Origin of the sequence: Burkholderia mycopellens, assembly GCF_964265025.1 — a bacterium.
In the GTDB taxonomy this organism is placed as follows: Bacteria; Pseudomonadota; Gammaproteobacteria; order Burkholderiales; family Burkholderiaceae; genus Burkholderia.
On sequence record NZ_OZ183802.1, the window covers coordinates 3072187 to 3126223 of the forward strand.

General features: G+C 68.0%; 57 protein-coding genes, 1 tRNA gene, 1 other RNA gene, 3 pseudogenes and 1 riboswitch (2 of these 63 running past the window's edge). Of the genes and pseudogenes, 31 read left to right on the plus strand and 31 right to left on the minus strand.

The annotated features are described in order from the left end of the window. Positions 1 to 172, plus strand: partial view of a methionine--tRNA ligase gene (gene metG / locus ACPTTC_RS14250; protein ID WP_423392846.1) — the 3' portion only. Its footprint begins 1991 nt before the window's first position; 172 of the gene's 2163 nt are visible here — the last part of the coding sequence; the start codon falls outside the window, past its left edge; the stop codon is at positions 170 to 172. Between the two features lie 59 nt (positions 173 to 231). On the opposite strand, the gene ACPTTC_RS14255 is transcribed toward metG, so the two are convergent. Continuing rightward, the gene (locus tag ACPTTC_RS14255) at positions 232 to 4314 is read right to left on the minus strand and encodes a translocation/assembly module TamB domain-containing protein (RefSeq protein WP_423392847.1); all 4083 of its coding nucleotides are present in this window, start codon (positions 4312 to 4314) and stop codon (positions 232 to 234) included. 28 nt (positions 4315 to 4342) lie between these two features. Then, the gene (locus tag ACPTTC_RS14260; RefSeq protein WP_423392848.1) at positions 4343 to 6145 is read right to left on the minus strand and encodes an autotransporter assembly complex protein TamA; all 1803 of its coding nucleotides are present in this window, start codon (positions 6143 to 6145) and stop codon (positions 4343 to 4345) included. A 270-nt stretch (positions 6146 to 6415) separates the two neighbouring features. Between ACPTTC_RS14260 and ACPTTC_RS14265 the strand changes: the two genes are divergently transcribed. From ACPTTC_RS14265 to panD, 4 genes are all read left to right on the plus strand, one after another. Further along, positions 6416 to 6604, plus strand: coding sequence for a DUF3460 family protein (locus ACPTTC_RS14265; protein ID WP_006478107.1), 189 nt, complete (start codon positions 6416 to 6418; stop codon positions 6602 to 6604). A 4-nt stretch (positions 6605 to 6608) separates the two neighbouring features. Beyond that, positions 6609 to 7481 (plus strand): segregation and condensation protein A, encoded by an 873-nt coding sequence (locus ACPTTC_RS14270; protein WP_011352890.1) that lies wholly within the window; start codon positions 6609 to 6611, stop codon positions 7479 to 7481. A gap of 265 nt (positions 7482 to 7746) precedes the next feature. Beyond that, positions 7747 to 8586 (plus strand): pantoate--beta-alanine ligase, encoded by an 840-nt coding sequence (gene panC, locus ACPTTC_RS14275; RefSeq protein WP_423392849.1) that lies wholly within the window; start codon positions 7747 to 7749, stop codon positions 8584 to 8586. Positions 8587 to 8631: 45 nt separating this feature from the next. After that, positions 8632 to 9018, plus strand: a complete 387-nt coding sequence (gene panD / locus ACPTTC_RS14280; RefSeq protein ID WP_069248606.1) for an aspartate 1-decarboxylase — start codon at positions 8632 to 8634, stop codon at positions 9016 to 9018. A gap of 131 nt (positions 9019 to 9149) precedes the next feature. On the opposite strand, the gene ACPTTC_RS14285 is transcribed toward panD, so the two are convergent. The 4 genes from ACPTTC_RS14285 to ACPTTC_RS14300 all read right to left on the minus strand — a co-directional run bounded on the left by ACPTTC_RS14285 (position 9150) and on the right by ACPTTC_RS14300 (position 12254). Then, the gene (locus tag ACPTTC_RS14285; protein ID WP_174931681.1) at positions 9150 to 9818 is read right to left on the minus strand and encodes a ParA family protein; all 669 of its coding nucleotides are present in this window, start codon (positions 9816 to 9818) and stop codon (positions 9150 to 9152) included. A 137-nt stretch (positions 9819 to 9955) separates the two neighbouring features. Continuing rightward, positions 9956 to 10369: a DoxX family protein gene (locus tag ACPTTC_RS14290; protein ID WP_175951009.1), complete on the minus strand. Its 414-nt coding sequence runs from the start codon at positions 10367 to 10369 to the stop codon at positions 9956 to 9958. A 150-nt stretch (positions 10370 to 10519) separates the two neighbouring features. Then, complete coding sequence (locus ACPTTC_RS14295) at positions 10520 to 10657, minus strand: hypothetical protein (RefSeq protein ID WP_166961138.1); 138 nt, start codon at positions 10655 to 10657, stop codon at positions 10520 to 10522. Between the two features lie 94 nt (positions 10658 to 10751). After that, positions 10752 to 12254: a cobyric acid synthase gene (locus ACPTTC_RS14300; RefSeq protein WP_423392850.1), complete on the minus strand. Its 1503-nt coding sequence runs from the start codon at positions 12252 to 12254 to the stop codon at positions 10752 to 10754. Between the two features lie 74 nt (positions 12255 to 12328). Between ACPTTC_RS14300 and cobU the strand changes: the two genes are divergently transcribed. From cobU to ACPTTC_RS14320, 4 genes and pseudogenes are all read left to right on the plus strand, one after another. Next, positions 12329 to 12883, plus strand: a complete 555-nt coding sequence (gene cobU / locus ACPTTC_RS14305) for a bifunctional adenosylcobinamide kinase/adenosylcobinamide-phosphate guanylyltransferase (protein ID WP_423392851.1) — start codon at positions 12329 to 12331, stop codon at positions 12881 to 12883. Beyond that, positions 12877 to 13821, plus strand: a complete 945-nt coding sequence (gene cbiB / locus ACPTTC_RS14310) for an adenosylcobinamide-phosphate synthase CbiB (protein ID WP_423392852.1) — start codon at positions 12877 to 12879, stop codon at positions 13819 to 13821. Before cobU ends, cbiB begins: the two co-directional genes overlap by 7 nt. Continuing rightward, positions 13814 to 14833: a threonine-phosphate decarboxylase CobD gene (gene cobD / locus ACPTTC_RS14315; protein ID WP_423392853.1), complete on the plus strand. Its 1020-nt coding sequence runs from the start codon at positions 13814 to 13816 to the stop codon at positions 14831 to 14833. Before cbiB ends, cobD begins: the two co-directional genes overlap by 8 nt. Beyond that, positions 14830 to 15736, plus strand: a pseudogene (locus tag ACPTTC_RS14320) (cobalamin-binding protein). Before cobD ends, ACPTTC_RS14320 begins: the two are co-directional and overlap by 4 nt. Positions 15737 to 15825: 89 nt before the next feature. On the opposite strand, the gene cobC reads toward ACPTTC_RS14320, so the two are convergent. The 5 genes from cobC to ACPTTC_RS14345 are packed head-to-tail and all read right to left on the minus strand — an operon-like array spanning position 15826 to position 20079. Next, positions 15826 to 16410: an alpha-ribazole phosphatase gene (gene cobC, locus ACPTTC_RS14325; protein ID WP_423392854.1), complete on the minus strand. Its 585-nt coding sequence runs from the start codon at positions 16408 to 16410 to the stop codon at positions 15826 to 15828. Then, the gene (locus ACPTTC_RS14330; protein ID WP_423392855.1) at positions 16395 to 17171 is read right to left on the minus strand and encodes an adenosylcobinamide-GDP ribazoletransferase; all 777 of its coding nucleotides are present in this window, start codon (positions 17169 to 17171) and stop codon (positions 16395 to 16397) included. Before ACPTTC_RS14330 ends, cobC begins: the two co-directional genes overlap by 16 nt. Then, on the minus strand, positions 17161 to 18216 hold the full coding sequence (gene cobT, locus ACPTTC_RS14335; RefSeq protein WP_423392856.1) for a nicotinate-nucleotide--dimethylbenzimidazole phosphoribosyltransferase: 1056 nt from the start codon (positions 18214 to 18216) through the stop codon (positions 17161 to 17163). Before cobT ends, ACPTTC_RS14330 begins: the two co-directional genes overlap by 11 nt. 52 nt (positions 18217 to 18268) lie before the next feature. Continuing rightward, positions 18269 to 19084, minus strand: a complete 816-nt coding sequence (locus ACPTTC_RS14340) for an ABC transporter ATP-binding protein (RefSeq protein WP_423392857.1) — start codon at positions 19082 to 19084, stop codon at positions 18269 to 18271. Then, positions 19081 to 20079: a FecCD family ABC transporter permease gene (locus ACPTTC_RS14345; RefSeq protein WP_423392858.1), complete on the minus strand. Its 999-nt coding sequence runs from the start codon at positions 20077 to 20079 to the stop codon at positions 19081 to 19083. Before ACPTTC_RS14345 ends, ACPTTC_RS14340 begins: the two co-directional genes overlap by 4 nt. 159 nt (positions 20080 to 20238) lie before the next feature. Beyond that, positions 20239 to 20489, minus strand: a riboswitch (cobalamin riboswitch). 154 nt (positions 20490 to 20643) lie between these two features. Here ACPTTC_RS14345 and ACPTTC_RS14350 point away from each other — a divergent pair. The 5 genes from ACPTTC_RS14350 (at position 20644) to ACPTTC_RS14370 (ending at position 23021) form a co-directional block, all read left to right on the plus strand. Then, positions 20644 to 20994: an ATPase gene (locus ACPTTC_RS14350; protein ID WP_175950997.1), complete on the plus strand. Its 351-nt coding sequence runs from the start codon at positions 20644 to 20646 to the stop codon at positions 20992 to 20994. Then, the gene (locus ACPTTC_RS14355) at positions 20991 to 21305 is read left to right on the plus strand and encodes a cell division protein ZapA (RefSeq protein ID WP_011352906.1); all 315 of its coding nucleotides are present in this window, start codon (positions 20991 to 20993) and stop codon (positions 21303 to 21305) included. Before ACPTTC_RS14350 ends, ACPTTC_RS14355 begins: the two co-directional genes overlap by 4 nt. 81 nt (positions 21306 to 21386) lie before the next feature. Then, a non-coding RNA gene (ssrS, locus tag ACPTTC_RS14360) (6S RNA) lies at positions 21387 to 21568 on the plus strand. Between the two features lie 71 nt (positions 21569 to 21639). Beyond that, a complete protein-coding gene (locus ACPTTC_RS14365) occupies positions 21640 to 22101 on the plus strand; it encodes an EVE domain-containing protein (protein WP_423392859.1) in 462 nt (153 codons plus the stop codon). Positions 22102 to 22280: 179 nt separating this feature from the next. Then, positions 22281 to 23021 carry an SIMPL domain-containing protein gene (locus ACPTTC_RS14370; protein WP_174941592.1) on the plus strand — a complete coding sequence of 247 codons (741 nt, stop codon included), beginning with the start codon at positions 22281 to 22283 and terminating at the stop codon, positions 23019 to 23021. A gap of 111 nt (positions 23022 to 23132) precedes the next feature. Here the strand turns inward: ACPTTC_RS14370 and lgt are convergent, their stop codons facing one another. Next, a complete protein-coding gene (gene lgt / locus ACPTTC_RS14375; protein WP_175950996.1) occupies positions 23133 to 24023 on the minus strand; it encodes a prolipoprotein diacylglyceryl transferase in 891 nt (296 codons plus the stop codon). 91 nt (positions 24024 to 24114) lie between these two features. Next, entirely contained in the window at positions 24115 to 25029 is a 915-nt protein-coding gene (locus ACPTTC_RS14380; RefSeq protein WP_175950995.1) for a LysR substrate-binding domain-containing protein, read from the minus strand. A 135-nt stretch (positions 25030 to 25164) separates the two neighbouring features. Between ACPTTC_RS14380 and ilvD the strand changes: the two genes are divergently transcribed. Together ilvD and ACPTTC_RS14390 are read left to right on the plus strand one after the other, a co-directional pair. Further along, entirely contained in the window at positions 25165 to 26838 is a 1674-nt protein-coding gene (gene ilvD, locus ACPTTC_RS14385) for a dihydroxy-acid dehydratase (protein WP_423392860.1), read from the plus strand. Between the two features lie 126 nt (positions 26839 to 26964). Then, a complete protein-coding gene (locus ACPTTC_RS14390; RefSeq protein WP_423392861.1) occupies positions 26965 to 27291 on the plus strand; it encodes a c-type cytochrome in 327 nt (108 codons plus the stop codon). A 142-nt stretch (positions 27292 to 27433) separates the two neighbouring features. Here ACPTTC_RS14390 and ACPTTC_RS14395 read toward each other — a convergent pair whose 3' ends face one another. Then, on the minus strand, positions 27434 to 28060 hold the full coding sequence (locus ACPTTC_RS14395) for a DUF2486 family protein (RefSeq protein WP_423392862.1): 627 nt from the start codon (positions 28058 to 28060) through the stop codon (positions 27434 to 27436). On the opposite strand from ACPTTC_RS14395, the gene ACPTTC_RS14400 reads away from it, so the two are divergent. After that, positions 28053 to 28199 (plus strand): hypothetical protein, encoded by a 147-nt coding sequence (locus ACPTTC_RS14400; RefSeq protein WP_423392863.1) that lies wholly within the window; start codon positions 28053 to 28055, stop codon positions 28197 to 28199. The genes ACPTTC_RS14395 and ACPTTC_RS14400 overlap by 8 nt on opposite strands. A 9-nt stretch (positions 28200 to 28208) precedes the next feature. Here ACPTTC_RS14400 and ACPTTC_RS14405 read toward each other — a convergent pair whose 3' ends face one another. After that, positions 28209 to 28625, minus strand: a complete 417-nt coding sequence (locus tag ACPTTC_RS14405; RefSeq protein ID WP_039368072.1) for a DNA polymerase III subunit chi — start codon at positions 28623 to 28625, stop codon at positions 28209 to 28211. Positions 28626 to 28659: 34 nt separating this feature from the next. After that, the gene (locus ACPTTC_RS14410; protein ID WP_423392864.1) at positions 28660 to 30171 is read right to left on the minus strand and encodes a leucyl aminopeptidase; all 1512 of its coding nucleotides are present in this window, start codon (positions 30169 to 30171) and stop codon (positions 28660 to 28662) included. A 122-nt stretch (positions 30172 to 30293) separates the two neighbouring features. Between ACPTTC_RS14410 and lptF the strand changes: the two genes are divergently transcribed. The 3 genes from lptF to ACPTTC_RS14425 are packed head-to-tail and all read left to right on the plus strand — an operon-like array spanning position 30294 to position 32948. Continuing rightward, positions 30294 to 31385: an LPS export ABC transporter permease LptF gene (gene lptF / locus ACPTTC_RS14415; protein WP_423392865.1), complete on the plus strand. Its 1092-nt coding sequence runs from the start codon at positions 30294 to 30296 to the stop codon at positions 31383 to 31385. A 3-nt stretch (positions 31386 to 31388) separates the two neighbouring features. Continuing rightward, positions 31389 to 32537, plus strand: a complete 1149-nt coding sequence (gene lptG, locus ACPTTC_RS14420; RefSeq protein WP_175950989.1) for an LPS export ABC transporter permease LptG — start codon at positions 31389 to 31391, stop codon at positions 32535 to 32537. 27 nt (positions 32538 to 32564) lie between these two features. After that, on the plus strand, positions 32565 to 32948 hold the full coding sequence (locus tag ACPTTC_RS14425) for a sirohydrochlorin chelatase (protein ID WP_175971242.1): 384 nt from the start codon (positions 32565 to 32567) through the stop codon (positions 32946 to 32948). 81 nt (positions 32949 to 33029) lie between these two features. On the opposite strand, the gene cobA is transcribed toward ACPTTC_RS14425, so the two are convergent. From cobA to ACPTTC_RS14455, 6 genes are all read right to left on the minus strand, one after another. Next, the gene (cobA, locus tag ACPTTC_RS14430; protein WP_423392866.1) at positions 33030 to 33779 is read right to left on the minus strand and encodes a uroporphyrinogen-III C-methyltransferase; all 750 of its coding nucleotides are present in this window, start codon (positions 33777 to 33779) and stop codon (positions 33030 to 33032) included. Between the two features lie 70 nt (positions 33780 to 33849). Continuing rightward, positions 33850 to 35166 (minus strand): sulfate adenylyltransferase subunit 1, encoded by a 1317-nt coding sequence (locus ACPTTC_RS14435; protein WP_423392867.1) that lies wholly within the window; start codon positions 35164 to 35166, stop codon positions 33850 to 33852. A gap of 22 nt (positions 35167 to 35188) precedes the next feature. After that, on the minus strand, positions 35189 to 36151 hold the full coding sequence (gene cysD, locus ACPTTC_RS14440) for a sulfate adenylyltransferase subunit CysD (RefSeq protein ID WP_423392868.1): 963 nt from the start codon (positions 36149 to 36151) through the stop codon (positions 35189 to 35191). A gap of 76 nt (positions 36152 to 36227) precedes the next feature. Beyond that, positions 36228 to 36974, minus strand: coding sequence for a phosphoadenylyl-sulfate reductase (locus ACPTTC_RS14445; RefSeq protein WP_175950984.1), 747 nt, complete (start codon positions 36972 to 36974; stop codon positions 36228 to 36230). After that, on the minus strand, positions 36971 to 37513 hold the full coding sequence (locus ACPTTC_RS14450; RefSeq protein WP_423392869.1) for a DUF934 domain-containing protein: 543 nt from the start codon (positions 37511 to 37513) through the stop codon (positions 36971 to 36973). The genes ACPTTC_RS14445 and ACPTTC_RS14450 overlap by 4 nt, the downstream gene beginning before the upstream one ends. A gap of 25 nt (positions 37514 to 37538) precedes the next feature. Further along, positions 37539 to 39218 (minus strand): nitrite/sulfite reductase, encoded by a 1680-nt coding sequence (locus ACPTTC_RS14455; RefSeq protein ID WP_175971236.1) that lies wholly within the window; start codon positions 39216 to 39218, stop codon positions 37539 to 37541. Positions 39219 to 39433: 215 nt separating this feature from the next. On the opposite strand from ACPTTC_RS14455, the gene ACPTTC_RS14460 reads away from it, so the two are divergent. The 4 genes from ACPTTC_RS14460 (at position 39434) to ACPTTC_RS14475 (ending at position 42095) form a co-directional block, all read left to right on the plus strand. Next, a complete protein-coding gene (locus tag ACPTTC_RS14460; RefSeq protein WP_014896306.1) occupies positions 39434 to 40375 on the plus strand; it encodes a CysB family HTH-type transcriptional regulator in 942 nt (313 codons plus the stop codon). A 64-nt stretch (positions 40376 to 40439) separates the two neighbouring features. Next, entirely contained in the window at positions 40440 to 41597 is a 1158-nt protein-coding gene (locus ACPTTC_RS14465) for an ABC transporter substrate-binding protein (RefSeq protein WP_423392870.1), read from the plus strand. Between the two features lie 96 nt (positions 41598 to 41693). Further along, positions 41694 to 41778: transfer RNA gene (locus tag ACPTTC_RS14470), tRNA-Leu, on the plus strand. A gap of 149 nt (positions 41779 to 41927) precedes the next feature. Continuing rightward, positions 41928 to 42095 carry a hypothetical protein gene (locus tag ACPTTC_RS14475; protein WP_423392871.1) on the plus strand — a complete coding sequence of 56 codons (168 nt, stop codon included), beginning with the start codon at positions 41928 to 41930 and terminating at the stop codon, positions 42093 to 42095. A 29-nt stretch (positions 42096 to 42124) separates the two neighbouring features. Here the strand turns inward: ACPTTC_RS14475 and ACPTTC_RS14480 are convergent. Next, positions 42125 to 42361 (minus strand): annotated as a pseudogene (locus ACPTTC_RS14480) (LysR substrate-binding domain-containing protein); the annotation flags it as partial. Between ACPTTC_RS14480 and ACPTTC_RS14485 the strand changes: the two are divergent. Continuing rightward, a pseudogene (locus ACPTTC_RS14485) lies at positions 42352 to 42489 on the plus strand (oxidoreductase); the annotation flags it as partial. The pseudogenes ACPTTC_RS14480 and ACPTTC_RS14485 overlap by 10 nt on opposite strands. Before the next feature lie 36 nt (positions 42490 to 42525). Here ACPTTC_RS14485 and ACPTTC_RS14490 read toward each other — a convergent pair. Then, positions 42526 to 43416, minus strand: a complete 891-nt coding sequence (locus tag ACPTTC_RS14490; RefSeq protein WP_423392872.1) for an alpha/beta fold hydrolase — start codon at positions 43414 to 43416, stop codon at positions 42526 to 42528. Positions 43417 to 43522: 106 nt separating this feature from the next. Between ACPTTC_RS14490 and ACPTTC_RS14495 the strand changes: the two genes are divergently transcribed. After that, positions 43523 to 44419 (plus strand): LysR family transcriptional regulator, encoded by an 897-nt coding sequence (locus ACPTTC_RS14495; protein WP_423392873.1) that lies wholly within the window; start codon positions 43523 to 43525, stop codon positions 44417 to 44419. 40 nt (positions 44420 to 44459) lie between these two features. Here the strand turns inward: ACPTTC_RS14495 and ACPTTC_RS14500 are convergent, their stop codons facing one another. The 4 genes from ACPTTC_RS14500 to copC all read right to left on the minus strand — a co-directional run bounded on the left by ACPTTC_RS14500 (position 44460) and on the right by copC (position 47457). Beyond that, positions 44460 to 45395, minus strand: a complete 936-nt coding sequence (locus ACPTTC_RS14500; protein ID WP_423392874.1) for a LysR substrate-binding domain-containing protein — start codon at positions 45393 to 45395, stop codon at positions 44460 to 44462. 166 nt (positions 45396 to 45561) lie between these two features. Next, the gene (locus tag ACPTTC_RS14505) at positions 45562 to 46335 is read right to left on the minus strand and encodes an SDR family oxidoreductase (protein WP_423392875.1); all 774 of its coding nucleotides are present in this window, start codon (positions 46333 to 46335) and stop codon (positions 45562 to 45564) included. 183 nt (positions 46336 to 46518) lie between these two features. After that, positions 46519 to 47019, minus strand: coding sequence for a DinB family protein (locus ACPTTC_RS14510; protein WP_423392876.1), 501 nt, complete (start codon positions 47017 to 47019; stop codon positions 46519 to 46521). Between the two features lie 63 nt (positions 47020 to 47082). Continuing rightward, the gene (copC, locus tag ACPTTC_RS14515) at positions 47083 to 47457 is read right to left on the minus strand and encodes a copper homeostasis periplasmic binding protein CopC (RefSeq protein ID WP_423392877.1); all 375 of its coding nucleotides are present in this window, start codon (positions 47455 to 47457) and stop codon (positions 47083 to 47085) included. Between the two features lie 114 nt (positions 47458 to 47571). Between copC and ACPTTC_RS14520 the strand changes: the two genes are divergently transcribed. Next, positions 47572 to 48288 carry a pseudouridine synthase gene (locus ACPTTC_RS14520; protein ID WP_423392878.1) on the plus strand — a complete coding sequence of 239 codons (717 nt, stop codon included), beginning with the start codon at positions 47572 to 47574 and terminating at the stop codon, positions 48286 to 48288. Between the two features lie 105 nt (positions 48289 to 48393). Continuing rightward, complete coding sequence (locus ACPTTC_RS14525) at positions 48394 to 48582, plus strand: hypothetical protein (protein WP_226198722.1); 189 nt, start codon at positions 48394 to 48396, stop codon at positions 48580 to 48582. Here ACPTTC_RS14525 and ACPTTC_RS14530 read toward each other — a convergent pair. After that, positions 48565 to 49602, minus strand: a complete 1038-nt coding sequence (locus tag ACPTTC_RS14530; protein ID WP_226198721.1) for an NAD-dependent epimerase/dehydratase family protein — start codon at positions 49600 to 49602, stop codon at positions 48565 to 48567. The two genes, ACPTTC_RS14525 and ACPTTC_RS14530, sit on opposite strands and share 18 nt — an antisense overlap. A gap of 107 nt (positions 49603 to 49709) precedes the next feature. On the opposite strand from ACPTTC_RS14530, the gene ACPTTC_RS14535 reads away from it, so the two are divergent. The 3 genes from ACPTTC_RS14535 (at position 49710) to ACPTTC_RS14545 (ending at position 52688) form a co-directional block, all read left to right on the plus strand. Continuing rightward, complete coding sequence (locus tag ACPTTC_RS14535; RefSeq protein WP_039368138.1) at positions 49710 to 50741, plus strand: CDP-6-deoxy-delta-3,4-glucoseen reductase; 1032 nt, start codon at positions 49710 to 49712, stop codon at positions 50739 to 50741. A 293-nt stretch (positions 50742 to 51034) separates the two neighbouring features. Next, the gene (locus ACPTTC_RS14540; RefSeq protein WP_423392879.1) at positions 51035 to 52219 is read left to right on the plus strand and encodes an acetylornithine transaminase; all 1185 of its coding nucleotides are present in this window, start codon (positions 51035 to 51037) and stop codon (positions 52217 to 52219) included. 13 nt (positions 52220 to 52232) lie between these two features. Continuing rightward, entirely contained in the window at positions 52233 to 52688 is a 456-nt protein-coding gene (locus ACPTTC_RS14545) for a GNAT family acetyltransferase (protein ID WP_423392880.1), read from the plus strand. 24 nt (positions 52689 to 52712) lie between these two features. On the opposite strand, the gene ACPTTC_RS14550 is transcribed toward ACPTTC_RS14545, so the two are convergent. Continuing rightward, a complete protein-coding gene (locus ACPTTC_RS14550) occupies positions 52713 to 53384 on the minus strand; it encodes a DUF2278 family protein (protein ID WP_423392881.1) in 672 nt (223 codons plus the stop codon). 273 nt (positions 53385 to 53657) lie between these two features. Next, positions 53658 to 54037: the 3' portion of an ABC transporter ATP-binding protein gene (locus tag ACPTTC_RS14555; RefSeq protein ID WP_175971225.1), read on the minus strand. It continues 337 nt past the right edge of the window; 380 of the gene's 717 nt are visible here — the last part of the coding sequence; its start codon lies off the right edge, out of view — the gene reads right to left on this strand; its stop codon occupies positions 53658 to 53660.

Sequence of the window (54037 nt, forward strand, 5' to 3'; positions counted from 1 at the left end):
GCTCGTCGGCAAGCTGACCGTGATGGTCGCGAACCTCGCGCCGCGCAAGATGAAGTTCGGCCTGTCCGAAGGGATGGTGCTTGCCGCGTCGGCAACCGACGAGAAGGCCGAGCCGGGTCTCTACATCCTCGAGCCGCACAGCGGCGCGAAGCCCGGCATGCGCGTGAAGTAAGCCGAACGCGCGGCTGCTCGCGCGAAAAAAATGCCCCGCACGTCGTGCGGGGCATTTTTTCATGGCTGCTCGGCACGCCGCTCGCGGGCGCCGTCACTACTGAACCACCGGTCGAAGCGCCGCGTGTAGTTCAGGTCGACGCCCTGGAACGTGCCGCCGTACGCGGACACCGACCAGAAGCGCGTCAGGTTGATCGTCGCCTTGAATGCGTTGCTCGCCGATTGCAGGCCCTGCTCGAAGCCGAGCACGAACCGCTCGTTGATCGCCTTCGACACCAGCACGACCTGCGGGTCGGTCAGGCCGACTTCGCTGCGGCCGACCGAGACCTCGTCGAGACCGAAGGTCTGCGCAACGCGCTTGCCGGTCACGCTGCCGAGCAGCCCGAGCGCCGCCGTCATCGCACCCTGCTGGCCGACGTTGTTGCCCTGGTCGGTGCCGTGCCCGAACAACAGCCACGACAGCTTTTCGTTGTCCGTGACGTTCGGCTCCGACACGAGCTTGACCGTCAGCGACTGGATCGTGCCCGTTACCTGCACGCCGGCCTCGACCTCCTGGTTGCGCCGCATCGCGAGGATGTTGACGCCCGGGTTCGACACCGGGCCGTTGAACGTGAAGAAGCCGTTCTCGATCGCGAGCTTGCGGCCGAACGACGTATACGTCGATCCCTCGGTCACGCGCACGTTGCCGACCGCGCGCAGCGGTGCGCCCGGCGCGCTCATCACGGTGATCGTGCCGCGCAGCCCGAGATCCGCGCCGTGGCCCTTGAAGCGGAAGTCGTTGCCGAGGCCGATGTCGATGTTCGCGCGCGGCGCGAGCGACGGTGCCGGCTTGTCCCCGGCCGGCTTCGGCTTCGCGGCCGCGGTGCCGGTCGGCGTCTCGCCGCGCACCGTGCCGTCCGGCCCCACGATCACCACATCGTCCGACAGGTGCGGCGCCGATTCCTCGGGCAGGTCGAACAACGCGCGGTCGACGACGAACTTGCCGTCGATCGACAGCGCGCCGCGCGGCCCGTCGTTCGCGACCGTTGCCTTGCCCGACAGCGACAGCTTGCGATCCGGCGCCGCGAACAGTTCGAGCTTGTCCGCGACGATGCTCGCCGTCAGGTCGGGCGCCTCGCCATCGAGGCGCACGCGGCCGAGCGCGCGCAGCGTACCGTCGCCGCCGTGAAATTCAACCTGCTGGAATTCGACGAGGTTCTCCGACAGCTTGATGCGTACGATACCGTCCTTCAACTGCACGCCCTGATCGATGAGCGTCGCGGACAGGTCGTCGCCCGTCAGCATCCCCGACAGGTTAGGCTTCGCCGGCGTGCCCGCGACCGTCAGCTTCAGCGCCGCGCGCCCGCCGAGCAGATAGCTCGGCCCGAACAGGTTGCCGGTCGTCTTCAGCGCCGGGATATCGGCGTCGATGCGGCCCGACAGCGGGCCGTCGTCGACCACGCCGAATATGCCATCGCGCAGCGCGAACGGCACGGTGACGTTCGCGTCGAGCGTGCCGATCCGGTTCGCCTTCGCGAGCGCCGTCACGTTGAGCCGGTTGCCGGGCGTGAAGCTCGCCCGCGCGGACAGGTCGGTCAGCCCCAGCGATGCGATGCCGCGCCCGCTCTCGATCGTCACGTCGCCGCCGCGACGCTTCACCTGCACATAGCCCGTCGAGTTCGCGCCTAGCGAGAAATCCCAGTCGGCGTCGAGCACGACGTCCGTCCGCACCGGCGGCCGCTGGCCCGTCAGCTCCTGGCGGACCTCGAGAAAACGCGCGATCGACGCGCCGCTCACCGAGCCCGCCGAGCGCATCTGGCCGTGATCGAACACGAAAGATTTCAGGTCGATCGCCGCGCCCTCGAGCGTGAGCCGCGTCGCGCCGAGCGTCACGCGACCGGCGCCGGCCGATACGGTCAGCGGCGACTGAAGCGCGATGGCCGGCGTGCCGCGGTTCGCAAGACGCGTGACGGTGCCGTCCCAGCGCATCCCGTCGCGGTTCTCGACCACGCCGCCGTTCGCCGCGAGCGTCACGTCGATCACGCGGCCGCCAGCCGTCCCGAGCGCCGACGCGTCGAGCGTGTGCTTCGCGCGCGTGCCGTCGAGATTCGCGCGCAGCGATTTCAGCTTCAGCGAGCCGAGCGCGATGTCGGACGCGTCGGCCGTCAACACGAGCGCGCCGTGCGCGCCGTCGCGGATGTCCGCGCGGCCCTGCGCCGCGCCGATCCGGTTCGAGCCGACGACCACGTGCTCGGCCTTGTAGGTGGCCGTCACGTTCGGGTGCGCGAAGCTGCCGGTCAGGTCGCCCTGCGCCTGCACGAGCCCTTCCACGCCGAAGCCGAGCCGGTCGAGTTGCGGCGCGTCGACGACGAAGCGCAGCCGGTCGCCCGGCGCGCCGAAGCTGCCGCGTAGATCCACGTGGTTGCCCGCGATCGACAGGTTCGCGTTGCTCGGCAGAATGCGCGAGCCGGCGAGCTGCACGACGCCTGCGCCGGTCAGCGGCACGCCGTCGTACAGGCTGTCGCCGAGCTTGAAGGTCGCCTTCGTCGACACCTGCGGCGCGAACGCGCCCGACGCCGTCAGCGTGCCCGACACGCGCGTCTCGCCGCGCTGGGCCGGCGCCTTCGCGACCTTGGCGGGCGCCTTGCCGCCACCCGCCTTCGGCGCACGCATCGCGGCGAGCAGCAGCGGATCGAATGCCGTCAGCGTCGCCTTCGCGTCGTAGCTCGAATGCGCATCGTGGCGGAACACGCCCGTCAGGTCGATCCGGCCCTTGCCCGCCGTCACGCGCGCGTCGGTCAGCACGGTCTGCTGCGGCGTCAGCGCAACCTTCGCGCGGGCGCCGAGCGCGAGCTTCGGGTCGTTCAGGTTGAAGTCGACCGTCGTCACGTCACCCGCGAGCGTCACGCCGAGCGGGCCGGCGAGGCGCATCGGCCGCAGCTCGGCGACGAAGGCATTCAGGTCGAGGTTCGCGACCTTCAGGTCGAAGCGGCCCTTTCCGCCCGTCAGCGTGCCGTTGCCCGTCACGCTGCCGTCGCGGATCAGCTTCAGCGCGAGCGCGTCGATCCGCTGCGCGTGCGCGTCGAGATGCACGTTCGCGTGCGCGTCGATCACCGGCAGCAGGTGATCGCCGAGCGTGCCGGGTTTCGCGTTGACGATCGACACCGGGCCCGTCACCGCGAAACCCTTCGCGGGCTCGGCCCCGGCCGGCGCGGTCACGGGCGCGAGTTCCGCGCGCACCGCGAGATCGGCGGCCGGCGCGCCGGGCGCGAGCGCCTGCGGGTTCACGTGATCGAACGCGAGCGACGCGCGCGTGAGCGGCACCGCGCCGAGCGGTGCGGCCTCGACGTGCGCGCGCCCGTTCAGCTTCATCCCGCTTGCGTCGACGTCGGCGACAAGCGCCTCGAGCGAGCCCGACACGCGAGCGCGCGCGTCGACCGGCTCGTCGGACAGCTTGCCCGCATACGTGGCTTCACCCGTCAGCGCGAACGGCTTCACGCCATCGAGCGTCGCGCGTGCGGTCAGCGCGCCGTACGGCGTATCGACGCCGTCGAGCACGAGTTCATGGTGACGGCCGTCACTGCGGCCGTTCAGCGCGATATGGTCGAGCTGCGTCGTCGAGCCGCCGTCGTGGATCGCAAGGTGATCGACGCGCAGGTCGTCGATGCGCAGCTGCAGCGGCAGGCTCAGGTCCTGCGGCAGCGTACTCGGCGTCGACGGCCCCGGCGGGATTCGCACGTCGATCGTGCCGGCGCGAAGATAAGCGATGGACAGCCGCCACGGCGCGCGGGTCAGCGCCCAGCGGCCGTCGAGCCGGTCGATGCGGATTTCGGTGCCGGTACCGTCGGGGCTCGTCCATGCGAACCCGCGCAACCGCACGCCGGTCGCGAGCGAGCCGCCGTCGAGCGTGCCCGCGAGCCGCGCGCCGAGCACGCGCTCGGCCACCTGCCACGCGAGCCGCGTGCCGTGCTCGGTCGTCACCGCGGCCAGCACGAGCCCGAGCGCCAGCACGACGAGAAGCACGACCGTCACGAGCGTCCACGCGGCGACCCGCCCGATGTGCGCGAAGGGCCCGCGGCGCGGCGCGCGCGGCGGCGCGTCGGGCGCGCCGTCGGGCGCGTCCGGATCGTGAGGCGGCGGCGTGTCGTTCGGGTCCTTCGTCATGCGGTTCGTCGTCGGTAAAGCGGTACGGTCAGAAAGCGATGCCGAGCGTCAGGTACGGGCGCACGCTATGGTTGCGCAACCCGTACGCGACATCGACGTTGATCGGGCCGACGGGGCTGCGCCAGCGCGCGCCGATGCCGACACCCGGGTAGAACACCTTCTCGCCCCACGCATCGGTGGCGGTGCCGATGTCGAAGAACGTCGCGGCGCCCCAATCGCGGTTGAACCAGTGCTGGTATTCGGCGGTGCCGGTCATCAGGTACTTGGTCGGCAGCACGGAGCCGTCGACGCTGTTGCCGATGCTCTGGTAGCCGTAGCCGCGCACCGAGTTCGAGCCGCCCGCGCGGAACAGCAGCGACGCCGGCACGCCGGTCGAGCTGCCGCTCGTAAACACGCCGCCGAGTTCCGCACGGAACACGAACAGGTCGCGCTTGCCGATCGGCAGGTACTGCTGGCCGCGCGCGTAGCCGCGGATGAAGGACTGGTCGGTCAGCACGCCCTTGACCGCGAAGCCGGCCTCGGCGTGGATCAGGTTGCCCGAGCGCGGGAACAGCGGATCGTCGACGTTGCGGCGCGTCCACGCCCATTGCGGCACGAGCGCGCGGCTCGTGGTCGGCCCCGCGCCGTTCTGGTCGAGCCGGTCCTGGTAGTACATCAGCGAATACGAATAGTCGATGAACTGGCCGGTGCGCGTGCGCTGCGCGCCGATCCGCGCGCTGTAGATGCGCGTGTCCGACACGTTGGTGTTCGTGTACGACGCGAGCACGCTGTTGGTCCAGCCCTTCTCGCCCGGCGGCATCGACAGCTGGACCTGCCCGTATTGCTGGATCTGGTCGAGCCGGCCCGACACGGTCAGCGGCCATGCGGCGCCGAACGTGTCGAGATACGTGTAGGAGCCCTGCACATGCGGCCCGGTATCGGTGGCAAAGCCGACGCCGCCACGAATGTTGTTGTACGGGAACTCGCTGACCTTCACGTGCACGGGTGTGCGCTCAGGCTTCGCCGTATCGTCGCCGACGTCGATCGCGACGCTCGCGTAATACGGCGTGTTCTGCAACTGCCGCTGCAGTTCGGTGATGCGCTGCACGTCGTAGATCTCGCCTTCCGACAGCGGATTGACGTTCGTGACGATCTTTTCCGGATAGCGCCGCACGCCGTCGACGTCGACCTTGCCGATCGTGAACGTCGGGCCACTGTCGAACGTGATCGCGAGCGTCGCGCGCTGCGTGCGCGGGTCGATGCGCGCCTCCGACGACGCGATCTTCCCGCCGAGATAGCGGCGCGACTGCAGTTGCTTGAGCGCGGCCCCCTTCGCGCCGTCCCAGTCGGACTGCGTGAACGGATCGCCCGGCTTCAGCGAGAACGCGAAACGGGTCGCCGCTTCCTGCTTCGGATCCTCGGTGTCGATGGGCCCCTTGAACGTCAGGTCGACGCTCGACACGATCGTCTGCTTCCCGGGATCGACCGCGATGCGCACGTCGCGCTTGCCGTCGCGCGTGCGCACGTCGGTGCGCACGACCGGGGAGAAATAGCCGGCCGTCGCGGTCAGGTCGCGCACCTGCTGCGGCGTGGCGGTGACGAGGAAGTCGAACTGGTCGTCGCTGATGTCGTCGCGCTTCGCGAAGCGCGCGATATCGAGATGCGACTTGAGCAGCTTGCGAATCGAGCGCGGCGCGTCGATGTCGACGTCGTACTTCGCGTGGGCCGGCAGCGCGAAGCACGCGGCAAGGCAACCCGCGAGGGCCACCCGCGCGGCGCCGGCGCGATTGCGTTCCACGCGCGGGCCCGCGTCATGTGCCGCATGTGCTTGCTGGTTCGACTGCCCCGCCAAATATCACCCCGCCCTCGGTTATCACGGTTTTGTGGAAAACCCTGTATTTGACCACAGGGTGCTGGCACCGAAGCTTAATGTTTGTAAACCGCTTCGCAAGCGAGCGCGCGTGGCCGCGGCATCATGCGTGACGGTGCGCTTCCCGGTGCCGGCTGCATGCCAGACCGCGGATTCGACGCGCGATTGACGCCGGCCGTTCCCGCGATGCGGTAAAATCCCGCCATCGTGAATCCGGCGCATCGTGCGCCGCCCGAAACGGAAAATCCAGCCATGCCGTACCAGTCCGATGTCACGCAGTTCCTGAACCAGCTCAAGCAGCAGAAGCCGACGCTCGAGGAAGAGCAGCGCAAGGGCCGTTCCCTGCTGTGGGACAAGCAGCCGATCGACCTCGAAGAGCGCGCCGAGCAGCAGGAATCGCGCGTGAAGCAGACGTCGTACGTCTACTACCAGAACTTCTGACGACGTGAGCGCCGCAGACGAGGCCAGCGCCGCCCGGCAGGACGACGCGATCGCCGCGCCCGCGGGCGCCGATTCGACGCCCGACACGGTCGACGGTGTCGCGGCGTTCGCTCGCCTGTACGGCGAGCCGCTCTTCAAGCTGCCGCAGGATCTCTACATCCCGCCCGATGCGCTCGAGATCTTCCTCGAGACCTTCGAAGGCCCGCTCGACCTGCTGCTCTACCTGATCCGCAAGCAGAACTTCAACGTGCTCGACATCCCGATGGCGCAGGTCACCGCGCAATATCTGGGTTACGTCGACCAGATCCGCACGTCGAACCTCGAACTCGCGGCCGAGTACCTGCTGATGGCCGCGATGCTGATCGAGATCAAGTCGCGGATGCTGCTGCCGGTCAAGAAGGCCGACACCGGCGAGGAAGCCGAGGATCCACGCGCCGAACTCGTGCGCCGCCTGCTCGAATACGAGCAGATGAAGCTCGCCGCGCAGCGGCTCGACCAGTTGCCGCAGCTCGGCCGCGACTTCCTGCGCGCCGAGGTCTACATCGAGCAGAGCGTCACGCCGCGCTTCCCCGACGTGAATTCGGACGACCTGCGCGCCGCATGGGCCGACGTGCTCAAGCGCGCGAAGCTCGTCCAGCACCACAAGATCTCCCGAGAGGAGCTGTCGGTGCGCGAACACATGAGCCTGATCCTGCGCCGGCTGCAGAACGCGCGCTTCATGGAGTTCGCCGAGCTGTTCGACACGTCGCGCGGCGTGCCGGTCGTCGTCGTGAATTTCATCGCGATGCTCGAGCTCGCGCGCGAGTCGCTCCTCGAGATCACGCAGGCCGAGCCGTTCGCGCCGATCTACGTGCGTCTCGCGTACCTGCCCGCGTAACCCCCGCGCCCGGCCTTTCCGTTCTCCCGAGTCATCCCGGCACCCTCGCCGCCTCAGCGCAGCCCGGCACGGCCGCGTGAGCCGTTACCGGCACGCCCGATTAAAAAGTGAACGATCGTTCTTTTTCCGATGCGTTTGGCGGCCAAATCCTCTACAATCCGCCGACGCCCGATGCGCCGCCCGCGCGCCGGCGTTCTCCGCTTCGACCCCGACGCCGCTGCTGCGGCGCCAACGCGCGCCAGCGCGAGGAACCCGCTACCCGATCATGAAAGTCATCAGCTCGATCCATGAACTGCGCGACCAGCTGCGCGGACAGAACCGCACGGCGTTCGTGCCGACGATGGGCAACCTGCACGAAGGGCACCTGTCGCTGATGCGCCTCGCGCGCCAGCACGGCGACCCGGTCGTGGCGAGCATCTTCGTCAACCGGCTGCAATTCGGCCCGAACGAGGATTTCGACAAGTATCCGCGCACGCTCCAGGACGATATCGAGAAGCTGCAGAAGGAAAACGTCTACGTGCTGTTCGCGCCGACCGAGCGCGACATGTACCCGGAACCGCAGGAATACCGCGTGCTGCCGCCGGACGATCTCGGCGGGATCCTCGAAGGGGAATTCCGGCCCGGCTTCTTCACCGGCGTGTGCACGGTCGTGACGAAGCTGATGGCCTGCGTGCAGCCGCGCGTCGCCGTGTTCGGCAAGAAGGACTACCAGCAGTTGATGATCGTGCGCCGCATGTGCCAGCAGCTCGCGCTGCCGGTCGACGTCATCGCCGCCGAAACCGTGCGCGACGAGGACGGCCTCGCGCTGTCGTCGCGCAATCGCTACCTGTCGACCGACGAGCGCAACGAAGCGCCCGAACTCGCGAAGACGCTGCAGCGCATCCGCGAGAGCGTGCTCGGCGGCGAACGCGACCTCGGCAAGCTCGAAGAAATGGCCCGCACGCATCTGGCCGGCCGCGGCTGGGCGCCCGACTACATCTCGATCCGCCGCCGCGCGAACCTGATCGCGCCGAGCGCAACCGAGCTCGAAGCCGGCGAACCGCTCGTCGTCGTCGCCGCCGCGAAGCTCGGCGCGACGCGCCTCATCGACAACCTGGAAATCTGACGGGCCGCCCCGCCCGCGCCTCTCACGACGCATCACGGAGACACCATGCAGCGCCACATGCTCAAATCGAAGATCCATCGCGCGGCCGTCACGCACTGCGAGCTGCACTACGAAGGCTCGTGCGCGATCGACGAAGACCTGCTCGACGCATCGGGCATCATCGAAAACGAACGGATCGACATCTGGAACATCAACAACGGCGAGCGCTTCTCGACGTACGCGATCAAGGGTGAGCGCGGCAGCGGGATGATCTCGCTGAACGGTTCGGCCGCGCGTCGCGCGCAACTCGGCGACCTCGTGATCATCGCGGCGTTCGCGATGGTCGACGAAGCCGAGCTGCAGGCCGGCTGGAAGCCGAAGCTTGTGTTCATCGACGACGGCAACAAGATCAAGGGCCACCGCGATCACGTGCCGACGCAGAACTGGACCTGACCTGAACGGCCACCCGCGTGGCCTGGCGCGCGGGAGCAGCCGCGCCGCTTGTAGTCGAAGGGCCGGATTCCGTACGCCACGGAATCCGGCCCTTTCTCATTTCATCGTGCGCCGGTCCGGCGGCCGCGCGATCAGGACGCCTTGGCAGCCTTCTCCGTCTTCTCTGCCTTGGGCGCCCGGCGTTCGGCCCATTCGACGATCGGCCGCCACTGTTCGAGATCCTTCTCGACCCGGCTCTTCGCGACGTCCCACAGCGTGAGGCCGTGCGCGGCGATCTGCACATAGTTCTGCGTGTCGCGCACGTAGCCGAGCACCGGCAGGCCGAGCCCCTCGACGAACCGGTGAAGCTGGTCGGACGAGCGGGTGCGTGCGTCGACCCGCATCCCGACGATCCCGACCTCGACGCTGCCCTTGCGCACGGCCTTCTCGCCGGCGAGGCGTTCCAGAAACTGCTGCGTGGCCAGGATATCGAACATCGACGGCTGCAGCGGCACGATCACCTTGTCCGCCAGTTGCAGCGCGACGTTGAGCCGGTTGCCGTGCAGGCCGGCCGGCGTATCGATCACGGCATATTCGAGGCCGCGCGGCGGCTTCGTCGGCGCGTCCGGATCAAGCTCCCATGCCTCGATCGCCGGCAATCCGGCCGGCCGCAGGTCGAGCCACGCATGCGCGGACTGCTGCCGGTCCAGGTCGGCGAGCGCGACCCATGCGCCCTGCGCCGCGAAGTAGCCGGCAAGATTGGTGGACAGCGTGCTCTTTCCCACGCCGCCCTTCGGATTCGCCACCACGATCACCGTCATGAATTCCCCCCGAAAGAACCGCGCGGCGCCGGCCGCATGGCAAGCGCCGCTCGATTGCGGATACAGGGAGCGATGATATCGGCAAACGGGGGGTCACCGGAACGGGTTGCGCCGCGCCGTGTCGGCTTACCTTCCCCTTACACACGCCGAACCGCGGCCTCCCGTGCGCCGAGCGCGAACGCGCCGCCGCCCAGCAGCGCTTGCACGGCGAGCGTGACGGCCCAGAACGCTGGATATTCCCAGCCGCCGTTCGGCGACGCGAAGCTCCAGCCGTTCGGCAGATGCGCGGCGGTCGCGCCGAGCATGAACGGCAGCAGCACGAGCGCGGCGACGCGCACGCGCAAGCCCGCGAGCAGCGCAAGACCGCCCGCCAGTTCGACGAACGTCGTCAGGTACGCGAGCCAGCCCGGCAGGCCGATCGACGCAAAGAACTGGGCGGTGCCGGGCAGCGTGAAGACGAACACCTTCTGCGCGACGTGCGCGAGGTACAGCACGCCGAGCGTGACGCGCAGCAGGGTCGCGGCAAATTCGTTGAGGCGATTGGGGTTCATGGCGAATTCCTTCGTGAGTGGATGAGAATGGATCGCACTCTATTCGAATCGATTCGACCGATAAACACGCCAATCTGCTTTAACTGATTCCCGCATGGAACGAATCAGGTCATAAAAGAGGGCATGACCGATCATGCCCCGGTACGAACCTCAGTAACCGCTTTTGCCTTGTGACGAATCGGCGCCGGACGGGCTGCCGCCCGCGCCGTACGAATCGCACGCGTGCGCATAGGCCGACGCGCCCAGCAGCGCCGCCAGCAGCACGCTCCACCACCACCGAACCTTCATCGCCGCACTCCTCCGGACGAACCACCGCCCACCTGTGTTGTACGCGATCCGGCGGAAAATGCGAGGCCTGTTGCATCCGGCCCCGGCCCGCGCGTCAGCGGAATTCCGCGTACAGCGCGTCGAGGTCGAGATGCTCGGCGAACGTATCGGCAAGCCGCTCGAGCGACGCCTCGCGCAGCGCCGGGTAGTCGATGCGTTCCGCACCGCCGAGTCCGGCCCACGCGAGCAGCGCCGCGCACGCGTCGGGCAAGTCGAACAGCCCGTGCACGTACGTCGCGAGGATCTGGCCGTCGGCGGACACCGCGCCGTCCGCGCGCGTGCCGCCCGGTGCGGCGTCGGCTGCCAGCGCCAGCGCGGGCGCCGCGAGCGCGGGCCCTTGCGTATCGCCCATGTGGATCTCGTATCCACGCACGGCAGCCCCGCCCGGCAGCGCGAGGCGCCCCGTCACGTTCTTCAGCGTCTTGTCGGGCTGCAGCGTCGTGTCGAAATCGAGCAACCCGAGCCCCAACACGCTGCCGGGCGCGCCTTCGAGGCCGAGCGGATCGTCGAGCGAGCGGCCGAGCATCTGCATCCCGCCGCATATGCCGATCACCTTGCCGCCGTAGCGCAGGTGGCGACGGATCAGCGTGTCCCAGCCCGCGTCGCGCAGCCATGCGAGATCGCGCTGCACGCTCTTCGAACCGGGCAGGATCAGCAGGTCCGCGTCCGGCACGGGGCCGCTCTTCCAGTACGTGAATTCGACCTGCGGATGCGCACGCAGCGGATCGAAATCGGTGTGGTTGCTGATGCGCGGCAGCGCCGGCACGACGACGCGCAACACGCCGGCGTCGCCCCGTGCGGCTGCGCTGCGCGCCTGTGCGGGCAGCATGTCCTCGGCGTCGAGCAGCAGCCCGTGCAGGTACGGCAGCACGCCGAACACCGGCTTGCCCGTTTGCGCGCGCAGCCAGTCGAGCCCCGGTTCGAGCAGCTTGATATCGCCGCGGAAGCGGTTGATCACGAAGCCGCGCACGCGCGCACGCTCGCTGTCCGACAGGCACGCGAGCGTACCGACCAGGTGCGCGAACACGCCGCCGCGGTCGATATCGGCGACGAGCACGACCGGACAGTCGACACGTTCGGCAAACCCCATGTTCGCGATGTCGCCATCGCGCAGGTTGATCTCCGCCGGGCTGCCCGCGCCCTCGACGATCACCGTGTCGTAGCCGGCACGCAGGCGCGCGTACGACTCGAGCACGGCATCGAACGCGACCGGCTTGTAGTCGTGGTAAGCGCGTGCGTCGAGATTCATGCGCGCCTTGCCGTGAATGATCACCTGCGCGCCGCGGTCGCTCGTCGGCTTCAGCAGCACGGGGTTGAAATCCGTATGCGGCGCGACGCCCGCGGCCAGTGCCTGCAGTGCCTGCGCGCGGCCGATCTCGCCGCCGTCGGCCGTCACCGCGCTGTTGAGCGCCATGTTCTGCGGCTTGAACGGCGCGACGCGCGCGCCGGCGCGGCGTGCCAGCCGGCACAGGCCGGCAACCAGCGTGCTCTTGCCCGCGTCGGACGTCGTGCCCTGGATCATCAGCGTGCCGTGCGGCCGCGGCTCGGGTGCATTCATCGTGTAAAGGTCATCGCGAGGCAAAGGCCGCATTATCCCCCGCGCCGCTATGCCCGCGCCGTTACAATCACGCGATGATTCCGCACGACCTCACCTTCGTCCTCGGCGGCGCGCGCTCGGGCAAGAGCGCGTATGCCGAGCGGCTCGCCGCCGACAGCGGCCGCCTCGTCACCTACATTGCGACCGCAACCGCCGCCGATGCCGAATTCGCTGAGCGCATCGCGCACCATCGCGCGCGCCGGCCGGCCGACTGGGGTTTCGCGGACGCGCCCGTCGATCTCGCCGGCACGCTCGCGCGGCTCGACGACCCGCACGCGTGCCTGCTCGTCGACTGCCTGACGCTGTGGCTCACGAACCTGCTGTGCCCGGCCGACGGCGAACCGCTCGACGATGCGCAGTACGCGGCGCAGGTCGACCGGCTCGAGCATGCGTTGCGCAGCGCGCACGCCAAGGTGATCGTCGTCAGCAACGAGATCGGGCTCGGCGTCGTGCCGCTCGGGTCGGTCACGCGCCGCTACGTCGACGAACTCGGCCGCCTGAACCAGCGCGTCGCCGCGCTCGCGACGCGCGCGACGCTGCTCGTCGCCGGGCTGCCGCTCGACCTCAAAACGGGAGCGCCGTCATGCTGATGCTGTCGCTGCCCGTCGTCGCGATGATCGCGGTCGCGGCCGCGATCATCGACCGCGCGATCGGCGAACCGGCCGGCTGGCATCCGCTCGTCGCGTTCGGCCGCCTCGCCGCGCGCATCGAAGGCGCGCTGAACACGGGCCGGCGCGGCCGCGTGGTCGGGGTCGCCGCGTGGATCGCGGCAGTCGTGCCGCCGGTCGCCATCGCGGCATGGCTCGCGGCCGTGCTGCCATGGCCGCTTGCGGCCGCGCTGCACATCGCGCTACTGTGGTTCGCCCTCGGCGCGAAAAGCCTCACGGACCACGTTGCGCCGATCGCTGCTGCGTTGCTGCGGCATGACCTCGGCGCCGCCCGCGCGCTGACCGCGCGCATCGTGTCGCGCGACACGAGCGATGCGGATGAAGGCGCGCTGTCGCGTGCGGCCGTCGAATCGGCGCTCGAGAACGGCAACGACGCGATCTTCGGCGCGCTGTTCTGGTTCGTCGTCGCAGGCGGCCCCGGCGCGCTGCTGTTCCGGCTCGCGAATACGCTCGACGCGATGTGGGGCTACCGCACGCCGCGCTTCCTGACCTTCGGCTGGGCCGCCGCGCGCCTCGACGACGCGCTGAACTGGCTTCCCGCGCGCCTCACGGCCGCGAGCTACGCGCTGCTCGGCGATACGGCCGCCGCATGGCGCTGCTGGCGCACGCAGGCGCGCCACTGGGACAGCCCGAACGCGGGCCCGGTGATGGCTGCCGGCGCCGGCAGCCTGAACGTGCAGCTCGGCGGCCCCGCCGTCTATCACGGTGCGATCGAGGACCGTCCCGCGCTCGGCACCGGCGCAACGGCAAGCGCCATTCACATCGTCGCCGCGCTGTCGCTCGTCACGCGCACACTTGCCCTGTGGCTCGCGCTGCTGGTCGCGAGCGGCGCACTCGCCATGGCCACCCATCATGTCTGACACCCGCATCGCGCACGGCGGCAACCTGCATGAAGCCGCGCGCCGCCACGGCATTCCGTACGACACGTGGCTCGACCTGTCGACCGGCATCAATCCGATCGGCTATCCGGTCCCGCCCGTCCCGGCCGACGCGTGGCGCCGGCTGCCCGACGACGGCGACGGCCTCGCGGCCTGCGCCGCGCAGTACTACCACGCACCCGATCCCGCACACGTGCTGCCGGTTGCCGGCAGCCAGGCCGCGATCCGCGCGTTGCCCGCGTTGCTGCCGACCGGCGACGCCGGCGTCGCGCCGCTCGCGTACGGCGAATACGCGCCTGCCTTCACACGCCACGGCCATCGCGTCGTCGCGCTCGACATCGATGCGGATACGCTGCCTGCGACGCTGCGCCACGTCATCGTCGGGAATCCGAACAACCCGACTGCCGAATTCGTGCCGGCCGCGCGCCTGCTCAATTGGCACGCGCAACTGGCGGCACGCGGCGGCACGCTGATCGTCGACGAGGCATTCGCCGATACGGGCGCGACGCGCTCGCTCGCGCCGCACGTCGATCGTCCTGGGCTCATCGTGCTGCGTTCGGTCGGCAAGTTCTTCGGGCTCGCCGGCATCCGCGCCGGCTTCGTGCTCGCGTGCCCAGACCGGATCGTCGCGCTGCGCGACATGCTCGGCGCATGGACGGTCGGCGGCCCCGCCCGCCACGCGGTCGCCGCGGCGTTCGCCGATCGCGCCTGGCAGGCCGCCGCCCGCGAACGGCTCGCGGCCGACGGCGAGCGGCTGGCCGGCTTGCTGCGCGCGCACGGCTTCGCGGTTCGCGCGACGCCGCTCTTCAGCTGGACCGACGACCCGCGCGCCGCGGCGCTGCATGCGGCACTCGCGGCACGCGGGGTCTGGACGCGGCACTTCCCGACACCGTCGAGCGTACGCGTCGGTCTGCCGGGGAGCGAAGCGGAATGGCAGCGCCTCGGCGACGCGCTCGCGCACTGCGTGCCGACGCTGCAACGGGAATCCGCATGAATCCGTCCATGTTTCGCCGGCTCGCGCGAGTCGCGCTACTGGCCGCGCTTGCTGACGCGCCACTCGTCCAAGCCGATGTCACGGCACGCGACGACGCCGGCAATACGGTCACGTTGCCCGCGCCCGCGCAGCGCGTGATCAGTCTTGCGCCGCACGCGACCGAGCTGGTCTACGCGGCCGGCGGCGGCGCGAAGCTCGTCGGCACCGTCACGTACAGCGACTATCCACCCGCCGCGCAAGCGATACCGCGCGTCGGCGACAACAAGGCGCTCGACCTCGAGCGGATCGCCGCGCTGAAGCCCGACCTGATCGTCGTCTGGCGGCACGGCAACGCCGAGCGGCAGACCGACGCGCTGCGTGCGCTGCGCATCCCGCTGTTCTTCAGCGAACCGAAGCATCTCGATGACGTATCGTCGTCGCTGCGCCGGCTCGGCACGCTGCTCGGCACGCAACCGGCTGCCGATGCGGCCGCGGCCGCCTATACGCGCGACATCGCGGCGCTGCGCGCGCGTTATGCCGCGCGCACGCCGGTCACGATGTTCTTCCAGGTCTGGGATCGGCCGCTGATGACGCTCAACGGTGCGCACCTGATCAACGACGTGATCGAGCTGTGCGGCGGCCGCAACGTATTCGCGTCGCTCAAGCCGCTCGTGCCGACCGTCACCGACGAGGCTGTGCTCGCGGCGAATCCGGAGGCGATCGTGACGACCGGCGTGGGGGCGTCGCGGACGGACGAACCGCTGCCGAGCCTGGCGCGCGTGGCCAGCCCTGACGGCCGTGGCACGCAACAACCTGTTCGCGATCGACGGCGATCTGCTGACGCGGCCGTCGCCGCGGATCGCGCTGGGCGCGGCTGCGCTGTGCGAGGATCTCGATACCGCGCGTGCGCGGCGGCCGCACTGATTGCCGGCGACTTGCGCGTGCATCGCGTGTTGGATGCCTGAGACGAATTGACCGCGCGCTGCGCCGCTCGCACGCGGTTGCCGGCGCGCCTATTCGTCCCAGTGCACCGCTTCCCACATTCGCGTGGCGGCATCCATGCGCAGCCAGACGACACCGCCTGTCGGTACCGGGCGCGACAGCAACGTATCGAGCGGCACGCGCAGTACATGCGATGCGAACGTACGAATCACGCCCGCGTGCGTGACGACCCATTGCGGCCGATCAAACCGCACCACTGCGTCGACCCGTCCCGCGACCCGCGCGGCAAATCGCGCAACGCTTTCGCCGCCATGCGCACACGCATGCATCAGGTCCGCCGCCCACGCATCGAGCGCCGCGCGATCGATAGCGTCCCAGCGCCGCATTTCCCACGCGCCGAAATCCATTTCCTGCCAGCCAGCGTCGCACCGTAACGGCACGCCGCATGCCTGCGCGAGCCGTTCGGCAACCGACGCGCAGCGCGTCAGCGGGCTCGTCCAGACCTGTTCGGGAAGCGGCACGCGGAGTGCCGACAAATGCGCGCGCACGGCCTGCGTGCCGGCGTCGGCCGGTGCAGCGAGCGGCACGTCGCTGCGTCCGTAGCAGATGCCCGGCTCGACGCCGACGGCAGGATGACGGATCAGGACGACGTCCATCCGAGCACCACGAGATAGATCGCCAGTTCGCACAGTTGCTGCGTGAAGCCGAGACAGTCGCCCGTATAACCGCCGATCCGCTTCACGAAATAGCGGGCGACCCACGCGCGCACGAGCACGAGCGCACCGCATGCGGCGACGCCCATGCGCCAGTCGGGCCAGAACAACCAGGGCAATCCGAATAGCGCCGCGACGCACGCCGCGCGTGCGCCCATCCGTTGCGCAACCGGTTTCGCCTTGCCTTCGGGCCGCACGTAGTCGAGCGTCATCAGCAAGCTCACCGCCGCCGCGCGGCTCGCCGCATGCGCGGCGATCATCGTCCACGCGGCACGCAACGGCAGCATGGACGCAAGCGCCTGCCATTTCACGCCAAGCGAGATCACGAGCGCGACTGCGCCGAACGTGCCGATCCGCGAGTCGTGCATGATGCGCAGCACGTCGTCGCGCGTATAGCCGCCGCCGAATGCATCGCAGCTGTCGGCCAGGCCGTCTTCGTGAAAGGCGCCCGTTGCGAGCAGCGTCGCGGCCATCGACAACCCGACCGCGATCGACGGCGGCAGCGCGCGCAGCGCAGCGAGATAGACGAGCGCGCCCCATGCGCCGACCCATGCGCCGACGAGCGGGAAATAACGCGCGGCCTGGTCGAGATCGCCGGCTGCGTAGCCGATCGCGCGCGGCACGGGCACGCGGGTGAAATAGCCGAGCGCGACGAAGAAGTAACGCAGTTCGGCCCGCACGCCGCGCGCGCGATCAGGCGCCACGATTGTCGACGCCGGCGGATTCGAAGCTCGCCATCTCGGTGAGGAATGCGGCAGCCGCACGCACGAGCGGCAGCGCGAGCGCCGCACCCGTGCCTTCGCCAAGCCGCAGGTCGAGTGCGAGCAGCGGCTTCGCGCCGAAATGCTCGAGCATGCGCCGGTGCCCGGCCTCGTGCGACGTATGCGAGAACACGCAGTAGTCGCGCACGCCCGGCACGATGCGCTCGGCGACGAGCAGCGCGGCCGTCGCGATGAAGCCGTCGACGAGAATCGTCATCCGCTCGCTCGCGGCCGCGAGATACGCGCCCGTCATCATCGCGATCTCGAAGCCGCCGAACGTCGCGAGCACATCGAGCGGCGCGATCGCGTGCGAGTGCTTGACGAGCGCGCGTCCGAGCACCGCGCGCTTGTGCGCGAGGCCCTGGTCGTCGAGGCCCGTGCCGCGCCCGACGCACGCGTCGATCGGCACGCTGAGCAGGCGGCTCATCAGGCACGCGGCCGACGACGTGTTCGCGATTCCCATCTCGCCGAAGCCGATCACGTTCGTGCCGAGCGACGCATGCAGGCGCACGCGCGCCGCGCCGGCCGCGAGCGCCGTCATCGCCTCGTCGCGCGTCATCGCCGGCTCCGCCGCGAAGTTGCGCGTGCCGCGCGCGACCGGCAGCGACACCAACCGGTCGGACAGCGGCAGCGGCGACGCGACGCCCGCATCGACGATCTCGAGCGTGCTCTGCGCGACGCCCGAGAACGCGTTGATCGCCGCACCGCCGGCGAGGAAGTTCGCGACCATCTGCGCGGTCACCGCTTGCGGATAAGGACTCACGCCCTCGGCGGCAATCCCGTGATCGCCGGCAAACACGATCATCACGGGACGCCGCACGACCGGCCGCTCCGTGTGCTGGATCAGGCCGATCTGCAGCGCGATCGCCTCGAGCTGGCCGAGGCTGCCGGGGGGCTTGGTCTTGTGGTCGATCACGTGCTGCAGGCGCTTGCGCAGTTCGTCGTCGAGCGGCGCGATCGCGGGCGGGAAGTGGGTTGGGGTCGTCATCGAAGTGCCGGGTCGTTGGCGCGGTGTGCGCCGCGCATCGGAAAAGAAAAGGTCATTGTCGCTCGGGCCACGCCGGCAGCAGCGCATCGCGGCCGTTCTCGCGGATCAGCACGAGCGGATAACCGAACGCATCGCTCGCGCGCTCCGGCGTCAGCACGTCGTGCACGGGGCCGGCCCACGCATGGCCGCGGCCGTCGAGCAACAGCGCATGCGTCGCGAAACGTCGCGCGAGATTCAGATCATGGCACGAGAACAGCACCGTGCGCGGGCCTGCGTCGAGCCATGCCGCCAGCGCGGTCAGGCAATCGATCTGGTGATGCAGGTCGAGATGCGCGAGCGGCTCGTCGAGCAGCATCAACGGCGCGTCCTGGCACAGCGTCGCGGCCAGCGCGACGCGCTGCCGCTCGCCGCCCGACAGCGACAGCACGTCGCGAGAAGCGAGCCCGGTCAGGTCGAATGTCGCCAGCGCGTCGCGCGCGGCCGCGCGGTCGCCGTCGCGCTCCCATCCCCAGCCGCCGAGGTACGGAAAGCGGTTGAGCAGCACCGTGTCGAAGACGGTCGCGCTGAAGGCGTCGTGCAGTTGCTGCGGCATCAGCGCGCGACGCTGCGCGAGCCGCTCGGGTGGCCATGCGGCAAGCGGCCGGCCGTCGATCTCGACGTGCCCGCCGGCCGGCGGCTGCAGCCCGGCGAGCGTCGCGAGCAGCGTCGTCTTGCCCGCGCCGTTGGGTCCGGCGACGCACCAGATCTCGCCGGGACGGAATGCCCGGGTAAAGCCGTCGAGCAGCGTGCGCGCACCGGCCTTCAGCGTCAGCCCGACGGCCGCGTAGTTCATGTCGCCGGCAGTGGCATGCAGTGCGGCTCCCGTCATCGCATCGGCCTCCTCAACAACATCCACAGGAATACCGGCACGCCGATCAGCGCGGTCATCACGCCGACCGGCAGTTGCGCGGGCGCGATCACGGTACGCGCGAGCAGGTCGGCCGCCATCACGCCGCCGCCGCCCGCGAGCATCGCGGCCGGCAGCAGCATGCGCTGGTCATTGCCGAAGGCGAGCCGCAGCGCATGCGGCACGACGAGGCCGACGAAACCGATCGTGCCGGCCGTCGTCACCGCGGCCGCGGCGGCCAGCGACGCGACGAGATAGATCCGCACGCGCAGGCGCGCAACGGGCACGCCGAGCGCGAGCGCGGTCGCATCGCCGCGCAGCAGCACGTTCAGTTGCGGCGCGGCCGGCAGCGCGACGCATGCGGCCAGCAACAGCGCCCCCCAAGCGAACCACGGCGCGGTCACGCCGTTCAGGTCGCCGGTCAGCCAGAAGATGATCCCGCGCAGCCGTGCATCGGGCGCGAGCGACAGCAGCAGCGTGACGAGTGCGCCCCACCCCGCCGCGATCACGACGCCCGTGAGCAGCAGCCGCGGCGACGCATCGCGCGCTTCGCCGCGCCACAGCTCGCGGCGTGCGAGACCGAGCACGAGCGCGACCGACACGAGCGAACCGGCGAACGCCGACGCATCGACGAGCCACCACGCGCCGCCCGCGATCATCGCGACGAGCGCGAAGCCGGCCGCGCCACCCGACACGCCGAGTACGTACGGCTCCGCGAGCGGATTGCGCAACAACACCTGCAGCAGTGCACCGGCCAGCGCGAGCAGCGCGCCGCATGCGAAGCCGGCGAGCGCGCGCGGCAGGCGCAACGTGCGGACGATATCGGCGAACAGCGCGTCGCCGCCATGCGGCACGAGCGACGCGAGCGCCTGCCATGGCGACATCGGCACGCTGCCGATCGACAGCGACGCGACGAACAGCAACGCGACCGCCGCGGCCAGCGCGGCCCAGATCGCGGTGGCGCGCGCGGCGCTCATGCCGCGCACGGCGCCGCACACGACGTGCGGCGCCCCCGCTTGCGGCCGCCGGCCGGTCGTGACGTAAGCGCCGCGCGGACGATTGGGGTCAGCATCGAAGAAGGTTCCGTGAAGCGTTGCGCGCCCCGCCTCCCCGCAGGCCGCGCGTCACGAAGCCCGTGCGGGCTCCCCGTCTCGGCCGGTATCCGGGCTGGCGGCGGTCCGGCTCGCCTTCCCGCGCGATGACGCGCAGTGGCCCGCGTCCGCATGCAAGACTTGCACGCGAAACGCGCTTGAGCCGGCCTGCGTCACGGGACGCGGCCGCTTACCGTTGCGGGGGCAGCGCAGGTTGGCGGGCTTCCGGCGCCCGCGCCCTGCTTCCCGTTTAACCGCGCGTTCCACGCGCGAGCACCGAGGCGGCGCCAGTTTAGGAGCGGGTCGCGCGAGCGTCAAGGAAGCGTCCGGACGTGCACGGGACGCGCCGATTCGCGGCAAGAAGCAGGGGTGTTACGACTGGAAACGTTACAGATGTCGGATTGCGCGTTATTCCGCGCTAAAATGCTGGGTCTTTAGAGGACGCAGCAAATGCTCAACGAACTCGAAACCCTATCTCAAAATATTGGCCGTCTGATTTCGCTGAACAAGCGCTATCACTCGGAACGGCTCGCGCTCGAGGAGCAGGTCGCGCAATTGCGCGCGGATGCGGACGCTGTCCGCGCGGAACTCGCGCAACTGCGCGATGAACGCAATGCACTTGCGGCCGAGCGTGACACGCTGTCAGCAAAGATCGACGACGCCCAGGTGAAACTGAACGCGATTCTCGAAAAGCTGCCACGCTCGAAAAGTGCGGAGCAAGCCGACAACCAGCTCGACCTGCTGGATGGGCAGGCGCGTACGGATGGCGATGACGCGGCCAGCCACGGAGAACATGCATGAGCACCAAGCAGATCGAAGTCTCGATTCTCGGTCAGGCCTATCGGCTCGCCTGCTCGGCCGAGACCGAAGCGGCACTGCTCGAAGCGGTCGCGCGGGTCGATGCCGAAATGTCGAAAATCCGCTCGAACAGCTCGGTACGCGGCACCGATCGCATCGCCGTGATGGCGGCGCTGTCGCTCGCATCCGAATTGCTGCGGCTGCAAACGAGCGTGCGGCACGGTGAAGCATTTCCGGCGGAGGAAATCCGTCGTACAATGCACCAGATGAATGAACAGCTCGGCGCGGTGCTCGCACAGCACGAGACGCAGTAACGTTTTAATCGATGCGTCGATTCCCCTTGATCTCGGCGATCAACGGTGGTCAAATTGGCGCATCGAATCACAGTTCAGTCAGCTTCCCTGCCTGGTTCGCCAAGGTCATATATTCCTTGAACCAATGCCATGTGCACGGTTGCGGAAATTTGTAGCACGGGCGCGCGCGTCACTCTGTCTGATGTACCCGAAGTGCTGCTAACTGCGACCAATTCTGAACCTCAGGTTCAGGATGCCGGCCTAGCGGCCAAGGCGGGGGCCTATCCAACGGCATCGGGCGAAGCCCGGTGCCGTTTTCTTTTGTAGCAGCCTCTTTCTGCGTCGATCACGATCCATGCAATACTGGCTGATGAAGTCCGAACCGGACGAAGCAAGCATCGACGATCTCGCCAACGCACCGCAGCGCTCGCTGCCGTGGACGGGCGTGCGCAACTATCAAGCGCGCAATTTCATGCGCGACACGATGAAGATCGGCGACGGCGTGCTGTTCTATCACTCGAGTTGCCCCGAGCCGGGCATCGCGGGTCTCGCCGAAGTGTCGTCGACGCCCTACCCCGACCCCACGCAGTTCGATCCGAAAAGCCCCTATTACGACCCGAAGTCGACTCAGGAAGCGCCGCGCTGGCTGCTCGTCGACGTGCGCTTCGTGAAAAAAACGCCGCTCGTGCCGCTCGCCGCGCTGCGCGAACACGACGAACTCGCCGACATGCGTGTGCTCGCACGCGGCAACCGGCTGTCGATCACGCCTGTCACGCGCGCCGAATGGCGCTTCATCACCGAAAAGCTGATGAAGTAGGCGCATGCCAAAGGTCAAATCTGGTCAGTACGCGCCGCCGCCACGGAACTCGCGGCGCTTTCGCGCGGCCTAAGCAACCGCTGTCGGCCGATCAGGCCGGCTGCCGTTTTTCGTCGCGCGGTACGCCCGCGTCGTGCACGCGCGATCCGCGTGCACGCCCTCGCACAAGGAGTCCAACAATGACCAAGAAATCCGCACTCGCGCTGTCGCTCGCCCTTGCCGCCGCCGTGCCCGTCGCGCTGACGCTCGCGTCGACCACCGCTCACGCGCAAACCGCGAACCCGCACTTTCCGGAGCCGGCAGGCGTGCTGTCGCTGTCGTCGCAGGCCAGCGCCGACGTGCCGCAGGACATCATCCACATCACGCTGTTCTACGAGCAGCAAGCCAAGGATCCGGGCAGCCTCACCGCGCAGTTGAACCAGCGCGCCGACGCAGCGCTGTCACAGGCGAAGGGCGTATCGGGCGTCACCGCACACACGGGCGCGTTCTCCGTGTACCCGAGCACCGATCGCGACGGCAAGATTTCCGCGTGGCGCGGCCGCACCGAGGTCGCACTCGAATCGCGCGATTTCGCTGCAGCGTCGAAGCTTGCGGGCCAGTTGTCGAACCTGATGCAGGTCGCGAACGTCGAGTTCTCGCTGTCGCCCGAAGCGCAGCGTGCGGCCGAACAGAAGCTGACGACCGAGGCGATCAAGTCGTTCCGCGCCCGCGCGGACGAAGCCGCGAAGGCATTCGGTTACAGCAGCTACACGATCCGCGACGTGAACGTCGGCGGTGGCCGCAACGTGCAGCCGTACCCGCGCATGATGGCGATGGCCGCCGCGCCGATGGACAGCGCAAAGATGAGCGCACCGATCGCGGTCGAAGGCGGCAAGGCCACCGTGTCGGTCACGGTCAACGGCTCCGTGCAGATGAAGTAACGCGCAGCGCACGGCAGCCCGAAATGAAAAACGCCGGCCCGAGGGCCGGCGTTTTTCATTTGCGTGCGTGTTGTCGATGCACGCGCCGATCGCACGTGCATCGGCATCGCATCATGCAGCGGCATGCGCCGCGCGACGGCGATACGCCCAGACCATCAGCGCGATGCCCCCGAGGATCATCGGCAGCGACAACCACTGCCCCATCGACAGGCCGAGCGCGAGCAGGCCGAGGAAGTCGTCGGGCTCGCGCGCGAACTCGACCGTGAAGCGTGCGAGCCCGTAGCCGATCAGGAACAGCGCGGACACGGCGCCCATCGGCCGCGACTTGCGCGAAAAGAAGAACAGCGCGAAAAACAGCACGATGCCTTCGAGCGCGATTTCATAGAGCTGCGAAGGATGGCGCGGCAGCATCTGGTACTGCATGAACACGTCGGCGAGATGCCACTTCTCGACGAGTTCCGGATGCTTCGGCAACCATGCCGCATCGTCGCGCATCGCACCCGGGAACAGCATCGCCCACGGCGCGGAAGGATCGGTCACGCGGCCCCACAGTTCGCCGTTGATGAAGTTGCCGAGCCGCCCGGCCGCGAGCCCGGTCGGCACCATCGGCGCGACGAAATCGGTGACCTGCAACCAGTGGCGCTTGCGCTGCCACGCGAACAACATCATCGCGAGCGTCACGCCGAGGAAGCCGCCGTGAAACGACATGCCGCCTTCCCACACCTTGAACACGTCGAGCGGATGCGAGAAATAGAAATCGGCCTTGTAGAACAGCACATAGCCGAGCCGGCCGCCGAGCACGGTGCCGAGCACGCCGTAGAACATCATGTCGTCGATGTCCTTCGCGGTCCAGCCTTGTGCCGCGACGTGCGGCAACTTCAGCCGGATCCGGCCGACGACGATCGCCGCGATGAAGCCGACGAGATACATGAGCCCGTACCAGCGCACGGCCAGCGGCCCGAGATGGATCGCAACGGGGTCGAAATTCGGGTGAATGATCATGGGTTAGCGAAGAAGTTTTCGAATGCGGTACGGCCGTCGCAAACGCACGGCACCGCGCTTTGGACGGCACCGGCGCGTCATCGTTCACGTGTCACGTGGCGAGGGCCTGCGCGCGCACGACGTCGATGAAGCCGGCCAGCACGGGGCTCACGTCGCCGGTACGCCACACGAGGCCCGTCTCGACGACCGGCGCGTGACCGGCGAGCGGCCGGTAGACCACGCCGGTGCGCCGCAGGTTACGCAGCGATTGCGGCACCAGTGCGACGCCCATGCCGGCCGATACGAGGCTGACGATCGTCTGCATCTGGATCGCCTCCTGGCCGATGTGCGGAGTTTCCCCCGCCGCGCCGTAGCAGCCCGTAATGATGTCATAAAAGCCGGGCGCCAAACGACGCGGAAAGATCACGAGCGGCAGCGCGGCAATCTCGGCGAGACGGACGGGCTCGTCTTCCGGCGCATCGCTCGCCGCGGCCGGCATCGCCACCACCAACGGCTCGCGCACGACGGGCAGGTACGACAGCCCGGCCGCGTGGCGTGGCGGCACGGGTGGAATGACGAGCCCCGCGTCGATGCGGCCCGCGACGAGATCGTCGATCTGCACGTCGCTCGTCGCCTCCGCGAGTTGCAGCCGCACCTGCGGATAGCGCGCGCCGAACGCACGCAGCAGCGCAGGCAGCAGCCCGTAATCGGCGGTCGACACGAACGCGAGCGACAGCGAGCCGGCCTCGCCGCGCGCGAGCCGTCGCGCAAGCGGCGGCAACGCATCGGCCGATGCCAGCAGCCGGCGCACGTCGGGCAGCAGCGCCGCCCCGACCGCAGTCAACGCCACCGAGCGCTTGGTGCGCGCGAACAGCGCGACGCCGAGCGCATCCTCGAGCGCACGGATCGCCTGTGACAGCGGCGGCTGCGTCATCGACAGGCGTTCGGCCGCGCGGCCGAAATGACGCTCGTCGGCGACGGTCACGAAATAGCGCCACTGGCGCAGGTCGGGAATCGAATCGGCCATACCTTTTTCATTCGGAAAACGACTTAATACGCGACAAATAATATATTGGACATCCCAATCCGGAAACTCCATTCTTGACTGATCCGAACCGGCGCGCCGCTCACCGGCATCGCCCAGACAACGATGGAGTCCCCCATGGCTTACAACCGTCGCTCGAAGCACATCACGCAAGGCGTGGCCCGATCGCCGAACCGCTCGATGTATTACGCACTCGGCTACCAGAAGGACGATTTCGACAAGCCGATGGTCGGCATCGCGAACGGCCATTCGACGATCACGCCGTGCAATTCCGGCCTGCAGCGCCTATCGGACGCGGCCGTCGCGGCCGTGAAGGCCGCCGGCGCGAACCCGCAGATCTTCGGCACGCCGACGATTTCGGACGGCATGTCGATGGGTACCGAAGGCATGAAGTACTCGCTCGTGTCGCGCGAGGTGATCGCCGACTGCATCGAGACCTGCGTGCAGGGGCAGTGGATGGACGGCGTGGTCGTCGTCGGCGGCTGCGACAAGAACATGCCGGGCGGCATGATCGCGCTCGCGCGCCTGAACGTGCCGGGCATCTACGTGTACGGCGGCACGATCCGCCCCGGCAACTGGAAAGGCCGGGACCTGACGATCGTGTCGTCGTTCGAGGCCGTCGGCGAATTCACCGCGGGCCGAATGTCGCAGGAGGATTTCGAAGGCGTCGAGCAGAACGCATGCCCGACGTCGGGGTCGTGCGGCGGGATGTACACCGCGAACACGATGAGTTCGTCGTTCGAGGCGCTCGGGATGTCGCTGCTGTACTCGTCGACGATGGCGAACCCCGACCAGGAGAAGGTCGATTCGGCCGCCGAATCGGCACGCGTGCTCGTCGAGGCCGTGAAGCGCGACCTGAAGCCGCGCGACATCATCACGAAGGCGTCGATCGAGAACGCGGTGTCGGTGATCATGGCGACGGGCGGCTCGACCAACGCGGTGCTGCACTACCTCGCGATCGCACACGCGGCCGAGGTCGACTGGACGATCGAGGATTTCGAGCGCATCCGCAAGCGCGTGCCGGTGATCTGCGACCTGAAGCCGTCGGGGAAGTACGTCGCGACCGACCTGCACCGGGCCGGCGGGATTCCGCAGGTGCTGAAGATCCTGCTCGACGCGGGGCTGCTGCACGGCGACTGCATGACGATCACCGGCCGCACGATCGCCGACGAACTGAAGGACGTGCCGAGCGTGCCGCGCGCGGACCAGGACGTGATCTTCCCGATCGACCGCGCGCTGTACAAGGAAGGCCACCTTGCCATCCTGAAAGGCAATCTCGCGGAAGACGGCGCGGTCGCGAAGATCACCGGCCTGAAGAACCCGGTGATCACGGGCCCGGCACGGGTGTTCGACGACGAGCAGAGCGCGATGGATGCGATTCTCGGCGACCGGATCCGTGCCGGAGACATCCTCGTGCTGCGCTACCTCGGCCCGAAGGGCGGCCCCGGCATGCCGGAAATGCTCGCGCCGACGTCCGCGATCATCGGCAAGGGGCTCGGCGAATCGGTCGGCTTCATCACGGACGGCCGCTTCTCGGGCGGAACCTGGGGCATGGTGGTCGGCCACGTTGCGCCCGAGGCGTTCGTCGGCGGCACGATCGCGCTCGTGCAGGAAGGCGACTCGATCACGATCGACGCGCACCGGCTGCTACTGCAGTTGAACGTCGACGATGCCGAGCTCGCGCGCCGTCGCTCCGCGTGGAAACAGCCGGCGCCGCGCTATACGCGCGGCGTGCTCGCGAAATTCGCGGCGCTCGCCCGGCCCGCGAACCAGGGCGCCGTCACGGGGTGACGGGGGCGCATCAAAAAATGCGACCCCAATAAACATGGCCGCCCGGGAACGCGCAAAACGCGCGTTCCCTTTGCTTTTATAATGCGCGGACCATGTAGCCGGCCGTCCCCGCCGGCGGAGAACCGCATGAAACACTCGATATTGCGCGTCCTGCTCGCCACGCTGGCAATCGGCAGCGCGGCGGCGGCGCGCGCCGACCAGGCCGACGGGCTCGCGCTTGCCCAGCGCAAGAACTGCCTGGCCTGCCACGCGATCGGCAAGCCGCTGATGGGGCCGTCGTTCCGCGACATCGCCGGCAAGTATGCGGCGCGCGGCGACGCCGTCGATTATCTTGCCCAGTCGATCGTGAAAGGCAGCGTCGGCGTATGGGGCAGCGTGCCGATGCCCGCCAATACGCAATTGACGAACACCGAAGCCCACACGCTCGCGCAATGGGTGCTGTCGGTGCGCTGAACCGGACGGCCCGGCAGGAATAGCCAGCCTGCCGGATTCCGCCAACTGGCGGACATGCCCCGGCTACCCGTGCAGTGTCGCCGGTAGCTTCATCGGCTTTGACTGAAATCGCACCCTGTTTTTCACAGGAACAACCAAGTGCTTAGCCGGAATGACCGGCGCGGCGTGCGATCTCTTCGTCGACCGCGTCGCGGACCCAGTCCATCACCTCGGTTTCCAGCGCAAGTGCCACTTCGCGCGTGATCTGGCCGACCAGCCAGGCCGAATGCTCATGCAGCGCGTCGCGACAGCGGGCTTCGATGGCATCGCGCCCTTCCCCCGTCAGATAGTTCGTCAGGCGATTGCGCAGGCGCTCGGCGATATGCTGGGCATCTTCCGGCGTCAGCCCGGCTGCGGCCTGCGTATCCGGCTGCGGCGCGGCGGCCGGTACGACAGCCTCCGGCATGTGTGCTTCACGCGCGTGCCCCACCGCCTCGTGCGGCACTGCGGCGAACACGGGTTGCGGCACGTCATTTCCGGCCAGCGACGATTGCAGCGGCGCACTCATTGCCGCCGAATCTTCGGCGACCACATGCTCTGCGGCGCCGGGTTCGGCCGGCGCATCGGTTTCGCCCATCGCCGCGGCAGTTGTCGTCACGTCGCCCGGCAGTTCGACCGCCGGCACATGCGGCGTCGGCACGCGTTCGACCACGACGGAATCGGGATCCAGTTCACTTTGCGAGGAATCGGCCAGTGCCGCTGCGTGCGGCGCGACCACGTCGGTGAGCACCGGAATCGCCGCGCTGGCGAGCGGCCGCGGTGCGTCGGGCGCGGGCACGCGCGGCGGCACCGGCTTGCCCGGCACCAGCACGTCGGTCAGCGTCGGGATCGAGGATGAATCGACTTCGGTCACGGGAACACTCCGTTGACGGTTGCGGCTAGCTGCCCTGCTTGTAGTTGTTCAGCGCGTATCCGCGGTCGCGGTAGAACCGGTAGCGGTCGCGGCCCGCGGCCAGCTCGTCCGGCGCGTTGCCGACCACCTCGAGCAGACGCTCGAAGCGGGCGAACTGCGCGGGCACGGCTGCGCCGAGGTTCAGCAGCACGTGATGATGCGGCGCGCGATCGAGATCCGCGGCCAGCACGATCGGCGTGCCGGCTGCGTGCTCGCTGTCGACACCGCAATGCGGGATGAAATCGAGCGGCGAGAACGTCCAGAGCCGCTCGTCGAGCGCGCGCAGGCGCGCGGGCTCGGCGAGCACGACGACCGGCTGCCCGGCCAGGTAGGCCTTGCGCAGCAGCCGGCACGCGTACGCGAGCGAATCGCCGACGTTCGAGTGGAAATCGATCCGCGTCATTGCCCGCGTACCCGCAGCGTCGTCAACCCCGCCATCACTGGCCGGCGCGGTCGATCAGGAACTGCGCGAGCAGCGGCACCGGACGGCCCGTCGCGCCCTTCGCCGCACCACCCTTCCACGCGGTGCCCGCGATGTCGAGGTGGGCCCACGGATAGCTATCTGTGAAGCGCGACAGGAAGCACGCGGCCGTCACGGCGCCGGCCGGGCGCCCGCCGATGTTCGCGAGATCCGCGAAATTCGACTTCAGCTGCTCCTGGTACTCGTCGTCGAGCGGCATGCGCCACGCCGGGTCGTTCGCTTCGCGCGACGCGTCGAGCAGTTCGCCCGCGAGCGCGTCGTCCGTCGAGAACAGGCCGCTGTTGTGGCCGCCCAGCGCGATCACGCATGCGCCCGTCAGCGTGGCAACGTCGATCACCGCGGCCGGCTTGAAGCGCTCGGCATACGTGAGCGCGTCGCACAGGATCAGACGGCCTTCGGCGTCGGTGTTCAGCACCTCGATCGTCAGGCCCTTCATGCTCGTGACGATGTCGCCCGGCTTCGTCGCGTTGCCGCCCGGCATGTTCTCGCAGGTCGGCACGATCGCGACGACGTTGATCTTCAGGCCCATCTCGGCAATCGCACGCATCGTGCCGAGCACCGAGCCGGCGCCGCACATGTCGTACTTCATCTCGTCCATGCCCTCGCCCGGCTTCAGCGAGATGCCGCCCGTATCGAACGTGATGCCCTTGCCGACCAGCACGACCGGCGCGGCCTTCGCGGCGGCGCCCTGGTAGTGCAGCACGATGAACTGCGGCGGCTCGACCGATGCGCGCGCGACCGACAGGAACGAGCCCATCTTCAGCGCCTGGATCTGCTTGAGCCCGAGCACCTCTGCCTTCAGGCCCCAATCCTTCGCGATCTTCTTCGCGGTGTTGCCGAGGTAGGTCGGCGTGCAGACGTTGCCCGGCAGGTTGCCGAGGTCGCGGGTGAGATCCATCCCGTTCGCGAGCGCGACGGCCTGCTTGACCGCGACCTTCGCGGCCTTTTCGTCGGACGGATCGACACTGAACACGACGCGCTTGAGCGTGTGCGACGCCGGTTCCGGCTTGCTCTTCATCTGCGTGAAGCGGTAGGTCTCATTGCGCAGCGCGAGAATCGCCGCGCGCACGCCCCAGTCGGAGCTGCGCTCGTCGACCGGCAGTTGCGCGAGCGTGAACGTGACCTGGACGACCTTGGTCGCCAGCAGCGCGCGCCATGCGGCCGTCGCGGCATCGTTATAGGCTTTCTGGTTGAAAGCATCCTGCTTGCCGAGGCCGACGAGCAGCACACGCGACGCGCCGATACCCGACACTTCGTGCAGGAACAGCGTCTTGCCGCGCTTGCCGTCCATGTCGCCGGCCTTCACCACGCGCGAGATCAGCCCCTTGGTGGCCGTGTCGATGTCGAGCGCCGCGCCCGAAAGGGTCTGCGCCTCGAAGATGCCGAGCACGATGCAGTCGGACTTCCCGGTCAGGAACCCCTTGGCCTCGCCTTTGCTCCAATCACAGCCTTTTATGCTAAAGTCCATCGCGCTTGTCCTCGGATAAAATCTGGGCTAAGGATGAAAGCCGCAATTATCCGCTATTTTTCCCGTGGCGGCGCGAGCGCTCCACCACGCGTGCGCAGCCTCCCGCCCTCTTCTCATCAAGAATGATCTTCGAACGCTCCCTCCAGCGCGAGCTTGCGTATACGGCTGGCGCCGTGTTCATGGTGCTGCTCACGATCATGCTCACGACGATGATGATCCGCATCGTCGGCTACGCCGCGTCCGGTGAAATCGATCCGCGGGACGTCCTCGTGCTGATCGGCCTCACCGTGATCGGCTACCTCGCCGTGATGCTCGTCGTCACGCTGTTCGTGTCGATCCTGTTCGTGCTGACCCGGTGGTACCGGGACTCCGAAATGGTCGTGTGGCTCGCGTCGGGCGTGAGCCTCACGCGCCTCATCAAGCCGATCGGCGTATTCGCCACGCCGATCATCCTGCTGATCGCCTTCTTCGCGTTCGTCGGCTGGCCGTGGTCGAACCAGCAAAGCAAGATGATCAAGGCACGCTTCCAGCAGCGCGACGAGATCTCGCTGCTCGCGCCGGGCCAGTTCCGCGAGTCGGCCGCGAACCACCGCGTGTTCTTCATCGAGAAGATGACGCCCGACCAGAGCAAGGTGCAGAACGTATTCGTGACCTCGACCGAGAACGGCAAGGTCAACGTGGTCGTGTCGCAGACGGGGCACACGGAAACACGCGACGGCAGCCGCTTCGTCGTCCTGGAGGACGGCCGCCGCTACGACGGCACGCCCGGCCAGCCGAACTTCAAGATCATGGAGTTCGAGCGCTATGGCGTGAAGATCACGAGCACGCCGGTCACCAACGTGCCGACCACCAACAGCACGCCGACGCCGGACCTGCTGCGCAACCCGACGCGCGACAACCTCGCGGAATTCGCGTGGCGCGCGGGGCTGCCGCTGATCGCGATCAACCTGATGGTGCTCGGCATCCCGCTGTCGTACCAGAACCCGCGCCGCAGCCGCACGATCAACCTCGTGATGGCCGTGCTGATCTACCTGACGTACTCGAACCTGCTGAACGTCGTGCAGGCGCAGATCGAGCAGGGCAAGATGTCGTTCGGCGTCGGGCTCGTTGGCCTGCATCTGGTTGTCGCGGTAATCGTCGCGTTCATCTTCTGGTTGCGCGTGCGCAATCGTCCGCTGTTCACACGCGCGCTGTTCGGCCGCTCGGGAGCATGATCGATGCGGCTCTATGAAAAGTACTTCGCGCGGCAGATCTACGTCACGTTCGTCTTCATCCTGTTCGCGTTTTCGGGCCTGTTCTTCTTCTTCGACCTGATCAGCGAACTGAACTCGGTCGGGCACGGCAACTACAAGTTCGGCTACGCGGTGTTGCGTGTCGCGCTGCAGACACCGTCGCGCTTCTACGAAATCATCCCGGTCGCCGCGCTGATCAGTGCGATCTACGTGTTCGCGCAGATGGCCGCGAACTCGGAATTCACGATCTTCCGCGTGTCGGGCCTCGCGACCAACCAGGCGCTGCGCTCGCTCCTGAAGATCGGCGTGCCGCTCGTGATCGTCACCTACCTGATCGGCGAGTTCGTCGGCCCGTACGCCGACCAGTTGTCCGAACGCGTGCGGCTGCAGGCGCTCGGCGCATCGGTGTCGTCGAATTTCCAGTCGGGCGTGTGGGTGAAGGACACGCTCGCGGCCCGTGAAAACGGCGAGCAGGTCACGCGCTTCGTCAACGTCGGCAGCCTGTCGCCCGACTCGACGATCAGCAACGTGCGCATCTACGAATTCGATTCGAAATTCCAGCTGCGCAACGTGCGGATCGCGCAGACGGGCCGCTACGAGCCGCCCGGCCACTGGCTACTGAAGGGCGTCACCGAGACCGAGCTGACGCCGATCAAGCCGGTCAGCGGCCAGCCGCCCGACGCGCTGAACCCCGTATACCGGTCGCAGCAGGTATCGCTGCCCGAATACCGGCTGCGCTCGGACCTCACGCCGCAGATCCTGTCGGTGCTGCTCGTGTCGCCGGAGCGCATGTCGATCATCAACCTGTTCCGCTACATCCAGCACTTGCGCGAGAACCAGCAGGACACGCAGCGCTACGACATCGCGCTGTGGCGCAAGCTGCTGTATCCGTTCGCGGTGTTCGTGATGCTCGTGCTGTCGCTGCCGTTCGCGTACCTGCACACGCGTGCGGGCGTGGTCGGCGTGAAGGTGTTCGGCGGCATCATGCTCGGCATGAGCTTCCAGCTCCTCAATACGCTGTTCTCGCACATCGGCACGCTGAACACGTGGCCCGCGCCGCTCACCGCGGCGACGCCGGGCCTGATCTATCTCGCGCTCGGCCTGTTCGCACTCAAGTGGGTCGATCGGCACTGAGCGCCGCGTCACGACGGAGGCTTCGACATGAGTTCGCACGGCATCGTCCTGTTCGGCCACGGCGCCCGCGACCCGCGGTGGGCCGAGCCGTTCGAGCGGCTCGCCGCGCGGCTGCGCGGCGCCCCCTCCCCTGCTGCACACGTGTCGCTCGCATTCCTCGAACTGATGACGCCGTCGCTCGGTGACGCGGTTGCCGCGCAGGTCGCGGCCGGCTGCTCGCACATCACCGTGGTGCCCGTGTTCTTCGGCCAGGGCGGCCATGTCCGCCGCGACCTGCCGCAGCTCGTCGACGCATGCCGCGTCGCGCATCCCGGTGTCGAGATCCGCTGCGCCACGGCCGTCGGCGAGGACGACGGCGTGCTCGACGCGATCGCGCGCTATTGCATCGACCAGATCGGCGACGGCGCGTAAGCCACGCATTCACGGCCCACAAAGAAAAAGCGCTGGCTTCCGCCAGCGCTTTTTTCGTTTGGGACTCCAGCCGAATTCCGCTCAGGCGGCATTCCGCAGTGGATCGCCGGCTTCTGCCTGCCCGGCGCGCTCGGCGAACGCATCGCCGATCATCAGCAGGCTCGGTTCCGAGGGATCGAGCCACGCCTGCGCGTCGCCCGCCGCCATCTGCGCGAGCGTCAGCGTCAGCGTGCGTTCGCGCGCGGTGCTGCATGCCTCGACGATCGCCACGGGCGTCGCCGGCGCACGGCCTGCGTCGATCAGCTCCCGCGCGATGCCGGGCGCGCTGTCGCGGCCCATGTAGTAGACGATCGAATCGGCGCGCGCGGCTTCGCGAATCTCGTCGCTGCCCGGCGCGCGGCTGTGCGTCGCGAACGCGACGCTGCGCGACACGCCGCGCAACGTCAGCGAACGCTTCAGCGTCGCCGCCCCGGCCAGCGCCGCGGTGATGCCCGGCACGACCTCGTAGTCGATACCGGCCGCTTCCAGCGCGCGCATCTCCTCTTCGGCGCGACCGAACAGCATCGGGTCGCCGCCCTTCAACCGCACGACGCACGCATGCTCGCGTGCCGCATCGACGATCTGTTTGTTGATGAAGTGCTGCGCGGTCGAGCGCTGCCCGCAGCGCTTGCCGACCGCGATCTTGCGCGCATTCGGCGCGTAGTCGAGCATCGCGGGCTCGACGAGCGCGTCGTGCAGCACGACGTCCGCCTGCTCGAGCAGCCGCGCGCCGCGCACCGTGATGAGGTCGGCCGCGCCCGGCCCTGCTCCGATCAGATACACCTTGCCCATGTTTGTCGCTTCACCTTCCAGCAGGCGTCGGCTCCGGCCCGCGCCGCCGCAAAGCGGCGCGGTTTTCCGGTTATGCCGAGAACGCCCGGATCATCCCTGCGGCAACCGTGTGATGCGTCGCCTCGTCGATCAGCACGAACGCGCCGGTACCCGGATGCGCGTCGTACGTGTCGCAAACGATCGGCTTCTGCAGCGTCAGCGCAACGCGGCCGATGTCGTTCATCTTCAGCTCGTGACGGTCGGTCGCGTGCGACAGCGTGTGCACGTCGAGCACCTGCTTGACCCCGCCGATCTTCGCGAACACCGTGCTGGTGGTCTGCTTCAGCAGGTACTTGCGCTGCGACGACAACGGCGTCTCGTCGAACCAGCACAGATCGGCTTCGAGCTTCTTCGCCGGCGCGACCGGCTCGCCGGACGTGACGAACATGTCGCCGCGCGACACGTCGACGTCTTCCTCGAGGCGGATCGTCACGGCCTGGCCCGCGAACGCCTGCGGGACGGACGCGGTGCCGCCCGGCACCGGCGCGACGATCTCGGCGATCGTCGCCGTGCGGTTCGACGGCAGCACGACGATCTCGTCGCCGACCTTCACTTCACCCGACTCGATACGGCCCATGTAGCCGCGGAAATCGTCGGCCGAGCTGCCGTCCTGGCGCGCGACCCATTGCACCGGGAAGCGCAGCGCGTCGTGCGCCTGCGTCTCGACCGGCAGCGATTCGAGCACGTCGAGCAGCGGCTCGCCCGCGTACCACGGCATGCGCTCGCTCGCGCCGACGATGTTGTCGCCCTTCAGCGCCGACACCGGCACGAAGCGCACGTCGGCGAGGCCGAGCTGCTTCGCGAGCGTGACGTACGCATCGCGGATCTCGTTGAAGCGCGCTTCGCTGTAGTCGACGAGATCCATCTTGTTGATCGCGACGATCACGTGCTGCAGCGCGAGCAGCTTGACGATCGCGCTGTGGCGCTTGGTCTGCGGCAGCAGGTCGGCCACGCCGTTCTCGACCGTCACGCGCGTCGCGTCGATCAGGATGATCGCGGCGTGCGCGGTCGATGCGCCCGTCACCATGTTGCGCGTGTACTGCTCGTGGCCGGGCGTATCGGCGATGATGAACTTGCGCTTCGCGGTCGCGAAGTAGCGGTACGCGACGTCGATCGTGATGCCCTGCTCGCGCTCGGCTTCGAGACCGTCGGTCAGCAGCGCGAGGTCGAGCTCGTCGCCGACCGTGCGCTTGTTCTTCGCACGCGACAGCGCGGACAGCTGGTCGGACAGCACGGCCTTGCTGTCGTACAGCAGGCGGCCGATCAGCGTGCTCTTGCCGTCGTCGACGCTGCCTGCGGTAATGAAACGCAGCACGCCGAGGTCTTCGTGATTTTCGATGATGCTCATGATGTGAATGTCCTCGTGTGCCTCAGAAATAACCTTGCTTCTTGCGCTGTTCCATCGCGGCTTCGGACGCCTGGTCGTCCATCCGGGTCGCGCCGCGCTCGGTGATCTCGGTCACCGCCGTCTCGGCGATGATCTTCTCGACGTCGTCCGCGTCGCTCTCGACCGGGCACGTGCAGGAAATGTCGCCGACCGTGCGGAAACGCACCTGCGCGAGCTCGCTCGTCTCGCCGTCACGCATCGGCGTGAGCGGCGTGACGGGCACGAGCAGCCCGTTGCGGCGCACGATCTCGCGCTCGTGCGCGTAATAGATCGACGGCAGCTCGAGGTTCTCGCGCGCGATGTACTGCCACACGTCGAGCTCGGTCCAGTTCGAGATCGGGAACACGCGCAGGTGTTCGCCCTTATGCAGTCGCGCGTTGAAGAGGCTCCACAGCTCAGGGCGCTGTGCCTTCGGATCCCACTGGCCGAATTCGTCGCGGAACGAGAAGATGCGTTCCTTCGCACGTGCTTTCTCTTCGTCACGACGCGCGCCGCCGATCAGCGCCGTATAGCCGTGCTGCTCGATCGTCTCGAGCAGCGTGACGGCCTGCGCGGCATTGCGCGAATCGGTTTCGCGGCGCAGCACGACCGTGCCGCGCTTGATCGAATCCTCGACGTGGCCGACAACCAATTCGGCGCCGAGTTCTTTCGCGCGGCGATCGCGGAAGTCGATCACTTCTTCGTAGTTGTGGCCCGTGTCGATGTGCACGAGCGAGAACGGCAGCGTCGTCTTGCGGTTCGCGCCGAGGCCGAATGCTTTCAGTGCCAGATGCAGCACGACGACCGAATCCTTGCCGCCCGAGAACAACAGCGCCGGCTTGCTGCATTCGGCGACCAGTTCGCGCAGGATGTGGATCGACTCGGCTTCGAGCCAGTCGAGGTGGCCCATGCGGCTGTCGGCACCGGCGGGCGGGGCAAAGGCGGATTGCTCGAGCGTCGTGCTCATGTTTTCAGTCCTTCTCTTCTGGGTTCGTGCCGCCCGCTGTCGCAGGCGGCGCAATAGTCAGTTTCTTGTCAGGCTTTCAGTGCGTGGCGCCGGCTTCCGCGGGAATCGGCGTGATCGTCGTGATGTGCAGCCCGCATTCCTTCGTATCGCGGGACTCCCACCACCAGCGGCCCGCGCGGCTGTCCTCGCCGGGACGGATCGCCCGCGTACACGGCTCGCAGCCGATGCTCGGGTAGCCGCGCGCATGCAGCGGGTTCACCGGCACGTCGAACGCTTCAAGGTACGCCCACACATCGCTCTCGGTCCAGTCAGCGAGCGGATTGTACTTCGCGATCCCGCGCGCTTCGTCCTGTTCTTCCTCGTGCAGTTCGGCACGCGTGACCGACTGCTCACGGCGCTGGCCCGTGACCCATGCGCCGACGTCCGCGAGCGCGCGATTCAGCGGCTCGACCTTGCGGATGTGGCAGCACGACTTGCGCAGTTCGACGCTCTCGTAGAACGCGTTCAGGCCGTGCTCCGCAACATACTGGTCGACCGCATCCTGCTGCGGATGGAACTGCTCGATCTCGTAGCCGTAGCGCTCGCGCACGCGGTCGATCATGCCGAGCGTTTCCGCGTGCAGGCGGCCCGTGTTCAGCGAGAAGATGCCGATTCGCACGCCCTTCGACAGGATCGCATGCGTGAGCAGCATGTCTTCCGCCGCGAGGCTGCTCGCGAACTTCACCTTCTCGTGACGGGCACCGATCTGCGCGAGCAGCGCGTCGAGGCGCTCGACCTTCGCGGCGAGCTCCGGCGTCAGCGTGGTGGCGGTCGCGGTGCTCATGCGCCCACCTTCGCTTCTGCCGACGCGGCGCGGCGGCGGAACAGCGGTTCGGGCTGGTCGAACGCGCCCTGATAACGCTGCGTGAATTCCGTGAACGCATTCAGCGCGTCGTGGATGTCCTTGTCGGCGCGCACCGCGAATGCGTCGAAGCCGCAGCGCGACATGTACAGCAACTGGTCGCGCAGCACGTCGCCGATCGCGCGCAGCTCGCCCGTCCAGCCGTGGCGCTCGCGCAGCAGGCGCGCGATGCTGTAGCCGCGGCCGTCCGCGAAGCGCGGGAAGTCGACGGCAACCAGCGAAATCGCACCGAAATCGGCCGCAAGATCGGCCGGCTCGCTGTCCGGCGCGAGCCACACGCCGAGCTCGTCCTTCGTCTTCGCGGTGACGAGCGCGGCGCGCTCGGCCTGCCACAACGCGAACGGCACCAGCACCTTGCCGGCCGGCAACGCGTCGACCGCGGGCAGTGCGCCGTCTTCCGCCGCGCGCACGACCTGCCATGCATCGTCGATCACAGCACGGTTCTTGATAATCGAAGCCATCTGCTAATTCCTTGTACCCGGTTGGTTACGCGTTCACTGCCTGGCGCGCCGCATACACGCGCTCCTTGAACGGCGTGATGCCGATGCGGTCGTACGTCTCGACGAAGCGCTCGCCGTCGATGCGCGATTCGACGAACGTGTCGATCAGCTTCGCGATCACGTCGGGCACTTCTTCCGCCGAGAACGACGGCCCGATCACGCGGCCGAGGCGCGCGCCGTTCCGGCCCGTCCCCTGCTCGCCGCCGAGCGACACCTGGTACCACTCGGCGCCGTCCTTGTCCACACCGAGGATGCCGATGTTGCCGACGTGGTGGTGACCGCACGAGTTCATGCAACCGGAAATGTTCAGCGACAGGTCGCCGAGGTCGTACACATAGTCGAGATCGTCGAAACGCTGCTGGATCGCCAGCGCGATCGGGATCGACTTCGCGTTCGCGAGCGAGCAGAAATCGCCGCCCGGGCACGCGATGATGTCGGTCAGCAGGCCGATGTTCGGCGTCGCGAAGCCGGCGGCCTTCGCCTTTTCCCACAGCGCGAACAGGTCGCGCTTCTTCACGTTCGCGAGAATCAGGTTCTGCTCGTGCGACACGCGCAGCTCGCCGAACGAGTACGCATCGGCCCAGTCGGCCACCAGATCCATCTGCTGGTCGGTCGCATCGCCCGGCGCGACACGGTGATCCTTCAGCGACAGCGTGACGGCTGCATAGCCGGCCACCTTGTGCGGCGCGACGTTACGTTCGACCCAGCGCGCGAACGCCTTGTTCTCGAGCAGGTGCTGTTCGAACGATGCGTCGGTGTCGGCCAGCTTCTCGTAGACGGGCGGCTGGAAGTACTGCGACACGCGGTCGACTTCTGCCTGCGTGAGCGTCGACGGGCCGTCCTTCAGGTGCTGCCACTCTTCCTCGACCTGCTGCGCGAACTTCGCGGGCGACAGCGCCTTCACGAGGATCTTGATGCGCGCCTTGTACAGGTTGTCGCGGCGGCCGTAGCGGTTGTACACGCGCAGCACGGCTTCGCAATACGTGAGCAGGTGCTGCCACGGCAGGTCTTCCTTGATCACCGCGCCGATGATCGGCGTACGGCCGAGGCCGCCGCCCGCGAGGATGCTCGCGACCACCTCGCCCTGCGCGTTCTTCTTCAGGTACACGCCGAGGTCGTGGATCTGCACGGCCGCGCGGTCGTGCGTCGAGCCCGACACCGCGATCTTGAACTTGCGCGGCAGCCACGCGAATTCGGGATGGAACGTCGACCACTGGCGCAGGATTTCCGACCACGGACGCGGATCGATCTCCTCGTCCTGGGCGACGCCCGCGAACTGATCCGCCGTGATGTTGCGGATGCAGTTGCCCGAGGTCTGGATGCCGTGCATCTGCACCGACGCGAGCTTCGCGAGGATCTCGGGCGTGTCTTCGAGCTGGATCCAGTTGAACTGGATGTTCGAGCGGGTCGAGAAATGGCCGTAGCCGCGGTCGTGTTCGCGGGCGATGCGCGCCAGCATCCGGAGCTGGTCGCTGCGCAGGTTGCCGTACGGAATCGCGATGCGATGCATGTACGCGTGGCGTTGCATGTACAGGCCGTTCTGCAGACGCAGCGGACGGAACTCGTCTTCGCTCAGCTCGCCCGACAGGCGGCGGCGCACCTGATCGCGGTACTGCGCGACACGCTCGTCGACGATCGTCTGGTCGTATTGGTCGTACTGATACATTCGGGGACCCCAGGGGTTTTCGTGGTGACCGCGCGACGTCCTAGCCACGTCGCGCCCGAATCTCCGTTGCGTCGTCACTGCAGCCATCCGCTGCCGGGTGGATTGCTAATGACGAAAACAGATATCCATATTTGAAAAACTCCGGTGAATCGTAATAAACTCGCCTTATATTTCAAACGACTAAAAAATTCTGTTGATATGCGGAAGGGTTATAAATGAACCTGCACCAATTTCGCTTCGTGCGCGAGGCCGTCCGGCAGAATTTCAATCTCACCGAGGCCGCCAAGGCGCTCTACACGTCGCAACCGGGGGTATCGAAGGCGATCATCGAGCTCGAGGACGAGCTGGGCGTGGAGATCTTCACGCGGCACGGCAAGCGCGTGCGCTCGCTCACCGAGCCGGGCAGGATCATCCTCGCGTCGGTCGAGCGGATTCTCCAGGAGGTTGAAAGCCTTAAAAGGGTCGGGAAGGATTATGCAGCACAGGATCAGGGCAACCTGACCATCGCCGCGACCCACACGCAGGCCCGCTACTCGCTGCCGGCCGCGATCGCCGAGTTCAAGAAGCGCTTCCCGAAGGTGCACCTGTCGATCCTGCAGGGCAGCCCGACGCAGGTGGCCGAGATGGTGATCCACGACCAGGCCGATCTCGCGATCGCGACCGAGGCGATCTCCGACTACAAGGAACTCGTGTCGCTGCCCTGCTTCCAGTGGCACCACGCGGCCGTCGTGCCGGCCGACCATCCGCTGCTCGAACGCAAGCCGGTCACGCTCGACGATCTCGCGCAGTACCCGCTGATCACGTACGACGATGCGTTCGCGGGCCGCAAGAAGATCAACCACGCGTTCGCGCTGCGCGGCCTCTCGCCGGACATCGTGCTCGAGGCGATCGACGCCGACGTGATCAAGACCTACGTCGAACTCGGCCTCGGCGTCGGCATCATGGCGGACATCGCGTTCAATCCCGAGCGCGACCGCAACCTGCGGCTGATCCCGGTCGGCCACCTGTTCGGCAGCAACGTGACGCGCGTCGCGCTCAAGCAGGGCGCCTACCTGCGCAGCTATGTGTATACGCTCGTCGAACTGCTGTCGCCGACGCTGAACCGCAAGCTGATCGAGCAGGCGCTCAAGGGCGAATCCGAATCGTACGAACTCTGAGCGGCGTGTATAAACACGGGGGCGCACATCGCGCCCCTTTTTGCTGTCCGACGGAGAATTCCGCATGACGCTTACCGCCCTGTTGCGCCGCGCCACGGCCGGCGCCCTCGTACTGGCCTGCGCCACCGCGCATGCCGACCTGAAGGTCGGCGTCGACCTGTCGTCGACCGGCCCGGCCGCCGCGATCGGCATCACGAGCAAGAACGCGATCCTGATGTGGCCGAAGACGATCGCCGGGCAGCCCGTCCAGGTGACGGTGCTCGACGATGCGTCCGACCCGGGCACCGCGGTGCGCAACATCCGCAAGCTGGTCGACGAGGATCATGTCGACGTCGTGGTCGGGCCGAACATCACGCCGGCCGCGCTCGCGGCACTCGATGCGGTGGCCGCCGGGCAAACGCCGATGATTACGCTGGTCGGCTCCGGCGCGATCGTCGAGCCGCAGGAAGGCGCGCGGACCTGGGCCTTCAAGATGGCGCAGAGCGACCGGGCGATGGCCGACGTGATGACGCGCTACATGGCCAACCACGGCGTGAAGACGGTCGGCTTCATCGGCTTCGCGGACAGCTATGGCGAAAGCTGGCTGAACGAGTTCACGCGCTTCGCGGACCTGCGCAAGATCCGCGTCGTCGCGACCGAGCGTTTCAACCGCACCGACGCGAGCGTCACGGGCCAGGCGCTGAAGCTGATCGCGGCGAAGCCCGACGCGATCCTGATCGCGGGCTCCGGCACGCCGGCCGTACTGCCGCAACGCACGCTGATCGAACGCGGCTACAAGGGCCCGGTCTACCAGACGCACGGGATCGCGACGCCGGAATTCATCAAGCTTGGCGGCAAGGACGTCGACGGAACGCTGTTCCCGACCCAGCCGGTGGTCGTCGCGCGCACGCTGCCGGCCGATCATCCGGCCCGCAAGGCGGCGCTCGCGTTCGTCGACGCATACGAGGCGAAGTACGGCGCCGGAACGGTCACGCAGTTCGCGGGAGACGCCGCGGGCGTCTACCCGCGCCTCGCCGACGCGGTCGGCCGCGCGTTGAAGGCCGCGCAGCCCGGCACGCCCGCGTTCCGCGCGGCGCTGCGGCGCGAGCTGGAACGCGCGCACGAGCTCGTCGTACCGAACGGCGTCGTCAACACGAGCGACAAGGATCATGTGGGGCTCGACCAGCGCGCGAGCGTGATGGGGATCGTCAAACAGGGCCGGTTCGTCTACCTGAGCCAGTGACGTATGTGCCGGGCAACCGGGCAGCTTGCCCGGCGTCGGAATTTCGGACATAATCCGCGTTTCGCCGCGCACAATCACATGCGCGGACAGGATCAAGCCCAGGTGGTGAAATTGGTAGACGCAGGGGACTCAAAATCCCCCGCCGCAAGGCGTGCCGGTTCGATTCCGGCCCTGGGCACCAGCATTCTCGCAGCGTGACGCGCTGCGCCTCCCGAAACCCGCGCAAGCTCGCCGCTTCGCGGGTTTTTTGTTTTTGCCGTGCGCGCCGCAACGCGTGCCCCCGCTCAACAGTCTTAAGCATCATGAGGATGCGCGACACGGAGGCACGCTATGTCCATGCGCACGATTTCATCTTCGCTCTGCCGCCGCGCGCTCGCCGTGGCACTGGCGCTCATGCTGGCCGGGTGCGACGTACTGACCGCGCCGCCGGTGCCCGACTGGCCGGGCCCGCACGCACCCTACCCGTTCCCGGACAGCATTCCGCATCGCACCGAATGAACGCGCGGGACCGCCCCGCGCCTGCCCACTCAGGCCATCAGTGCCCGCACGAAGTCGAGAAACACGCGCACCTTCGTGGAAACGAGATTGGACGCGTGGCGATACGCATAGAGCGGAAACGTCTCGTCCGCCCATTCCGGCAGCAGCACCAGCCGCCCGTCGGCGAGGATGTCGCGCGCATAGAGTTCCAGCAACTGCGCGATCCCCGCGCCGCCCAGGCACGCGCCAAGCGGCATGCCCGTATCGTTGACCGTCAGCCGGCAAGCGCCCGTACCATGTGTTCGTCGATCCGGCGCAGGACGGCACGGAGGAGGTGTTCCGCGTCGGCGATCGCCTTCGCCGCGAGACGTTCAGGAACATCGGCCTCGCCGACCTGCTCGCGGCCCGCGTCGGCTGTGGATCCGCTACGCGCCGGCCACAACAGCGCGCATCAGCCTTGCCCGCAGAACCCGAGAATCGCGTCGGCGACCGCCGCCGGCGCCTCGCGCTGCGGAAAGTGGCCGACGCCGTCCAGCACCTGCCGCGCGTAGCGCCCCGCGAAGAACTGCTCGCGCCGAGCCGAGCTGTCCGGATGATTGCAGGTGTCCGCGCCGCCGTGCAGCACGAGTGTCGGCAGCGCCAGCACCGGCGCGGGATTCAGGCGTGCGTCGTCATCGGCATAGGCCGGCGTGCCCGGCGCGAATCCCCACCGATGCCGGTACGAATGCAGGACGACGTCGAGCCAGTCGGGCCCGTCGAACGCGGTGGCGGCCGCCTCGAAATCGCTGTCGCGATACCAGCCCGGCGGCGACCACGTATCCCACATCAAGCGGGCAAACGCGCGACGATCGTCGCGCAACGCCTGCTCGCCGCGCGGCGTCGCCATGAACCAGTGATACCAGTAGTTGCGCGCCTGCTGCAGCGACAGCGGCTGCCCCGGATCGTTGGTGCCGTACCCGACCGACAGCATCACGAGATGGGATGCGGCGCCATCGCGCAGCCCGCACGCGTTCGCGGCCGCCCGCGCGCCCCAGTCGTGCCCGACCAGCACGGGCCGCTCGATGCCAAGCGCATCGACGAAGTCGAGCAGGTCGCGCCCGAGCGCCGCAAGCTGGCCGCTACGCGGCGCGGATGCGTCACGAAAGCGGGTCGGCGCAAAGCCGCGCAGCGCGGGAGCGAGCACCCGGTAGCCGCGCGCAGCGAGTGCGGCCGCCACGGCGTTCCAGCCAACCGGGCTGTCCGGCCAGCCGTGCAGCAGCATGGCCACGCGTTCGCCGCGCGGGTTCCATTCGAGATAGGCAATGTCGAGCGACGCGGTCGTCGCATGCGCATAGGTCGTCATCGTGCACTCCGTGAGGGCGATCCGAGTACACGATGGTAGGCCGGCCTTTCATCACGATTCACGGAGTATCATTGTTCATTCTTTGAATATTGCGTTGAATCGATCCATGGCCCCGCTGACCGACCCCGCGTCGACGTCGCTCGACATCACGCTGCTGCGCACCTTCCTCGAAGTCGTCGACAGCCGCGGGTTCGCGCCGGCTGCGGAACGGCTCGCACTGACGCCGTCGGCCGTCAGCGGCCACATCAAGCGGCTCGAACAAGCGGCCGGCACGGTGCTGCTCGCGCGCACGACACGCCGCATCGCGCTTACGCCAGCCGGCGACACGCTGTACGCATACGCGCGCAACATCGTCGACATGGAGCGCGAAGTGCGCGCGAGGCTGCGCGGCGCGCCGGCGCACGGGCCGCTGCGGGTCGGCGCGTCGGAAGATTTCGCGGGCGCGTGGCTGCCGCGGGTGCTGCGCACGTTTCGCGACCGCCACCCGCGCACGTCGATCGAGCTGAAGGTCGGCATCACCGCGTCCCTGCTGCGCGAGCAGACGCTCGGCCGGCTCGACGTCGTGTTCGGCAAGCAGTGCCGGCAGGTCGACACGCCAGGCGAACTGCTGTGGGAAGAACCGCTCGTGTGGGCGTTCGCGTCGGATCGCACACTCGACGCCGGCGACGACGTGCCGCTCGCGCTGTTTCCGCAGCCGTGCGTCTATCGGGAAGCCGCCGTAGCGGCACTTGCCGCTGCACTGCGGCCGTTCCGCGTGCTGTTCGAGAGCAGCAGCATGGCCGGCTGCGTGTCGGCCGCGCTCGCGGGTTTCGCGGTCACCGCACTGGCGCGCAGCCAGCTGCGCGACGGCCTGCGCGAATGCGGCCCGCAGGACGGTCTGCCGGCGCTGCCGGCCGCGCGCTTCTACGCGTTCGCGGCGAAACCGGACGGCGCCGGCGCGGCATTGATCGATGCGGTGCGGGAAACCGGGCGCAGCCGGCGGTTCGCGGCGCGGGCAGACTGAAGCAAGCGCGTCGGTATACGGCGCACATCAACCGACCCGATCAGTCGCCTTCCGCGCCCTTCCCGACCGCTGCCCCGGTCAACGCGTCCGCCATCAGTTCCCCGAACCAATCGACGAATGCATTGAGCCGGCGCGACCGGTGCCGCCGGTGCGGGTACACGGCCGACACGTCCATCGGCTCGGCGCGGTGGCCGGGCATCACGTCGACGAGCGCGCCGCTGTCGAGCAGATGTTCGACGTCGAAGCGCGGAATCTGGATCAGTCCCATCCCGGCGATACAGCTGGCGATATAGGTTTCGGCGTTGTTGACGATCACGCGGCTCGGCAGTGTCAGCGTGTGCCGCTCGCCGTCCACCCAGTATTCCCACCCGAGCTCGCGCCCGGTCGTCGGCGACGCATAGCCGATCGCCCAGTGCCCGTGCGCGAGCGCATCCGGATGCTCGGGCACGCCGCATTCGCGCAGGTAGTCGGGGCTCGCGCAGTTGATCAGCGTGAACTGCCCGAGCGGCCGCACGACGAGGCTGCTGTCCGCGAGCCGCCCCACACGAATCGCGCAGTCGACGCCTTCCTGCACGAGATCGATCGAACGATCCGTCGAACCAAGCGACAGTTGCAGCTTCGGGTACCGGTGAAACAGCGACGGCAGCGCGGGCGCGACCACGCGGCGCGCGATCCGGCTCGGCACGTCGACGTTCAGCCGGCCGATCACGTCGCGGTCGCGGCGGCGGAACAGGCGGTCGAGCTCGTCGGCCTCCGCGAGCAGGCGCCGGCCGCGTTCGAACAGCAGCGCGCCGTCGGCGGTCAGTTGCACCTGGCGTGTCGTGCGGTGCAAGAGACGTGTACCGAGCCCCGTCTCCAGCTGCTGAACAGCCGCCGACACGGTCGCGCGCGGCACGTCGAGCGCATGCGCGGCCTTGATGAAGCTGCCCATCTCGGCAACCTGCAGGAAGATTCTGACCTGATCCAGCTTGTCCATCGGCAGGGAACGTAGATTCGGACGAATGCCGCCGCCAGCCGTCGCGCGTCGCGGCGAGGTCCGGCGGCACCGAGAAAACGGGCGCGCAGCCGCGAGGCCACGCGCCCGTCCATTGTCCACGCAAACGCGCCATTGCGGTGCGCCGCGCGGCCCGTTGCCGGGTCGGTTACTTGGTCGTATAGCCGCCGTTGATCAGGATCGTCTGGCCCGTGATCCACCAGCCGTCGGTGACGAGATGGCGGATGAACGGCACGACGTCCTCGATGTCGGTCAGGCCCGTCTTGCTGAACGGCGACAGCGCGGCCGCCGTCTTGTGATACGCGACCGCATCGGCGCCTTCGGCCGGGTAGAAGAACGGCGTGTCCATCGGGCCCGGCCCGACGGCCGTCACCGAAATCCCGCGCGCGCCGTATTCCTTCGACGCCGCGCGCGTGAAATGCTCGACCGGCGCCTTCGACCCTTCGTACGCCGCATAAAACGGCGTGAACGCGCCGAGCAGCGACGTCACGAGCGTGACGAGCTTGCCGTGATCCTCGAGGTGCCGCCCCGCTTCCTTGATGAAGAAGAACGCCGACTTGCTGTTGACCGCGAACATGTCGTCATACTCGGCCTCGCTGATCTCGGTGAACGGCTTCTTCAGCACCTTGCCGACCGTGTTGATCGCGATGTCGATCTTGCCGAAGCGCTGCTTCGCGTCGTCGAACAGTTTCTCGACCGCGGCGGCCGTCGTCAGGTCGCCCTGGAACGTTGCGGCTTCCGCGCCGGCCGCACGCACCGCGGTAGCCGTCTCCTCGGCCTGCGCCTGCGATGCGGCACTGTTGTAGTGAATCGCCACGGCCTTCGCGCCGTGGCTCGCCAGATCCCGCGCGATCAGGCCGCCGAGATTCTTTGCGCCGCCTGCGATCAGGACGACCTTGCCTGCGAGCGTATGAGTTGCCACGGTTGACTCCTTTTCTCGTTGAACGAAGCTTGGAGTGTAGGCACGCGCGACGCACCGGTCAGCCGGTCGCGACTGGATGGATTATCCAGAAAAACGATCCAATCGAAGCGCGGCAGTGCGGCCTGCCGCACCGACAACCGCGCCGGAATCTGCGATCGATGGATTGCGCCGATGCCGGCCGGCTCAGCGCGCGTACAGCGTCGCGTCGATCTTGCCGAGCAGCCATTGCATGCCGGCCAGATGCTGCTGGTCGTGGCTGCACAGGTAGTGGACGAGCCCGCGCACGGTCAGCGAACCGTAGCCGTCGAACACCCCGGTGCGCGCGAACTGTTCGGGCGTGAGGCGCGACACGAGGTCCAGCGTCTCGCGCCGCGCTTCGCGGATCGCCGCGAGCACGTCGGACGCATACGCGTCGTTGTAGCGGCGCTCGATCGCGAGCGCGTCGCCATCGATCGACGCGAGCAGCGGCCGGTCTTCGTCGAGCATCCGCCGCAGCCGCACGTGATAACCGTCGATCTCGATGTCGCGCACGTGGCAGAGCTGCCCGAGCGGCGAAAAATGCTCGCTCGGAATCCCGGCCCAGTCGTCGGGCGTCCAGCGCGCGTAGCCGTCGGGTACGGCCGCGAAATGGGCTTCGAGCAGACGGGGGAAATCGGCGAGTGCGTCGAGCGTCGTCGGATTCATGCGGGACTCCCTGTCGGATAGGAGCGGCGGCAGCCCTGGCACGGGCCTGCCGCCGCCGTTGCGTCACTTCACGCTGAAGCCGTACGCGCCCTGCGTGCGGTGCCCGTCGGTCGCGACGGCCACCCACTTCACCGTATAGGCGCCCGTGCCGACCGCCGTGAGCGGCACCGTCATCCGCTTGCGGTTCGACGCGTCGATGCGCGCGCGGCCGTCCGACACCGTCTTGCCGTCGCCGTCGACGACGACGATCGAGCTGAACGCCGGCTCCAGCGGCTCGGTGAAGTCGATCGTGACGGCGGCGGGTGCGGCCGCCACCGCCGCGCCCGCCGCCGGATCGCTCTTCGCGAGGTGCGCGTGCGCGAACGCGGCCGTCGATACGGTCGCGGCAACGATGACGGCGGTGGCCTTGCGGCCGAACGGGAACGAAGCAAAGGGCATGGACTTTCCGTGAAGAATGAACGGGCGCCGCGCGCCGCGCGGCGTACCGGCAGCTTACCAGCGCATGCGCGTTCATGCCGGTCGCGCGCCATCGCTTGATAGAATGCGCGCGCTATGGATCTCGAAAGCATTCTCTACACCCAGGGCTTCGGCTCGCGCCGCCAGTGCCGCGGCCTGATCGAAGCGGGCCGCGTCACCGTGGCAGGCACCAGCGCGACCGACCCCGACGCCGGCTTCGATACCGACGGCCTCGTGTTCTCGGTCGACGATACGGCGTGGCCGTTCCACGCGCACGCGTATCTCGCGCTCAACAAGCCGGCCGGCTACGAGTGTTCGCGCGATCCGCAACACCACGCGAGCGTGTTCAACCTGCTGCCCGCGCCGCTCGTCGCGCGCGGCGTGCAGTGCGTCGGTCGTCTCGACCAGGACACCACGGGCCTGCTGCTGCTGTCCGATGACGGCCAGTTCGTGCACGCGTACACGTCGCCGAAGCGCAAGGTGCCGAAGACCTACGTGGCGACCGTGCGCCACCCGCTCGACGACACGCAGCTGAACATGCTGCGCACCGGCGTGCAGCTGCACGGCGAGCCGAAGCCGATCGCGGCGGTCGCCGCCGACGCGCGCGACACGCACGCGCTCGTGCTGACCGTCCTCGAAGGCAAGTATCACCAGGTCAAGCGCATGGTCGCGGCGGCGAGCAATCGCGTCGAAGCGCTGCATCGCGAAAGCATCGGCGGCTTCGCGTTGCCGGGCGATCTTGCACCGGGTGCGTGGCGCTGGCTCGATGGCGCCGACCTTTCAGCGCTGCGCAATCCCGTCAAAACCCTGTAAGGGAAAATCCGCACGACCGTTCGACGTCCGGCCGCATCTCGGCCGTATGTTCCCCCGCTATACTCGAATCACAAGCTGTACGAGCAGCGATGCAGGGGAGACATCATGAACATCAACCATTCTTTTGAACTGTCGTACGTGACGATCGCGTTCGCGGTCGTCGGTGTCATCGTGATCGGCGGGCTGCTGGCCGCGATGCACCTGAAGCACAAATATCATCCGAACCTGATTGGCGCGCTGATCGGCGCGCTGTTGTGCTTCCTGCTGATCGAGGCGTTACCGGCGCTGACCTGACGCGCTGCCCGGCGCGAGCGTTTGAAGGAAATCGTCTACGGTCGGATAGCGCAACGTCACGCACAATTCGGCCTTCAGCCGTGCGTTGGACAGGCGCCGCGACTCGCGCATGAACGACAGCAGTGTCGGTTCGAGTTGACGCTCGGCGTCCGCGCGGCTGACGCGTGGCGGCCTCGGCAGGCCGAGCACTTGCGCGACCCGGTCGAAATACTCTCCCATCCGCAGTTCGCTGTCGTCCGACGCATGCACGGCGCGCGCCGGCTTGCCCCGCTCGGCCGCGCGGCGCAGGATCGCCGCGAGATCGTCCGCGTGGATGTGGTTCGTGTAGACGTCGTCGGCCGGTTCGAGCGCCGGCGTGCCGCGCTCGAGCCGTGCGACCGGCAGACGGTTTGCCGCGTAGATGCCCGGAATGCGCACGATGCGTGCGGACAGCACGCCGCGCACCGTCGCCGCACGCAGTTGCCGCTCGGCCGACACGCGCCGGAACGCGCGCGGATTCGCGGGGCGCAGCGGATGCGTCTCGTCGATGCGCGCGCCACCGCAGTCGCCGTAAACGCCCGTCGTACTGGCGTAGACGAGCCTCGGCGCATAAAGGCCGTCGGGTACAATACGCGCTGCCCGAACGGGCGCGCCGGCCTGTCGGGCAGCGGTGCGCAGCGTTCGGAGCCGGCCGACCGCCGGTGCCGGCGGCACCGGTGGCCGTCGTGCAGGCACGGTCGTTGCGGCGATCAGCGCACGTGTGCGCCGGTCGTCGCGGCCATCGGACTGCGGCGGTGCGAGATGCAGGATCGTGCGGGCCAGACCCGCGAGGCGGCCGAGCGTCGCCCGGCGGTCGAGATCGCCGACGATCGGTGTCGCGCCCGCGGCGCGCAGTTCGTCGCGGCGGGCCGGATGGCTCGTCAGCGCGAAGACCCGCAGGTTGCGGCGCGTGTCGCGCCATTGCGCGACGCAGCGCATGCCGACGTCGCCACAGCCGACGATCAGTGCGCGCGGCCGGCGCAGGATTCGAGTCGCGATCATGTTGGTTGCGAAATCAGTAGCCACCGTTGCGCGACGCGCAACGGGTTTGCATTGTAGCTGCCGTGCTCGACATGCACGGTCCCCACATTTTGTTCTAGTTTGGTTCTATGGCATTCAACGTCACTCTCAAGCAAAGCGGCCGGCAATTCCAGGTCGAGTCGGACGAAACCGTGCTGGCCGCTGCGCTGCGCCAGAACGTCCACCTGCCGTACGGCTGCAAGAACGGCGCGTGCGGCTCATGCAAGGGCCAGATCGTGTCGGGCCAGATCGAACAGGGCCCGCACGCCGCGTCGGCACTGTCCAACGACGAGCGCACGCGCGGCCTCGCGCTGCTGTGCTGCTCGAAGGCGCAGTGCGACCTCGAGATCGACGTGCGTGAGATCGCCGGCGTCGACGGCGTGCAGGTCAAGAAGCTGCCGTGCCGGATCGCCGCACTCGAGCGCAAGGCCGACGACGTGATGGTCGTGAAGCTCCAGTTGCCCGCCAACGAACGCCTGCAGTATCTCGCGGGCCAGTACGTCGAGTTCATCCTGAAGGACGGCTCGCGCCGCAGCTACTCGATGGCGAACGCGCCGCACGAGGAGGGCCCGATCGAGCTGCATATCCGCCACATGCCGGGCGGCAAGTTCACCGACCACGTGTTCGGCGCGATGAAGGAGCGCGACATCCTGCGCTTCGAAGGCCCGCTCGGCACGTTCTTCCTGCGCGAAGATTCCGACAAGCCGATCGTGCTGCTCGCATCGGGCACGGGCTTCGCACCGATCAAGGCGATCATCGAGCACGTGAAGCACACGGGCATCACGCGCCCGATGACGCTCTACTGGGGCGCGCGCCGCAAGAAGGACATCTACCTCGGCGAGCTCGCCGAGCAGTGGGCGCGCGAGATTCCGAACTTCAAGTACGTGCCGGTGCTCTCCGAGCCGGACGCCGGCGACCAGTGGACGGGCCGCACGGGCTTCGTCCATCGCGCGGTGATCGAGGACCTCCCCGATCTGTCGGGCCACCAGGTGTATGCATGCGGCGCGCCGGTGATGGTCGAATCCGCGCAGCGCGATTTCACGCAACACCACGCGCTGCCGGCCGACGAGTTCTACGCGGACTCGTTCACGAGCGCCGCCGACCTCGCACATCCGGTCTAAAGCCCGCACATCCGCGTACGGCACTGCGCGCCGCGATGTCACATCCATGGCATCGCGGCGGTTTACAGTCAGGTGCGGGATGCCTTATGCTTGCGCACATGAACTGCTTCCTGTCCGCCCTTCGACGTCGCCGCTCGCCGCTCCGCCCGGATGCCGCAGGCTCGTCACGGACTCGCGCGTAACCCCCACACTGCTTCACCGGTTACGCACAAGCTGTTCGACCCACCAGCCACGGCCTTCCGTGGCTTTTTTATTGCCCGTTTTCCGTCCACCCTCCGCTGGAGTCTGCTGCCATGCCCCTGAACGATTATCCGATCGACTCGCTGATGTACATCACGAACCGCCCCGACATCGTGTTTACGCACGGAAAGGGTTCGTGGCTCTACGATCACACGGGCAAGCGCTATCTGGACTTCATCCAGGGCTGGGCCGTCAACAGCCTCGGCCACTGCAACGAAGGCATCGTCGAAGCGCTGAAGACGCAGGCGGAAAAGCTGCTGAACCCGTCGCCCGCGTTCTACAACGAACCGATGGCGAAGCTCGCGGGCCTGCTCACGCAGCACAGCGTGTTCGACAAGGTGTTCTTCACGAACAGCGGCGCGGAGGCGAACGAAGGCGCGATCAAGCTCGCACGCAAGTGGGGCCGCAAGTTCAAGAACGGCGCGTACGAGATCATCACGTTCGACCACAGCTTCCACGGCCGCACGCTCGCGACGATGTCGGCCAGCGGCAAGCCGGGCTGGGACACGATCTACGCACCCCAGGTGCCGGGCTTCCCGAAGGCCGAGCTGAACGACATCAACTCGGTCGAGAAGTTGATCACCGACAAGACCGTCGCGGTGATGCTCGAGCCGATCCAGGGTGAAGGGGGCGTGATTCCGGCCACGCGTGAATTCATGCAGGCGCTGCGCGCACTGACGAAGCAGCACAACCTGCTGCTGATCGTCGACGAAGTGCAAAGCGGCTGCGGCCGTGCGGGCACGCTGTTCGCGTACGAGCTGTCCGGCATCGAGCCGGACGTCATGACGCTCGCGAAAGGCATCGGCGGCGGCGCCCCGCTCGGCGCGCTTCTGTCGAAGGCCGAGGTCGCGGTGTTCGAGGCCGGCGACCAGGGCGGCACGTACAACGGCAACCCGCTGATGACGGCGGTCGGCTATTCGGTGATCTCGCAACTCGTCGCGCCGGGCTTCCTCGAAGGTGTGCGTGCGCGCAGCGAATACCTGAAGCGCAAGCTGCTCGAGCTGTCGGAGGAGCGTGGCTTCCAAGGCGAACGCGGCGAAGGCCTGCTGCGCGCGCTGCTGCTCGGCAAGGACATCGGCCCGCAGATCGTCGAGAAGGCGCGCGACATGCAGCCCGACGGCCTGCTGCTGAACGCCGCGCGGCCGAACTTGCTGCGCTTCATGCCCGCACTGAACGTGACGACCGAGGAAATCGACCAGATGATGGCGATGCTGCGGTCGGTTCTCGACACGCTCTAAGGAGAGCCCGCAAATGAGTGCCGTCGCCGATGCTGTCGCCATCCGCCCGTTCGAACGCGCCGACACCGATGCAGTGCTCGCGGTATGGCGCGACGCGTTCCCGCAGTACGAAGACGCCGACGCGCCACCGCACCGCAATCCGCTGCGATCCATCGAGCTGAAGGTCGCGACGCAGCCGGAACTGTTCTTCGTCGCGACCAGCGGCGCACGGGTGGTCGGCACGCTGATGGCGGGTTTCGACGGGCATCGCGGCTGGCTCTACTCGTTCGGCGTATCGAACGACGCGCGGCGGCTCGGCATCGGCCGTGCACTGATCGCGCATGCAGAACGCGCGCTCGCCGCGCGCGGCTGCCTGAAGGTCAATCTTCAGGTCCTGCCCGGCAACGACGATGCGTGCCGCTTCTACGCGGCGCTCGGCTATCGCGTCGAGGAACGCATCTCGTTCGGCAAGACGCTGCCGGCCGCATGAAGCGAAGGCCGGCAGCCCGCCACTTCAGCGGGTAATCGGCCCCGCGCCCGGCAGCGGATTGCCGAGCGCGTCGGTCGGCACGGCCTGCTGCTCGAACGCGGCGAAATACGCGGCCCACTGCGTGTCGCTCACGCGCACGATCAGCGCACCGTCCTGCCAGATGTCGTTGTGGTCGTTATGGTCGTCGCCTGCGCGATGCAGGTAGGTCGAACCGGTCGAACCCTGGTTCATGTGCGTGTCGTGGATGCCGTTGCCTTCGGCATACGAGCGGCCGAACACGACGACGTCGAGCCCCTGCGACTGCGCGGCGTTCACCAGCCGCAGCAGCGACGGGATCGGCTCCTGATTCTCCGTGCCGTCCATCACGGCGCTCGGGCGCCACGCGCCCGTTTCGCTCAGGATGTCGCTGCGCAGGTAGTCGAGCGCGGGCAGCGCGGCCTGCCCCGTCAGGTCCGTATAGCCTTCGGCCGCGGCCGCGAGGGTCTGCGTGATCGGGTGGTGGAAATCGTAGACGAGCTTGTAGTTCAGCAGGTCGTCCGCGTCGTTGGTGCCGACGTTGATCGCGACGTCCCAGTCGCCGCCGGGCAACGCCAGCGTCAGGTGGATGTGATATTGGATCTCGCTGCCGTGCGGTGAGCCCTTCAGCGTCGCCACCGATGTCACCTTCGCCTTCACGAAACCGTAGTCCAGACTCATGCGTGCTCTCCGTGTCCCGATGGGCTGTCGATGCTACACGGCCCGTGTGTCGGTTTGCGGGCGACCGGCAACGGGCGGCCGCCCCATCGTTCCCGCGCCGCTTGCGCGGCGCACCAGTCGAATGGAGTCGCGGTCGCACGCACAAGTTCGATCCGAATCTCATGACACGAAAAAAAAGGCCGTCACGGCATCCCGTGACAGCCTTTCGAAAGCCCGTGTGCGGCGTGCCCGGCACCTGCCGTCACACACCACCGGGCCCGCTCATTCACTCACTCATTCACCCAGGTACGCGGCACGCACCTTCGGATCGTCGAGCATCTGCTTCGCATCACCTTCCATCGTGACCGTGCCCGAATCCATCACGTAGCCGCGGTCGGCCGCCTGCAGCGCAAGGCGCGCGTTCTGCTCGACGAGCAGCACCGTGATGCCCTCCTTCGAGATTTCACGCACCACTTCGAAGATCTTCTCGACCATGATCGGCGACAGGCCCATCGACGGCTCGTCGAGCAGCAGCAGCTTCGGCTTCGAGAGGATCGCGCGCGACATCGCCAGCATCTGCTGCTCGCCGCCCGACAGCGTGCCCGCGAGCTGCGTCGCCCGCTCCTTCAGGCGCGGGAAGAAGCCGAACATGCGGTCGACGTCCTTCTTGATCT

Bases quoted from the DNA above. Each gene is read 5' to 3' on its own strand.
- ACPTTC_RS14255 (WP_423392847.1), bottom strand. From the start codon at position 4,314: ATGACGAAGGACCCGAACGACACGCCGCCGCCTCACGATCCGGACGCG.
- ACPTTC_RS14265 (WP_006478107.1), top strand. From the start codon at position 6,416: ATGCCGTACCAGTCCGATGTCACGCAGTTCCTGAACCAGCTCAAGCAG.
- panC (WP_423392849.1), top strand. From the start codon at position 7,747: ATGAAAGTCATCAGCTCGATCCATGAACTGCGCGACCAGCTGCGCGGA.
- panD (WP_069248606.1), top strand. From the start codon at position 8,632: ATGCAGCGCCACATGCTCAAATCGAAGATCCATCGCGCGGCCGTCACG.
- ACPTTC_RS14285 (WP_174931681.1), bottom strand. From the start codon at position 9,818: ATGACGGTGATCGTGGTGGCGAATCCGAAGGGCGGCGTGGGAAAGAGC.
- ACPTTC_RS14290 (WP_175951009.1), bottom strand. From the start codon at position 10,369: ATGAACCCCAATCGCCTCAACGAATTTGCCGCGACCCTGCTGCGCGTC.
- ACPTTC_RS14295 (WP_166961138.1), bottom strand. From the start codon at position 10,657: ATGAAGGTTCGGTGGTGGTGGAGCGTGCTGCTGGCGGCGCTGCTGGGC.
- ACPTTC_RS14300 (WP_423392850.1), bottom strand. From the start codon at position 12,254: ATGAATGCACCCGAGCCGCGGCCGCACGGCACGCTGATGATCCAGGGC.
- cobU (WP_423392851.1), top strand. From the start codon at position 12,329: ATGATTCCGCACGACCTCACCTTCGTCCTCGGCGGCGCGCGCTCGGGC.
- cbiB (WP_423392852.1), top strand. From the start codon at position 12,877: ATGCTGATGCTGTCGCTGCCCGTCGTCGCGATGATCGCGGTCGCGGCC.
- cobD (WP_423392853.1), top strand. From the start codon at position 13,814: ATGTCTGACACCCGCATCGCGCACGGCGGCAACCTGCATGAAGCCGCG.
- cobC (WP_423392854.1), bottom strand. From the start codon at position 16,410: ATGGACGTCGTCCTGATCCGTCATCCTGCCGTCGGCGTCGAGCCGGGC.
- cobT (WP_423392856.1), bottom strand. From the start codon at position 18,216: ATGACGACCCCAACCCACTTCCCGCCCGCGATCGCGCCGCTCGACGAC.
- ACPTTC_RS14340 (WP_423392857.1), bottom strand. From the start codon at position 19,084: ATGACGGGAGCCGCACTGCATGCCACTGCCGGCGACATGAACTACGCG.
- ACPTTC_RS14345 (WP_423392858.1), bottom strand. From the start codon at position 20,079: ATGAGCGCCGCGCGCGCCACCGCGATCTGGGCCGCGCTGGCCGCGGCG.
- ACPTTC_RS14350 (WP_175950997.1), top strand. From the start codon at position 20,644: ATGCTCAACGAACTCGAAACCCTATCTCAAAATATTGGCCGTCTGATT.
- ACPTTC_RS14355 (WP_011352906.1), top strand. From the start codon at position 20,991: ATGAGCACCAAGCAGATCGAAGTCTCGATTCTCGGTCAGGCCTATCGG.
- ACPTTC_RS14365 (WP_423392859.1), top strand. From the start codon at position 21,640: ATGCAATACTGGCTGATGAAGTCCGAACCGGACGAAGCAAGCATCGAC.
- ACPTTC_RS14370 (WP_174941592.1), top strand. From the start codon at position 22,281: ATGACCAAGAAATCCGCACTCGCGCTGTCGCTCGCCCTTGCCGCCGCC.
- lgt (WP_175950996.1), bottom strand. From the start codon at position 24,023: ATGATCATTCACCCGAATTTCGACCCCGTTGCGATCCATCTCGGGCCG.
- ACPTTC_RS14380 (WP_175950995.1), bottom strand. From the start codon at position 25,029: ATGGCCGATTCGATTCCCGACCTGCGCCAGTGGCGCTATTTCGTGACC.
- ilvD (WP_423392860.1), top strand. From the start codon at position 25,165: ATGGCTTACAACCGTCGCTCGAAGCACATCACGCAAGGCGTGGCCCGA.
- ACPTTC_RS14390 (WP_423392861.1), top strand. From the start codon at position 26,965: ATGAAACACTCGATATTGCGCGTCCTGCTCGCCACGCTGGCAATCGGC.
- ACPTTC_RS14405 (WP_039368072.1), bottom strand. From the start codon at position 28,625: ATGACGCGGATCGATTTCCACTCGAACGTCGGCGATTCGCTCGCGTAC.
- ACPTTC_RS14410 (WP_423392864.1), bottom strand. From the start codon at position 30,171: ATGGACTTTAGCATAAAAGGCTGTGATTGGAGCAAAGGCGAGGCCAAG.
- lptF (WP_423392865.1), top strand. From the start codon at position 30,294: ATGATCTTCGAACGCTCCCTCCAGCGCGAGCTTGCGTATACGGCTGGC.
- lptG (WP_175950989.1), top strand. From the start codon at position 31,389: ATGCGGCTCTATGAAAAGTACTTCGCGCGGCAGATCTACGTCACGTTC.
- ACPTTC_RS14425 (WP_175971242.1), top strand. From the start codon at position 32,565: ATGAGTTCGCACGGCATCGTCCTGTTCGGCCACGGCGCCCGCGACCCG.
- cobA (WP_423392866.1), bottom strand. From the start codon at position 33,779: ATGGGCAAGGTGTATCTGATCGGAGCAGGGCCGGGCGCGGCCGACCTC.
- ACPTTC_RS14435 (WP_423392867.1), bottom strand. From the start codon at position 35,166: ATGAGCATCATCGAAAATCACGAAGACCTCGGCGTGCTGCGTTTCATT.
- cysD (WP_423392868.1), bottom strand. From the start codon at position 36,151: ATGAGCACGACGCTCGAGCAATCCGCCTTTGCCCCGCCCGCCGGTGCC.
- ACPTTC_RS14445 (WP_175950984.1), bottom strand. From the start codon at position 36,974: ATGAGCACCGCGACCGCCACCACGCTGACGCCGGAGCTCGCCGCGAAG.
- ACPTTC_RS14450 (WP_423392869.1), bottom strand. From the start codon at position 37,513: ATGGCTTCGATTATCAAGAACCGTGCTGTGATCGACGATGCATGGCAG.
- ACPTTC_RS14455 (WP_175971236.1), bottom strand. From the start codon at position 39,218: ATGTATCAGTACGACCAATACGACCAGACGATCGTCGACGAGCGTGTC.
- ACPTTC_RS14460 (WP_014896306.1), top strand. From the start codon at position 39,434: ATGAACCTGCACCAATTTCGCTTCGTGCGCGAGGCCGTCCGGCAGAAT.
- ACPTTC_RS14465 (WP_423392870.1), top strand. From the start codon at position 40,440: ATGACGCTTACCGCCCTGTTGCGCCGCGCCACGGCCGGCGCCCTCGTA.
- ACPTTC_RS14475 (WP_423392871.1), top strand. From the start codon at position 41,928: ATGTCCATGCGCACGATTTCATCTTCGCTCTGCCGCCGCGCGCTCGCC.
- ACPTTC_RS14490 (WP_423392872.1), bottom strand. From the start codon at position 43,416: ATGACGACCTATGCGCATGCGACGACCGCGTCGCTCGACATTGCCTAT.
- ACPTTC_RS14495 (WP_423392873.1), top strand. From the start codon at position 43,523: ATGGCCCCGCTGACCGACCCCGCGTCGACGTCGCTCGACATCACGCTG.
- ACPTTC_RS14500 (WP_423392874.1), bottom strand. From the start codon at position 45,395: ATGGACAAGCTGGATCAGGTCAGAATCTTCCTGCAGGTTGCCGAGATG.
- ACPTTC_RS14510 (WP_423392876.1), bottom strand. From the start codon at position 47,019: ATGAATCCGACGACGCTCGACGCACTCGCCGATTTCCCCCGTCTGCTC.
- copC (WP_423392877.1), bottom strand. From the start codon at position 47,457: ATGCCCTTTGCTTCGTTCCCGTTCGGCCGCAAGGCCACCGCCGTCATC.
- ACPTTC_RS14520 (WP_423392878.1), top strand. From the start codon at position 47,572: ATGGATCTCGAAAGCATTCTCTACACCCAGGGCTTCGGCTCGCGCCGC.
- ACPTTC_RS14525 (WP_226198722.1), top strand. From the start codon at position 48,394: ATGAACATCAACCATTCTTTTGAACTGTCGTACGTGACGATCGCGTTC.
- ACPTTC_RS14530 (WP_226198721.1), bottom strand. From the start codon at position 49,602: ATGATCGCGACTCGAATCCTGCGCCGGCCGCGCGCACTGATCGTCGGC.
- ACPTTC_RS14535 (WP_039368138.1), top strand. From the start codon at position 49,710: ATGGCATTCAACGTCACTCTCAAGCAAAGCGGCCGGCAATTCCAGGTC.
- ACPTTC_RS14540 (WP_423392879.1), top strand. From the start codon at position 51,035: ATGCCCCTGAACGATTATCCGATCGACTCGCTGATGTACATCACGAAC.
- ACPTTC_RS14545 (WP_423392880.1), top strand. From the start codon at position 52,233: ATGAGTGCCGTCGCCGATGCTGTCGCCATCCGCCCGTTCGAACGCGCC.
- ACPTTC_RS14550 (WP_423392881.1), bottom strand. From the start codon at position 53,384: ATGAGTCTGGACTACGGTTTCGTGAAGGCGAAGGTGACATCGGTGGCG.